The organism is Candidatus Leptovillus gracilis, assembly GCA_016716065.1.
Lineage (GTDB): Bacteria > Chloroflexota > Anaerolineae > Promineifilales > Promineifilaceae > Leptovillus > Leptovillus gracilis.
This window is the reverse complement of the sequence record JADJXA010000026.1, coordinates 115,344-166,906: the sequence shown is the minus strand read 5'-3', so window position 1 is coordinate 166,906 and position 51,563 is coordinate 115,344. Positions and strand designations below refer to the sequence as shown.

The 51,563-nt window shown below is 56.9% G+C and carries 56 protein-coding genes and 5 pseudogenes (1 of these 61 only partly in view); 21 read left to right on the top strand and 40 right to left on the bottom strand.

Annotated elements, in window-relative coordinates:
- Nucleotides 1-356: 356 nt before the first annotated feature.
- From IPM39_28525 to IPM39_28515, 3 genes are all read right to left on the bottom strand, one after another.
- Nucleotides 357-545: a hypothetical protein gene (locus tag IPM39_28525; GenBank protein ID MBK8989961.1), complete on the bottom strand. Its 189-nt coding sequence runs from the start codon at nucleotides 543-545 to the stop codon at nucleotides 357-359.
- A 266-nt stretch (nucleotides 546-811) separates the two neighbouring features.
- Nucleotides 812-1,183 (bottom strand): ATP-binding protein, encoded by a 372-nt coding sequence (locus tag IPM39_28520; GenBank protein ID MBK8989960.1) that lies wholly within the window; start codon nucleotides 1,181-1,183, stop codon nucleotides 812-814.
- A gap of 797 nt (nucleotides 1,184-1,980) precedes the next feature.
- A complete protein-coding gene (locus tag IPM39_28515; protein MBK8989959.1) occupies nucleotides 1,981-2,325 on the bottom strand; it encodes a hypothetical protein in 345 nt (114 codons plus the stop codon).
- Nucleotides 2,326-2,638: 313 nt separating this feature from the next.
- On the opposite strand from IPM39_28515, the gene IPM39_28510 reads away from it, so the two are divergent.
- Entirely contained in the window at nucleotides 2,639-2,899 is a 261-nt protein-coding gene (locus IPM39_28510) for a hypothetical protein (GenBank protein ID MBK8989958.1), read from the top strand.
- A gap of 780 nt (nucleotides 2,900-3,679) precedes the next feature.
- Here IPM39_28510 and IPM39_28505 read toward each other — a convergent pair.
- The 9 genes from IPM39_28505 to IPM39_28465 form a co-directional block, all read right to left on the bottom strand.
- Nucleotides 3,680-4,204, bottom strand: a complete 525-nt coding sequence (locus IPM39_28505) for a Fic family protein (GenBank protein ID MBK8989957.1) — start codon at nucleotides 4,202-4,204, stop codon at nucleotides 3,680-3,682.
- A 415-nt stretch (nucleotides 4,205-4,619) separates the two neighbouring features.
- Nucleotides 4,620-4,892, bottom strand: a complete 273-nt coding sequence (locus IPM39_28500; protein ID MBK8989956.1) for a hypothetical protein — start codon at nucleotides 4,890-4,892, stop codon at nucleotides 4,620-4,622.
- A gap of 308 nt (nucleotides 4,893-5,200) precedes the next feature.
- The gene (locus tag IPM39_28495; GenBank protein MBK8989955.1) at nucleotides 5,201-5,383 is read right to left on the bottom strand and encodes a hypothetical protein; all 183 of its coding nucleotides are present in this window, start codon (nucleotides 5,381-5,383) and stop codon (nucleotides 5,201-5,203) included.
- Between the two features lie 66 nt (nucleotides 5,384-5,449).
- Entirely contained in the window at nucleotides 5,450-5,662 is a 213-nt protein-coding gene (locus IPM39_28490; GenBank protein ID MBK8989954.1) for a hypothetical protein, read from the bottom strand.
- 493 nt (nucleotides 5,663-6,155) lie between these two features.
- A complete protein-coding gene (locus tag IPM39_28485) occupies nucleotides 6,156-6,296 on the bottom strand; it encodes a hypothetical protein (GenBank protein MBK8989953.1) in 141 nt (46 codons plus the stop codon).
- 178 nt (nucleotides 6,297-6,474) lie between these two features.
- Complete coding sequence (locus IPM39_28480) at nucleotides 6,475-6,585, bottom strand: single-stranded DNA-binding protein (GenBank protein ID MBK8989952.1); 111 nt, start codon at nucleotides 6,583-6,585, stop codon at nucleotides 6,475-6,477.
- A 379-nt stretch (nucleotides 6,586-6,964) separates the two neighbouring features.
- On the bottom strand, nucleotides 6,965-7,162 hold the full coding sequence (locus tag IPM39_28475; GenBank protein ID MBK8989951.1) for a hypothetical protein: 198 nt from the start codon (nucleotides 7,160-7,162) through the stop codon (nucleotides 6,965-6,967).
- Nucleotides 7,163-7,342: 180 nt separating this feature from the next.
- Nucleotides 7,343-7,486 carry a hypothetical protein gene (locus IPM39_28470; GenBank protein MBK8989950.1) on the bottom strand — a complete coding sequence of 48 codons (144 nt, stop codon included), beginning with the start codon at nucleotides 7,484-7,486 and terminating at the stop codon, nucleotides 7,343-7,345.
- A gap of 134 nt (nucleotides 7,487-7,620) precedes the next feature.
- Complete coding sequence (locus IPM39_28465) at nucleotides 7,621-8,040, bottom strand: hypothetical protein (GenBank protein MBK8989949.1); 420 nt, start codon at nucleotides 8,038-8,040, stop codon at nucleotides 7,621-7,623.
- Between the two features lie 12 nt (nucleotides 8,041-8,052).
- On the opposite strand from IPM39_28465, the gene IPM39_28460 reads away from it, so the two are divergent.
- Nucleotides 8,053-8,295, top strand: a complete 243-nt coding sequence (locus IPM39_28460; protein ID MBK8989948.1) for a hypothetical protein — start codon at nucleotides 8,053-8,055, stop codon at nucleotides 8,293-8,295.
- Nucleotides 8,296-8,556: 261 nt separating this feature from the next.
- Here IPM39_28460 and IPM39_28455 read toward each other — a convergent pair whose 3' ends face one another.
- The 4 genes from IPM39_28455 to IPM39_28440 all read right to left on the bottom strand — a co-directional run bounded on the left by IPM39_28455 (nucleotide 8,557) and on the right by IPM39_28440 (nucleotide 10,358).
- The gene (locus IPM39_28455) at nucleotides 8,557-8,841 is read right to left on the bottom strand and encodes a hypothetical protein (GenBank protein ID MBK8989947.1); all 285 of its coding nucleotides are present in this window, start codon (nucleotides 8,839-8,841) and stop codon (nucleotides 8,557-8,559) included.
- A 48-nt stretch (nucleotides 8,842-8,889) separates the two neighbouring features.
- On the bottom strand, nucleotides 8,890-9,534 hold the full coding sequence (locus IPM39_28450) for a hypothetical protein (protein MBK8989946.1): 645 nt from the start codon (nucleotides 9,532-9,534) through the stop codon (nucleotides 8,890-8,892).
- A gap of 195 nt (nucleotides 9,535-9,729) precedes the next feature.
- On the bottom strand, nucleotides 9,730-9,891 hold the full coding sequence (locus tag IPM39_28445) for a hypothetical protein (protein MBK8989945.1): 162 nt from the start codon (nucleotides 9,889-9,891) through the stop codon (nucleotides 9,730-9,732).
- A gap of 188 nt (nucleotides 9,892-10,079) precedes the next feature.
- A complete protein-coding gene (locus IPM39_28440; GenBank protein ID MBK8989944.1) occupies nucleotides 10,080-10,358 on the bottom strand; it encodes a hypothetical protein in 279 nt (92 codons plus the stop codon).
- A gap of 740 nt (nucleotides 10,359-11,098) precedes the next feature.
- Between IPM39_28440 and ltrA the strand changes: the two are divergent.
- The 4 genes and pseudogenes from ltrA (at nucleotide 11,099) to IPM39_28420 (ending at nucleotide 16,678) form a co-directional block, all read left to right on the top strand.
- Nucleotides 11,099-12,826, top strand: a pseudogene (gene ltrA, locus IPM39_28435) (group II intron reverse transcriptase/maturase).
- A 386-nt stretch (nucleotides 12,827-13,212) separates the two neighbouring features.
- Nucleotides 13,213-13,848, top strand: coding sequence for a hypothetical protein (locus IPM39_28430; protein ID MBK8989943.1), 636 nt, complete (start codon nucleotides 13,213-13,215; stop codon nucleotides 13,846-13,848).
- Nucleotides 13,849-14,351: 503 nt separating this feature from the next.
- Nucleotides 14,352-15,728: an Eco57I restriction-modification methylase domain-containing protein gene (locus IPM39_28425; protein MBK8989942.1), complete on the top strand. Its 1,377-nt coding sequence runs from the start codon at nucleotides 14,352-14,354 to the stop codon at nucleotides 15,726-15,728.
- Nucleotides 15,725-16,678 carry a restriction endonuclease gene (locus IPM39_28420; GenBank protein ID MBK8989941.1) on the top strand — a complete coding sequence of 318 codons (954 nt, stop codon included), beginning with the start codon at nucleotides 15,725-15,727 and terminating at the stop codon, nucleotides 16,676-16,678. The genes IPM39_28425 and IPM39_28420 overlap by 4 nt, the downstream gene beginning before the upstream one ends.
- A gap of 173 nt (nucleotides 16,679-16,851) precedes the next feature.
- Here IPM39_28420 and IPM39_28415 read toward each other — a convergent pair whose 3' ends face one another.
- Complete coding sequence (locus IPM39_28415) at nucleotides 16,852-17,934, bottom strand: hypothetical protein (GenBank protein ID MBK8989940.1); 1,083 nt, start codon at nucleotides 17,932-17,934, stop codon at nucleotides 16,852-16,854.
- A 259-nt stretch (nucleotides 17,935-18,193) separates the two neighbouring features.
- On the opposite strand from IPM39_28415, the pseudogene IPM39_28410 reads away from it, so the two are divergent.
- The 3 genes and pseudogenes from IPM39_28410 to IPM39_28400 all read left to right on the top strand — a co-directional run bounded on the left by IPM39_28410 (nucleotide 18,194) and on the right by IPM39_28400 (nucleotide 20,647).
- Nucleotides 18,194-19,009 (top strand): annotated as a pseudogene (locus tag IPM39_28410) (hypothetical protein).
- Nucleotides 19,010-19,142: 133 nt separating this feature from the next.
- Nucleotides 19,143-20,408 (top strand): hypothetical protein, encoded by a 1,266-nt coding sequence (locus IPM39_28405; protein ID MBK8989939.1) that lies wholly within the window; start codon nucleotides 19,143-19,145, stop codon nucleotides 20,406-20,408.
- 23 nt (nucleotides 20,409-20,431) lie between these two features.
- Nucleotides 20,432-20,647, top strand: a complete 216-nt coding sequence (locus tag IPM39_28400; protein ID MBK8989938.1) for a twin-arginine translocation signal domain-containing protein — start codon at nucleotides 20,432-20,434, stop codon at nucleotides 20,645-20,647.
- A 180-nt stretch (nucleotides 20,648-20,827) separates the two neighbouring features.
- On the opposite strand, the pseudogene IPM39_28395 reads toward IPM39_28400, so the two are convergent.
- The 8 genes and pseudogenes from IPM39_28395 to IPM39_28360 form a co-directional block, all read right to left on the bottom strand.
- Nucleotides 20,828-21,441 (bottom strand): annotated as a pseudogene (locus tag IPM39_28395) (type I restriction-modification system subunit M N-terminal domain-containing protein).
- 33 nt (nucleotides 21,442-21,474) lie between these two features.
- Complete coding sequence (locus IPM39_28390; GenBank protein ID MBK8989937.1) at nucleotides 21,475-21,855, bottom strand: PH domain-containing protein; 381 nt, start codon at nucleotides 21,853-21,855, stop codon at nucleotides 21,475-21,477.
- A 283-nt stretch (nucleotides 21,856-22,138) separates the two neighbouring features.
- Nucleotides 22,139-23,791: pseudogene (locus IPM39_28385) on the bottom strand (IS1182 family transposase).
- A gap of 233 nt (nucleotides 23,792-24,024) precedes the next feature.
- On the bottom strand, nucleotides 24,025-24,930 hold the full coding sequence (locus IPM39_28380) for a hypothetical protein (GenBank protein ID MBK8989936.1): 906 nt from the start codon (nucleotides 24,928-24,930) through the stop codon (nucleotides 24,025-24,027).
- Between the two features lie 27 nt (nucleotides 24,931-24,957).
- On the bottom strand, nucleotides 24,958-25,368 hold the full coding sequence (locus IPM39_28375) for a hypothetical protein (GenBank protein MBK8989935.1): 411 nt from the start codon (nucleotides 25,366-25,368) through the stop codon (nucleotides 24,958-24,960).
- Between the two features lies 1 nt (nucleotide 25,369).
- Complete coding sequence (locus IPM39_28370; GenBank protein ID MBK8989934.1) at nucleotides 25,370-25,801, bottom strand: hypothetical protein; 432 nt, start codon at nucleotides 25,799-25,801, stop codon at nucleotides 25,370-25,372.
- Nucleotides 25,802-25,812: 11 nt separating this feature from the next.
- Nucleotides 25,813-26,913: a hypothetical protein gene (locus tag IPM39_28365; protein MBK8989933.1), complete on the bottom strand. Its 1,101-nt coding sequence runs from the start codon at nucleotides 26,911-26,913 to the stop codon at nucleotides 25,813-25,815.
- 10 nt (nucleotides 26,914-26,923) lie between these two features.
- The gene (locus IPM39_28360; GenBank protein MBK8989932.1) at nucleotides 26,924-27,154 is read right to left on the bottom strand and encodes a DUF2249 domain-containing protein; all 231 of its coding nucleotides are present in this window, start codon (nucleotides 27,152-27,154) and stop codon (nucleotides 26,924-26,926) included.
- Nucleotides 27,155-27,279: 125 nt separating this feature from the next.
- Between IPM39_28360 and IPM39_28355 the strand changes: the two genes are divergently transcribed.
- The 8 genes from IPM39_28355 (at nucleotide 27,280) to IPM39_28320 (ending at nucleotide 35,597) form a co-directional block, all read left to right on the top strand.
- Entirely contained in the window at nucleotides 27,280-27,975 is a 696-nt protein-coding gene (locus tag IPM39_28355) for a Crp/Fnr family transcriptional regulator (GenBank protein ID MBK8989931.1), read from the top strand.
- A 243-nt stretch (nucleotides 27,976-28,218) separates the two neighbouring features.
- On the top strand, nucleotides 28,219-28,407 hold the full coding sequence (locus tag IPM39_28350; GenBank protein ID MBK8989930.1) for a DUF1858 domain-containing protein: 189 nt from the start codon (nucleotides 28,219-28,221) through the stop codon (nucleotides 28,405-28,407).
- A gap of 143 nt (nucleotides 28,408-28,550) precedes the next feature.
- Nucleotides 28,551-30,560, top strand: coding sequence for a Sec-dependent nitrous-oxide reductase (gene nosZ / locus IPM39_28345; GenBank protein MBK8989929.1), 2,010 nt, complete (start codon nucleotides 28,551-28,553; stop codon nucleotides 30,558-30,560).
- 139 nt (nucleotides 30,561-30,699) lie between these two features.
- Nucleotides 30,700-31,383: a cytochrome C gene (locus tag IPM39_28340; protein ID MBK8989928.1), complete on the top strand. Its 684-nt coding sequence runs from the start codon at nucleotides 30,700-30,702 to the stop codon at nucleotides 31,381-31,383.
- A complete protein-coding gene (gene nosD, locus IPM39_28335) occupies nucleotides 31,380-33,689 on the top strand; it encodes a nitrous oxide reductase family maturation protein NosD (protein ID MBK8989927.1) in 2,310 nt (769 codons plus the stop codon). The genes IPM39_28340 and nosD overlap by 4 nt, the downstream gene beginning before the upstream one ends.
- 112 nt (nucleotides 33,690-33,801) lie before the next feature.
- Entirely contained in the window at nucleotides 33,802-34,629 is an 828-nt protein-coding gene (locus tag IPM39_28330) for an ABC transporter permease subunit (protein MBK8989926.1), read from the top strand.
- 15 nt (nucleotides 34,630-34,644) lie between these two features.
- Nucleotides 34,645-35,163 carry a nitrous oxide reductase accessory protein NosL gene (locus tag IPM39_28325; protein MBK8989925.1) on the top strand — a complete coding sequence of 173 codons (519 nt, stop codon included), beginning with the start codon at nucleotides 34,645-34,647 and terminating at the stop codon, nucleotides 35,161-35,163.
- Between the two features lie 38 nt (nucleotides 35,164-35,201).
- Nucleotides 35,202-35,597: a cytochrome c gene (locus tag IPM39_28320; protein ID MBK8989924.1), complete on the top strand. Its 396-nt coding sequence runs from the start codon at nucleotides 35,202-35,204 to the stop codon at nucleotides 35,595-35,597.
- Between the two features lie 466 nt (nucleotides 35,598-36,063).
- On the opposite strand, the gene IPM39_28315 is transcribed toward IPM39_28320, so the two are convergent.
- Entirely contained in the window at nucleotides 36,064-37,431 is a 1,368-nt protein-coding gene (locus IPM39_28315) for an IS4 family transposase (protein ID MBK8989923.1), read from the bottom strand.
- A gap of 380 nt (nucleotides 37,432-37,811) precedes the next feature.
- Here IPM39_28315 and IPM39_28310 point away from each other — a divergent pair, with 380 nt between their 5' ends.
- Entirely contained in the window at nucleotides 37,812-38,651 is an 840-nt protein-coding gene (locus IPM39_28310) for a hypothetical protein (GenBank protein ID MBK8989922.1), read from the top strand.
- Nucleotides 38,652-38,695: 44 nt separating this feature from the next.
- On the opposite strand, the gene IPM39_28305 is transcribed toward IPM39_28310, so the two are convergent.
- From IPM39_28305 to IPM39_28245, 13 genes are all read right to left on the bottom strand, one after another.
- Nucleotides 38,696-39,061 (bottom strand): hypothetical protein, encoded by a 366-nt coding sequence (locus IPM39_28305; protein MBK8989921.1) that lies wholly within the window; start codon nucleotides 39,059-39,061, stop codon nucleotides 38,696-38,698.
- Nucleotides 39,062-39,064: 3 nt separating this feature from the next.
- Complete coding sequence (locus IPM39_28300) at nucleotides 39,065-40,309, bottom strand: hypothetical protein (protein ID MBK8989920.1); 1,245 nt, start codon at nucleotides 40,307-40,309, stop codon at nucleotides 39,065-39,067.
- A gap of 61 nt (nucleotides 40,310-40,370) precedes the next feature.
- A complete protein-coding gene (locus IPM39_28295) occupies nucleotides 40,371-40,796 on the bottom strand; it encodes a ferritin-like domain-containing protein (protein MBK8989919.1) in 426 nt (141 codons plus the stop codon).
- Nucleotides 40,797-40,885: 89 nt separating this feature from the next.
- Nucleotides 40,886-41,197 carry a cupin domain-containing protein gene (locus IPM39_28290; protein ID MBK8989918.1) on the bottom strand — a complete coding sequence of 104 codons (312 nt, stop codon included), beginning with the start codon at nucleotides 41,195-41,197 and terminating at the stop codon, nucleotides 40,886-40,888.
- A gap of 285 nt (nucleotides 41,198-41,482) precedes the next feature.
- On the bottom strand, nucleotides 41,483-41,689 hold the full coding sequence (locus tag IPM39_28285) for a DUF3565 domain-containing protein (protein ID MBK8989917.1): 207 nt from the start codon (nucleotides 41,687-41,689) through the stop codon (nucleotides 41,483-41,485).
- A gap of 13 nt (nucleotides 41,690-41,702) precedes the next feature.
- Nucleotides 41,703-42,503: a cytochrome c gene (locus IPM39_28280; GenBank protein ID MBK8989916.1), complete on the bottom strand. Its 801-nt coding sequence runs from the start codon at nucleotides 42,501-42,503 to the stop codon at nucleotides 41,703-41,705.
- A gap of 20 nt (nucleotides 42,504-42,523) precedes the next feature.
- A complete protein-coding gene (locus tag IPM39_28275) occupies nucleotides 42,524-42,841 on the bottom strand; it encodes a hypothetical protein (protein MBK8989915.1) in 318 nt (105 codons plus the stop codon).
- 37 nt (nucleotides 42,842-42,878) lie between these two features.
- Complete coding sequence (locus tag IPM39_28270) at nucleotides 42,879-43,265, bottom strand: hypothetical protein (GenBank protein MBK8989914.1); 387 nt, start codon at nucleotides 43,263-43,265, stop codon at nucleotides 42,879-42,881.
- A 158-nt stretch (nucleotides 43,266-43,423) separates the two neighbouring features.
- The gene (locus tag IPM39_28265) at nucleotides 43,424-44,215 is read right to left on the bottom strand and encodes a Crp/Fnr family transcriptional regulator (GenBank protein MBK8989913.1); all 792 of its coding nucleotides are present in this window, start codon (nucleotides 44,213-44,215) and stop codon (nucleotides 43,424-43,426) included.
- A 538-nt stretch (nucleotides 44,216-44,753) separates the two neighbouring features.
- The gene (locus tag IPM39_28260; protein ID MBK8989912.1) at nucleotides 44,754-45,005 is read right to left on the bottom strand and encodes a tyrosine-type recombinase/integrase; all 252 of its coding nucleotides are present in this window, start codon (nucleotides 45,003-45,005) and stop codon (nucleotides 44,754-44,756) included.
- Complete coding sequence (locus IPM39_28255; protein MBK8989911.1) at nucleotides 44,983-45,312, bottom strand: site-specific integrase; 330 nt, start codon at nucleotides 45,310-45,312, stop codon at nucleotides 44,983-44,985. Before IPM39_28255 ends, IPM39_28260 begins: the two co-directional genes overlap by 23 nt.
- Nucleotides 45,312-45,755, bottom strand: coding sequence for a site-specific integrase (locus IPM39_28250; GenBank protein MBK8989910.1), 444 nt, complete (start codon nucleotides 45,753-45,755; stop codon nucleotides 45,312-45,314). The genes IPM39_28255 and IPM39_28250 overlap by 1 nt, the downstream gene beginning before the upstream one ends.
- A 532-nt stretch (nucleotides 45,756-46,287) precedes the next feature.
- Nucleotides 46,288-46,845 carry a hypothetical protein gene (locus IPM39_28245; protein MBK8989909.1) on the bottom strand — a complete coding sequence of 186 codons (558 nt, stop codon included), beginning with the start codon at nucleotides 46,843-46,845 and terminating at the stop codon, nucleotides 46,288-46,290.
- Nucleotides 46,846-47,368: 523 nt separating this feature from the next.
- On the opposite strand from IPM39_28245, the gene IPM39_28240 reads away from it, so the two are divergent.
- The 3 genes and pseudogenes from IPM39_28240 to IPM39_28230 all read left to right on the top strand — a co-directional run bounded on the left by IPM39_28240 (nucleotide 47,369) and on the right by IPM39_28230 (nucleotide 50,102).
- Nucleotides 47,369-48,964, top strand: coding sequence for an IS21 family transposase (locus IPM39_28240; protein ID MBK8989908.1), 1,596 nt, complete (start codon nucleotides 47,369-47,371; stop codon nucleotides 48,962-48,964).
- A gap of 8 nt (nucleotides 48,965-48,972) precedes the next feature.
- A pseudogene (locus IPM39_28235) lies at nucleotides 48,973-49,746 on the top strand (ATP-binding protein).
- A 20-nt stretch (nucleotides 49,747-49,766) separates the two neighbouring features.
- Entirely contained in the window at nucleotides 49,767-50,102 is a 336-nt protein-coding gene (locus IPM39_28230) for a hypothetical protein (protein MBK8989907.1), read from the top strand.
- Nucleotides 50,103-51,345: 1,243 nt separating this feature from the next.
- Here the strand turns inward: IPM39_28230 and cas6 are convergent.
- Nucleotides 51,346-51,563, bottom strand: the final stretch of a protein-coding gene (cas6, locus tag IPM39_28225; protein MBK8989906.1) for a CRISPR system precrRNA processing endoribonuclease RAMP protein Cas6. Its footprint extends 535 nt past the window's final position; the window shows 218 of its 753 coding nt (coding positions 536-753); its start codon lies beyond the right edge, outside the window — the gene reads right to left on this strand; it ends in the stop codon at nucleotides 51,346-51,348.

The following is a 51,563-nucleotide window of genomic DNA, read 5'->3' as shown; positions in this document are numbered from 1 at the left end:
CTTGAATGGGTATCTCAGTCAAAGGAGCCTCCATTGTTTATGTGGGTTTAGGGGTAATAGGGAGGCGGCATGAGGGGCTCCAACCAGGCAGCCGAAACAACCGGGCGCGGCCCTGTTTCGGGAGTGCAGTTTCCACCAAAATGGGCGGCGGTCAGTGGCGCATTGCTCTCGATTGTATAAGTCGCCGCAGGGGAACTGGAAGGCAAAAAAACCAACGGCTGTCAACGACAATTAAGAAATGCCCATCAACGACAATTAGAAATGCCCATACCGTTCCCACTTAAAACACGCCCCGACAAGCGCGTCAGCCAGCCTGCCAACCACCACCATAGGCCACTCATAATGCTTCCCATCTGTCACCATATCTCATTGAGCCACACGGCCGTTTCCTCCAACCGCGCCAGCGCATCAGCGGCAACCGACTTACCAACATACCGCTTGTACAAAACGCCATGCACCCGGCGATAGGCATACCACAGTCCCATCTGCCGCCGCCGCTCCTTGCGGAAAGACACAGGTCCATACAACGGGCCATGCCTGAACACAGATGCGCCGCTATCCACTGCAATAGCGGAAGGCCGACGCCGTTTCCAACCAGGCAAACCAGGCGGGTGACTCCACCGAAGGGCACGGGCACGGGGTCGGGATAACAGAACAAGAGTTGGTCACGGATTTCTGGCGTCATTTTGCCACGATTTTCTCCCCATGAAAAGTTACCCTACGCCCACCTCTGGTCGCAGCGCCGCCTGACTCCGTTGCGCCTCTTCCATGCCGCGCATACTCTGGATGTCTCGCCCAAACTCAATGATGACTATGATGCACCACCCGGTCTATGGCGACCGCCGTCGTCAATGGGTCGCCCAGAATATCTTGTCCCTCCGAAAAAAGACCAGGTTGGAGGGTAATCCGCGAACTGTGCCCGCTCATACCGCTCGCTCAAAAGGTGAACAACACCTCCATCTCGCCCCCGACTCTGCTGCACATAGCCAATATCATCCAGAATGACCACCTCAAGCCGGTCTAAACATAGCAGTTCTCGTTCCAGTTCATATTCCTGCTTAGCCCGCAGCAGCCACGCCCGCCAGCTTGAAGGTCGGCGTAAACAGCACCGAACGGCCGTTTTCCACCAACAGATGCCCCACGGCCGCCGCCAGACACGTTTTGCCTGTGCCCGGTAAGCCAAAGCACCAACACATTCTGGGCCTGATTGACAAAGTCCCCGGCCTGCAAATAGGGTAACTGCCGCCGGATGCACCAGCGGCAAGCGGCCTTCGTCAAAAACGGCAAACGTTTTCCCCGGCGGCAACTTCGACTCCAGCCGCAGACGCTCAATGCGCCGCTGCTGCCCAGCGTCGCCCTCCTGTTCCAACAAGTGGGCTAAAAAGCATCCAGCGGCCAGTTATCCCGTTCCGCGCAGCGCATCCCTTCCTCAAGCGCTGCTGCCCATCGTCAGCCGCAGCGTCTTGCAATGCAGCCGCACCATCTCGCTCTGATTCATCACCCGTCGTCATGCGCCACCGCCTGGCGCGCGCTCAGCGCGCCACCGCTCAGCGCGCCGCCGCTCAACCCGCCACCGCTCAGCGCGCCACCGCTCGGCGCGCCACCGCCAACGCCCCACCGCCGACCAGCAACTGGTCGTACGGGCGCAATTCCACCACACCGGCTGCGTCCGCGCCGGCACGACCGCCGTTTCCACACGCAGGAGTTCGGCCACATCCACCTCGCTCCACGTCTGACTGGTGGTCAACCAGCAGTTCCAAAACCCGCCGCCACGTCACACTCTAGATGACGCGCCGCCAGATGCAGAATTCGCAAATAAGCTAAATCGGCCCGGCGTGGCGCTATACTGCCGGTCCAGCGCCTCCCACGCCTGCCGAAAGACGAGCGAGGGAACAAATCGTCCCGATACCGGTAGCGGCGAAAGCCCCCGGTTTGCGCAACAAGCTGTCAATGACATGGCGGTAATTCACCTGGTGGACCTCATTGCCAATGAGCCGGGCGAAGCGGTCTGCCAGTTGACCAAACATGTCGTCTCAACGACCACTCATGGATAACCACCGTCCTGCCATTTTGCCGATGAGCGACGTGGGCACAGAATAAGAATCTTCTCAGCACTCGAATGGGGGCTGCCCTGACTGACGCGCAGCCGCAGTTTGCTGTAGTTGGTAGCGGCGTGGCCGACAACAGCCGCATCACCGCCAATTCTTCGCGCAATCGCATCTCGCGCCGTTTGTTGCGCTTGTCCATGATGTCAAACAAAAAGGTCTCATACACCGCCAGGCTGGCGAAATCGCGGCTGCCACGCAGCAACAACTGCTGCGCCACCGGCTGTTTAGCTTGCCGTTGCTCGATTCCACATCCCCATTCTCGTCAGACGCACCCAGATGAATCGTCTGCGGCGTCAGGTATAATGGAGCCAGCAGCGCCAGATACTCATCGGTGTACGAAAGCGGGTATCGCGTCCCTCTTCATCACTGCGCAAGCGGCTGAGTTGCCGCCAAGACGCTGTTGTCTGTCTGGACAATTTGCGGCACATGGCCAATTTCAGCAATGCGCTTTGCAGCAAGCCAGGCACCGCGCTCAACGATTCCGACTGCGCCACACTTGTTCCCAGTTGGAATAAGGCGGGACGCTGTGGATGAGCATGTTTGAACGGTTGTCCCTCAGCGTCACCTCTAGTTCCGGTCATCCAGGTGCCGTCCAACTGCATCATCTCGCCTGGCTCCGTATCTGGTCCAGACTGGCCGTTTTGCTCTTGGTTCAGCGCCCGCCAGGTCGTGACACGTCGTTGCAGGGTACGCAGTTGACCCTCCTGGTATTTGCCCGGCTGCTGTTCTCACAGCCAGTCGAACAATATCGTAGCTTCCAACTCCAGGGCCACGACACAACATTTCTCTAACATCGGCCACTCAGCAGCAAAAGCATCCGGTCGGGTCTTGTACGTCCGCGCCTTCTCTAGTTGACGGGGCCTCGACCCGACTACTCGTTTTTGCTGACTGTTTTGCGGCTGCGCAGATTGGCTTTGGCCGCCGCCTGTTCCTGATTCTTACCCTTTTTCGTTCACGCATAGCAATCCTCACTTGTGCGTCGGTGGCTGTCATTGCTTTACTCCTTACATAAATGTCAGGAGTTTAGCCGCAGTCACGTTGACGCCTAAATGGGCATTTCTAATTGTCGTCAGTGGGTAATTCTAATTGTCGTTGGCCGCAACGGCAGGAACCGCAGCAGAACCCTTTGGGGCAAGACCAAACGCGCCTGTTTGTGGATGTGCCGTCGCCGTCGGCCTGGTGTTTCAGTTGTGGGGAGATGGATCATGCAGCCTCATGGGTGCATCATCCGTGCGATGCAAATCTAAAGCTTGGATTATATGGATGGTGGGGCGTCTGTCAAACCAAAGTTCATGCGCACCATCCCCGGAAAGATTATGCGCCTATCGTGACGTGTTAAAGTAACGGCCGGTTTCGCCCTGTCCATCATCCCTGCCTGTGCGTGATCTTCGCGCCGCAGACAAGCTTGCGCTAAGCTAGATATCAGGGTGGGGGGTGGCCTGGCTACCTGAAGGTGCAGCACCTTCGGGTTGAACGCCCTGGCGTTCAATCCGGGTGGGCAGGTGGGTAATCACTGCGCCAACCAGGATGCGGCTTCACCAAAACCTTCGCCTTCATGCCGGCGTCACCCATCACCGGTCTCGCGTCTTGCCCACAGAATGCAGATACGCTTCCAGCGCCTGTCGCGTTGTCAGCCAGTTACTGCCGTGTTTGATTGCCTCCAGCTTGCCCGTGCGCGCAGAAAACTCAGGTACTCCTGGCTGTAAGGCGTCAGATTTGCCGCCTCCCGCGGCGGCAACCGCTCCTCGTCTACCGACGGCAAGTGTTATCTGCGGCGTGCAGGCTTCCAGATAGAGCGTCAGGCTGCGCTCCACTGCCCGGCCAACAAAGTTCACCAGCGGCGTCGCGTTCCCCCTATCGGCCTGGGCCAGCACCCGGTAGTATTGTCGCCGGTTAACGCGGGCAATGATGGCGGGCGGATACCCGGCCCGCAGCAATGTCAGATTCGTGAGCAGGCGGGCGGTACGGCCGTTGCCATCAATAAACGGATGAATAGCCACCAGTTGATGGTGGGCCAACGCCGCCAAAGCTACCGGTTCCATCATTCCCTCTTGCACTTGCAGCCAGCTTGCCCAATCATCCATTTGCGCCGGGATGTCCCATTGCCGCCAATGGTAATGCCCTGTTCCAGAATCAACTGGGTTTCGCGCAAGCTCAGGGTGCTGCCCTCAATGGCGTTGGGTTGTAAATCCACTCGATGGTCAGTTGTTCGTTGAGACGGCGCACGGCGACCGTTAGCGGCAGCCGTAATGCATCCAACTGCGCTTTTTAGCTTGAATTCGCTCTTTTAGACGGGTCTCTAGCATCGCAAGCTCCATATATCGGTATCGGATAACAAATATTATAGCATATCGATACGAAATAAATGCACCTTTTCAGGTGGATGTTAAACGAAAGAGCGGCGGACGGCGCTGGTGGACCCTGGTGGTTCTTCAGCAGGCCAGTCCTGCTGCACGGCGAACTTGCTCGCCAATGGGCAGGTGGGTGGGTATTCGCGCACCAGCCAACGCCTCACCCGATGCCCCACACGCAGACCATCGTTTCCGGTTTTGGACAACCAGAGCGCAGGCATGAGCGCGCCACGTTTCTTGCGCCCACCCTGCTCCGCTCGATCACGCCAAACATCACCTGGCGCGACTGGTTGATGCGCCCCAGGTTGCCGTAGCCTCTTCTGAAGACGGTCAACCGCCGCTCCAGTTCAAGGGATTTGGCCCACAGCGGCTCTTTGGTCACCGACCCGGCCGGTCCCAAAAACACCTGTCTGGTGCGGATGCGACCGTTCACCCGCCGTCCCTTCTGCAAACTGGCCAGTATCTCATCAGAGCGACGCTTGTCTTGTTTGTAAGTCAGGGTATGTAAATGCCGTGGGGCAGGACCACGATTTTACGCTCCGGCCGCTGCAACCACCTTCACGCAGCGTTTCAAACCACTGCGCGCATCTCACCGCGCAGCCTGACCATCTCCTGGCCTAACGGCGCTAGTTCGGCGTAAGGCAATAGATATTTCTGCCGGTATTCCTGGTAGATGTTCACCAGCGATTCCCTTTTCCAGATCACCGACGACCGCCGATATATCAGCCCAGGTATGGCCCGTCAGGCGCATCGCCACGATAGGCGCGCCGCGGCGCATCTGTTCGGATACCAGCGTTCGCTGCTGACGCCTACCAGAATCGTGAGCGGGTCACGGAACAAATCGGCTGTGTCCGGCGGTGGTCCGGCTTCATGCCACAGCACCGTCCATTCCACCGGCCGCGGCACCAGGTCACGCTGTCGCACTTCCGGCACCCGCCAGACAGGCTGTCAGCGCCGTTTTCGTCATCGGCGTCAATGCTTTCGGCTGTGTCAATCAGCGTATATTCGCGCGCCACAAGGTTTCCAGCCACCGTTCAGGCCGCGCAGGACCCAGGCATAGTTCTTCAAGGCCGTGCGGGCGCAGGTATAAGCATAGGCCAGCGGTTGGTGTTGGTTTTCCGGGAACGCCAGCAGGGCGGTTTGTTTCATATCGGCCCAATGGACCTGCCATTCACGGCCGTTAAAGTGGTATTGCTGCCCCAATTCACGCGCCAGTGCCCCGGCGCGCCCTGTAACTCCTCAGCGATACGTCGCCGGTGAGCGGCGCAAGTGGCATCCCTCCACCAGCGGGTGAATCTTGATAACTGTCCATGGCTGTCCTCCAGGTAAGTAGCACAGCGCCCGGTCTGGAAACGCCAATGGCCTCCAGAACCGGGCGAAGAAAAAACGCCGGGCTGCTGGCCCGGCGGCGTCGGTTAACAACAGTGCGAATCACGGCCCGACCCCATAAGTGACCAAGGCGGGCAGCTATCAGGATTACTCCCGGTCAACGCCATGCCGCCGTCCGTTGTAGGATTTGGTCACATTCCGCACATACGGGCTGCGCCACGTTAAAACAGGATGACCAGAATGGTGACGAGAGGAATGAGGATTAGGGCTTCAAGCATGAGACCTCGGGTTAGCAGGTGCAGGTAAACAAAAAGAGCAGCCACCCGGTTGGGTGACTGCTCTCTCTCGCATGGAAACAACGCCTATTTCAGAACGGCACGTCGTCCTCGGCATAGGCCGGTTCGGCCGCGCCGTTGGCGTGACCGTTAGCGCCGTTGGCGGTGGCGCCGTTGCCATTGCTGCCCAGGAACTGCACCCGGTCGGCCACCATCTCAAACGATGCGCCCACCGAGCCGTCCTGCCGTGTTCACGGGCGCGGGCCGCCCGTGTTCGGGTCAGGACGCAGCCGCCCTTCGACCAGCACCTGGCGACCTTGGTCAGGTATTGGTTGGCCGCTTCGGCCTGACGCCTCACGGAAACGCGGTACCGGGTGACTTCTTCCTGCGGCTGGCCGCTGGCGCGATCCGTCAACGCCGGTTACAAGCCACGGAAAGGTTGGTCACAGCCTGCCCGTCAGGCATGTACTTCATTTCTGGCGCGCTGCCCAAATTGCCAACGATGATGAGTTTTTGATACATGTGTCACTCTCCTTATAACGTGAAATTGGGTTGATAAAAAACTCATCTTATCTGGCGCGATAGCGCCTCGGGCAACCCTGCCCGGCCCCTTGTCTTCCCCCAACCAGGCGCAAGCAAAAAAACGGCTACCTACTCCGAAGAGCAGATAGCCGTCCTGGCAAAACTAAAAGAAATTGTGATTACCGATCGTATGGTTGTTCTGTTTTCAATTCTGGCACAGGAAGGTATCGATTCAAGTTCAGCAAACCATGCCACTGCCGGTTTATGCCACGCTGCACATCAATGGGAATATCTGTGTCTAATAGATACATAGAGGGCTACTCCGCACTCGTGTCTCTGCCTGAGCACGAATTTGCCGCTTGCATATAGTTGGCTATCATCAATCTCCTTGCGGGCCTATAAGCCCAGCTTCTTGCCAATATGCTACCAATTCGTCACCTGTTTCAGGTTTTTTCTCAGTTAATTCTCGGGAATAGAGCAATCGTAAGGCATAATCGGATAAGGGTATGCCCAGCTTACCGGCTTCAGTTGCCAGTTCACGCGCTAAATCTTGCGGTAGGTCAATTGTCAATGTCATCTTTGTCCTCCAACTTTGCAAAACAAGACGAACAAACTCTCGCTTTGTCCAACATTATAATGGATACCGTCAATGGATCATAAAACAGACGATAACTAACCCCGAAAGGCCAGTTACCGTCTTGATGAATAGGAAAAGAAACGTCAGATTGCCAGTTCCAGCACCGCCAACACGTTGCCGTCAATGGCATGCGCCCAGAGCAATGCGCCACTGGTCATAGCGGATGGCTGCCAGTTCGTGGTCTTTTGCGTAACCGAACAGGTTGCCATGCGGCGTGCGCGTCACCACCCGGTTGCTATCGGTCACCTCGGTGGTAAGTATCATGCCACGAAACTGCGCTCTGCACAAAGTCGGCAATGCGGGCTTTGGCCTGGTCCCGTTCGGCCGGCGGCACGTCGCTCATGCGGCTGTAGGCACGGCAAGATTTCGTGAATTGAGCCAGTTGAGCCAGACCCCATTCAGCCTGACCGGTACGCCGGAACGCCGCGCTTGCGGCTTCTCGTTGTAGAAAGAACCGCGCCGGATGTCGTCCATATCGGGTCACCGGAGCGGTCAATCTGACGCAGGGCATCGAGCATGGCCCGGGCAATGCCTGACTCCCGACCACTGCCATCCCGTTTGGCGCCCAACTGCCAGATGAGCGCATCCCGCACCGGCTCGCCATTTTGTGGCCCGTGTACATACAAGTACGCCGCTGTGCCTAACAGGACAAACGGCCGTTTCTCCACCGGCCACTGCGCCAGGAAGGATTCACTGGCTTCACGGGCGGCGTCAGGTTTGCGTTGAGCGCAATCGGAAACATCATCGGAGGCGACTTCAGTGCCAGCGCAAACAGCGCCGATTGCCTGCCGGATGACGCGACTATACGCCTGACGCAAATCCTTGCCGACGTGCAGCCAGTCACGGCCGTGGTCAAAGAGTTCCAGCGGCGGGCACGCTTCCGTAGCCAGCGCTTCCGCGTCGGCCCAATGCTGCGCCTTGGCAGTTCAGGGCGATTGGCCGGTGTCCAGCCAATGGGCGGTTTGGCAACCGCTGGTTTGACAACCGCTCGCAGCCGCCTCCGCCTGCGGCCGCAGCCATTCCGGCAGCCGGTCCCGCACACAGCCGGCATGGCGCGGTTGGCGTTAGCCTGACCATGTTTAACCATGCGAGTGATGGCGGCATCTGATTCCACTGCTTGACGGGTGCCAGGTTTAGCCCGGTCTTCACCGAGCCGTCAATGGCCTCCAACGTGGCCGGGAGATGGTCTGGTAAGCGGCCGTAAATCGCTTTGCACGACATGAGCGCGTTGCAATGCGCACCCAAAACCCCTGATTGGCGGCAGCAGATGGATGGTTGACGCCATGGCCTCGATTGTGTATGATACATTTGTTCTGTAGGGTCGCTTGCTTCCGTTAATTCGCCGTACTGATAGTTCGTGCTATCAATACGGTTCGGGAGCAGGCGTCTTTTTCATTGGGGGCTGCCAGAGAGCCGTTGGCCGTGTCCCAGGCGATGACATGGCTGTTGGCGGTCGGCTGCAACACCACATACTCGCCCAGCTGATTGGGACTGCGCCAGATAAGCATCTTCTGTAACGGTTGGTTTCCATCCGCGCTGTCACTGACGTCGGCAAACGGGAAGACCCAGACGGCGTCATCGCCATCACAACCACCCAAAACATCCACAATTGTCGTCAACCAATCGCTGTCCATTGGCCCAGGCCGTAGCGCAAGCCGGGTCGGAGTTCAGCGTAACCTTCTGGCGTCCCGGTTGCCCGCAACCGCCGGGAACAAATAATATCTACCCCCAGGCGCCGGACAGCGCAGCTTGCTGGCGCGGCTGCTAATCGCTTGAGATGCTGCCGCGCCCGCACTGCTTTGACCATCAGCAAACCACATCAGGCTGCCGCCGCTGGCGATATACTCGCCCACGTGCCAGTCGGCCAGGCTGTCTAAATCGGAGACGGATTCGGCATCGTACAAGCGGTTGAGAATGCTGGCTAAACGGCCGTCCCGAATCCCCCTCAGGAACAACTCGCTCTCCATGCCGGCCCAGGCCAGCAAATGCTCTGGTTGGAAGAAGGGATGCAGGTTGATGAGGCTCTGGATGTCAGGCATCTGGTCTTCGCTGTGGATGGGATTGAGGCCGATGAAGACACTGCCGTCTACCAGCGCCAACTCCTGTTTGGCGCTGCCGGCCGGGAACATGAAATCGACGGCGAGATCATCCACCACCAACACGTGTCCCTTGTCCTGCCCGCCGGCGTGCAGCGTCGTCACCTCGAACCGGTTCGTGTGCAGCAGTTCGCGGCGATGGCGTTCATCGAGATCCAGGCTGTCGGCCAGCCGCTGGATGAAACTGCGGCTGGCCAACTGGCCGCTGCCATCCACAGACAACCGTCGAGGTGCGGGTTGTAATCTATCCTGATGTCGGTATCGCGGAAGAAGCCCCGGTAACAGAACGACCGCATGACGCGAGAGGCCGTTTGCTCAAAACGTAACCACCTTTATGCATGGACGGTTGCAAGCCGAAGCGGAGCCAGGAAAGTCTGGGTATCCATGCCAGGAATGGTTAAATCCAGCACTTTATCGTCCTTCGCAGCGGAGGGTAGGGGGAGCGACCTGGAAAATCTTGGTCAGCGATTCTTCGTCACCGAACGTATGAGAGACAATCTGCCACTGTAGTTCATTGGGCAGAAACGGATAGGCTAAACCACCACGATTATCATCGTAACGTAAAACGGTCATCTTTTTTCTCCTATTGAATTGGGGTGAAATGGGTTATTAAGCGGGGAGGGCGCGATTGCGCCGCTCCCCCGATAAGACATTAGAAGGGGAAATCTTCGTCGTCAGCAGGCGGGCTTGACTTGCCGTAGACCACTTTGGGCAATGGCCGAAACCAGTAGACCTCCACACCGGTTTGCCGTACCTGCTCGTCACCTGAGAGAACCGATACCCCAGGTGCAGCCGACCCCACTGCCAACGGCCGTTACTGTGGTGCAGCGTGGGAATCGAACACCAACGTGAGCATCATGGTGATCCAGAACAAAACACTGGTTGACCTCCAGGTACAGCGGTCCGATATGAGCGGCGTAAGCATCCTCGCAGGCGCCATAATGTTCTTCATAACCACGCGCCCAGCAGCTGAAGATGAGACGGGAAACCAGGCCGGCCATGAGCGCAGCCGAATGGTTGAATACACGTTGAATAAACATGGAAAACGCTCCTTTGATCGCATATGGGTAAACAAAAAGGCCGGTTGCAGACGCAAGGTCTACAACCGGCCTCATCACCAGAGCCTTATTAAAACTTCACAAAGCCCAGGCCGCAGGCCATCCATGGGTGACAAAAGAGGATGCTGCTCTATTTCCTGCCGTTTGATTCGTTCTCTCGAAACCGGTTCATGACCGGGGGATGAGAGGCAAGGAGGTAGTATGGCTAACTAAATCCTTGATAACTTGTGGTTCGATGTTGGGTGCAATCCCCAACCTCTAGTGAACGGAGAATGCTACATCCCCATGGTAGCGACTGGACATCAATCCGTGAAGCGGGATGAAAAAGCGGGTCGCCTGGAGTTCGACCAGGTCATCCCCGCAAGCGGGTATCTATGGGTAGGAATACGAACGGACGTCTGAAGCATCGTGAATAGGAAACAAGCCTACGCGGACTATTGGCTTGCCCAAAATGGGAAAGGATAAGGGCCTGGCGCATGGCAAGCACGACCAGGGTTCACCCCGACAAACCCGGTGTATAGTCTGACCCTAAGGATACGCAAAACGAACCACAGGAACGAAGTAACCCCGCCCGTGCTCTCAGCCGGACTGAGCGAGGCGCCAACCGGATGCCGGTCGGGGAAGGGATTCCCCAAGAAGCAAAAGCCGGGGTAATGCCCCGGATAGGCAGACGTGGGGACGCATGATTGGAAGGTAAGGACACAAGTAGGAGTAAACAGGTTATGAACACGGTACAACAACCGATGTATGAATGGAAAGACCTGCCCTGGAAGAAATTCGAGCGGTCGGTTTCAAGCTCCAAAAGCGTATTTACCAAGCCTCAATTGAGGATGACAGAAAAACAATCCACAAGCTCAAAGGCTCTTAATTAACTCTTGGCACGCTCGGTGTCTCGCTGTCAGACAGGTTACGCAAGACAATCGCGGCAAGAATACTGCCGGCATTGATGGCGTCAAACGCCTTTCACCCAAACAACGATTGTATCTGGCGCAAACGCTGGAAACTTCGACAGAAAGCCCGCCCCGTGCGGCGCGTATGGATTCCTAAACCAGGTAAAACGGAGATGCGCCCTTGGGTATCCCCACCATACGCGACCGAGCTGAGCAAGCCTTAGCCAAGCTTGCCCTGGAACCCGAATGGGAAGCTCGCTTTGAACCAAACAGTTACGGATTCCGGCCAGGACGCTCCGCCCATGATGCTATTGAAGCCATCTTTCAATCTATCTGCCTCAAAGCAAAATATGTCCTCGATGCAGACATCGCCCAATGCTTCGACCGCATTAGCCATACCGCACTGTTGGCAAAACTGGAAACTTTTCCTGCCCTCCGCCGTTCCATCGAGCCTGGCTCAAAGCTGGGGTCATGGAAGAAGACCAGCTTTTCCCCACACCCGCCGGTTCGCCTCAGGGTGGGGTCATTTCGCCACTGTTAGCCAACATCGCTTTACACGGTCTGGAAACGGCCGTCTCAAAGCACACCCACAGGCGCGATTAATTCGTTATGCCGATGATTTGGTGGTATTGCACAAAGACCTACCCGTCATTGAGCAAGCAAAGGAAACAGTGTCAGCATGGTTAGCTGGGATGGGGCTGGAATTGAAACCAAGCAAAACATGCATCACCCATACATTTCACCAGCATGAAGGCAAGGTTGGGTTCGATTTCCTCGGATTTCATGTGCGTCAATACCCGGCGGGTAAGAATCGCTCCGGGAAAACGGGGTATCCGCCCAACTTGCCACTTGGCTTCAAGACCATTATTAAACCCAATAAGAACGCGATGCAACGGCACTACCAGGAGGTTAAGCGCATTATCGAGGCGCACCCATTCACACCACAGGCACAGCTCATCAGCCAACTCAACAAAACTACACGCGGCTGGACTGCCTACTTTGCCACGGTTGCTTCAAAAGATGCCTTTTCCAAACTGGCACATCTCACCTTTGTCAAGCTTCGCCGCTGGGCAAAGGGTCGCCACCATCTAAATCCTGGAAATGGATTGCCCGTAAATATTGGCATCCTGAACGGGGAACTTGGCTCTTTGCCGCGCCTGTTGGTCTGCCGCTTTACCGGCATTTCGAAACACCCATCAAGCGACATGTCAAGGTGAAAGGCGGCAAGAGTCCATATGATGGAGATTGGGTTTATTGGGCCAAAGAAGAGCGGCTTATACTGGAACCCCAACACGAGTAGCGAAGCTACTGAAGCAACAATCTGGTATATGCGCTCATTGTGGATTGTATTTTACGTCAGGTGATCTTCTGGAAGTTGACCACATTGTTCCCAAAGCCAGCGGAGGTAAAGATAGCTATACCAACTGGCAGCTTCTTCACCAACACTGTCATCACCAGAGGACTGCTAAGGACAAACGTCTAAGGCGGTTGGAGGCGCTCATGAAAAGTGCCAGTCATGCGAGGAGCCGGATGAGCGGAAACGCTCACGTCCGGTTTTGAAGCCGGGGGGCGGGGGCGACCCCGTCCCCTAGGTTAACAGTTTGCCATCAAACATCAAGACACTTTACGTGATCGGTTGTAGGAATCCTGTAGGATCCCAGTAGGAATCCGCAAAGATTGAGACCATTCCGTAAAGATTGAGACCGGTTCCGTAAAGATTGAGACTGGACAGTTAAGTTCCAGCGACGAAATGGGTAGTTTTCCAGAGGTAGCCCGAAAATTTCACGTGTAGGATTGATGTAGGGCACGAACAGCCCCCTTGTAGGCCATTATCAATCTTTGCGGAATCCAAATAGGCCATTATCAATCTTTACGGAAACTCCACGCCCTATCAAAGCCCTTCCAGAGTATTCAGTCTCAATCTTTACGGAACAGTCTCAATCTTTATGGAATCCTACAACAAACCCCACCCTTGCGATAAAATTCGTTCCATCACGTACCAACCCACCAGTCCAGCCGATGACCAACCACAGCCCCTACATCCCCGGCGTCCTCGCCACGCCCTCCCTTTGCCAGTTTCCAGCCCTGGTTCATGCCCGTATGCCAGAGTGGGGTGGAGTGTGGGTGACGGCCGTACCTCGTTGACTGTCGGGGAAACGGTAGACCTGCACGTGCTGGAAGCAGGCGGGCAGGTAGTCGGTCAGTTTGCGGCGGCGCAGGATGTGGCGCGGCACCACCTCGATACCCACCAGCCCATCACGGCCGTCGCCGACGCCCTGCCTCAGGCCATCTGCCCCCACTGCGGCGGCGCGGTAACCTTACGCTCTCGCCAGCGCATGAACGGCACGGCCGTCTACTTCTGGCGCACCTCGACAACCAGAGCCAGACATGCAGCAGCCACACCCACGTCGCCCAACTCAAATCCGGCCCTTCAACCACGCTCCCCAAAGCCCGCCGCAGGCGGTAGGCCCCGACCAGCCCACTCCCCACTCCGCCCTCATAGCCCCTCCGGCGAGGAGGTTGCCTACCAGCCCACGGCCGCAAAAAAAGAAAAAAAGAAGGCCAGGCGGTTACCCGCCTGACCCTCTTCTGCTTCATAAGCTTACATCACCTGCCGCAGTCCCTCCCCGCCGCAGCAAAAGACCTTCTGGAAGACAGGCTATCTCAGGATAGAGAACAGAATCCGCAAACACAGCTCAGAGCGAGGCAAACACACCACTATGACTTGATGCACTCTCCTCTCTCGTGCTATAGTAAGTTGGCATGATGGCGTTATTCACCACCTATGTCATGCCCGGGTTCCATTGTCCCGTAAAGCCAATCTGACAGTGGACAAGCAGACCAGGTGACCGGTCTGAGCCCAATGTGCGGAGGAGCCTACCTCTTAGCAAGACCGTAAGGTCATATAGCGAGTTCTGATGGGCATATAGGGCAGACAAGGCTTCTCCCCTAACCCACCGTAACCGGAGGTTTTTCATTGTTATCAGCAGTTGAACGAACGAGGCTGCAACTCTCAAAAAGTACCGGGCCAACCCAAAAGTCCCAATTTGGACAGTTTTTGACCCCGGAGAGAACGGCCGTGTTCATGGCTGGCCTTTTTTCAGATGGAACTGGCGCGTGTCGCCTGTTGGATGCCGGAGCCGGAATCGGCTCCTTGTCTGTAGCCTTTCTGGAAAGATGGCGGTCGGGTGGGTTTCATTTTCCACATGTGCACGTGGATGCGTTTGAACTGGACCACTCTTTGATTCAGCACTTATCACATACCCTGGACAAATACGATCATAGAGGCGATTTTATCGCCAACATCTACGCCGAAGATTTCATCCATACGGCCACCGATTCACTCTCAGGTTCTCTGTTTTCAAAAAGACTCGAGGGATACACCCACGCTATACTGAATCCGCCTTACAAAAAAATCAACAGTGATTCAGCCCACCGACTTGCTTTACGCCGTGCCGGGATTGAGACAGTTAACCTATACTCAGCTTTTGTGGCGCTAGCGCTGGCTCTCACCCTGCCGGGTGGACAACTGGTGACAATTATCCCCCGTAGCTTCTGCAATGGGCCGTATTACCGGCCCTTTCGCGAGTTTATCCTCCAACGGGCAGCCATCCGCCATATCCACCTGTTTGACTCGCGCAGCAAAGCGTTTAAGGATGACCAGGTCCTACAAGAGAACATTATCATCAGGCTCGACCGCTGTGACCAACGAGGACCGGTGACTATCTCTACGTCAACCGACGACACCTTTACAGACCTTACCACCCACGAGTATCCCTTCGAGCAGATTGTTTTTCCCGACGATCTAGAAAGCTTCATACATGTGCCGATGTCGCCTGAAATAAGCGCCTTTGCGCATTCCCTTGCTTTTCCCTACACTTTGGCCGATCTTGGTATCAGCGTATCAACCGGACCAGTGGTAGACTTTCGATTGAAAGCGCACTTACGCGAGATGCCCGAACCGGGCACTGTCCCCCTGCTCTATCCCGGCCATTTCAATAAGAGTGGCGCCAACTGGCCCATTAAAGGCATGAAAAAGCCCAACGCCATTCTGCGCAATCCGGAAACCGAAAAGTGGCTTTATCCCGTGGGCTTCTATTGTGTGATCCGGCGTTTTTCGTCGAAGGAAGAAAAACGCCGGGTAGTCGCCAGTGTTGTTGAGCCGGGGATATTTGGTGACGCGCCAATGCTTGGCTTTGAGAATCACCTGAACCTGCTTCATGCGGACAAACATGGCTTGCCTGAAGCATTGGCCAGGGGGTTGGCTGTCTACCTGAACTCTACGGCCGTTGACGCGAACTTCCGACGCTTTAGCGGCCATACGCAGGTAAATGCCACCGACCTCAAACTCATCAAATTCCCCAGCCGTGAAACCCTCATTAAACTTGGCGAGTGGGCCGCCAGGCAAAAAGTACTTACACAGTCCATGATTGACGCCAGGTTAGAAACCGTGACTGCATGAACACCCATAACGACTACATTGAGGCTGCACAACAAATCATAATTTCCTTGGGCTTACCACGTACACAGCAAAACGAGCGGTCCGCCCTCTGTCTGTTGGCTTTGTTAGACCTGACGCCGGGCAAGTCGTGGGCTGATGCGACGAACCCACTGATGGGCATAACGCCCATCATGGATTGGGTACGGCGGCATTATGATAAGAATTATGCGCCGAATACCCGCGAAACAATACGCCGACAGACCATGCACCAGTTCTGTGATGCAGGCATCGCGTTTTACAACCCGGATAAACCGGAGCGTCCGGTAAACAGCCCCAGGACCGTCTATCAAATCGAACCGGCAACACTCGCTCTATTGCGCACTTTCGGCACACCACAATGGCACGGGAATCTCACTGTTTACCTGGAAGCACGCGAAACATTAGTTTCCCGCTATGCAAAAGAACGCCAGCAAAACCGTATCCCCGTCGTGATAGCGCCTGACAAGACAATCACCCTCAGCCCTGGTGAGCATAGTGAACTAATCCGGTCGATTATTGAGGAGTTCGCTCCGCGATTTGCGCCAGGCAGCATACTGGCCTATGCCGGAGATACTGGTAACAAGTGGGGCTATTTCGACTCCACTTTGCTGAGCAGTCTGGGGGTGGACATCGATGCGCACGGCAAGATGCCCGATGTGATATTGTACTATACCGCGAAAAACTGGTTGCTAATTGTCGAATCCGTTACCAGCCATGGACCAGTCGATGGCAAACGTCACGACGAACTGGCAACTTTATTTGCTGGTTCCACTGCCGGGCTGGTTTATGTAACGGCTTTCCCGAATCGGGCAGTCATGGCCCGTTATCTATCTGAAATCGCGTGGGAAACTGAAGTATGGGTGGCCGATGCGCCATCACATTTGATTCATTTCGACGGTAAGCGCTTTCTTGGACCGTACCATGCGGCTTGATAGAGATATTCAGTAGCGGGCCAGGCAATGGTTGACACCTTCAACACCAACGGAGAGCAGCACCGCTCTTCACACTCCCACTTTCAGCCCCTCCGGCGAGGAGGCAGGGAGCCGGTCCCACAAAAAGAAAAAAAGAGGGCCAGGCGATTACCCGCCTGACCCTCCCTCTGCGCCTAAATCACGCCAAACATCACCTGCCGCGATTCATTGATACGCCCCAGGTTGCCCGTCGCCTCGGCCAGAAAGCCGGTCAGCTTGCGCTCCAACTCCAGCGACCGCTCCCACAGCTTCTCCTTCGTCAACTGCCCCGCCGGGCCGAGATGGACCTGCCGGGAGCAGATACAGCTTGCACTGAGCTTGTCGAAGTGGCCGTTCACCCGCCGCCCTTTCTGCAACGCCGCCACCATCTTGCCCGGCCGCCGCCGGTCTTGCCGGTAGGTGATGGTGTAAATCCCGTGCGGGAAGACGACAATCTTGCGCTGCGCCAGCTTCAACCAGCCCTCGCTCAGCGTCTCAAACCACTGCACCCGCATCTCGCCCCGCAGCCGGATGACCTCCCGCCCCATCAGGGACATCTCCCCGAAAGGCAGCAGGAAATCGTGGCGATACTCCTGGTAAATCTTGACCAGGGAATCCCACTCCAGGTCGCCAACGGCCGCCGACACCTCCTCCCAGAGATGACCGGTCAGCCGCAGGGCCAAGATGAGCGCGCCACGGTACATCTGCTCCGGATACCAGCGTTCGCTGCTCATGCCCACCAGGGTGATGAGCAGGTCGCGGAAGAGGTCGGCCACCTCCGGCGGCGGTCCCTCTTCCCGGCTCAGCACTGCCCACTCCACAGGGCGGGGAACCATGTCCCAGTCGTGCGCCTGCCGCAGCCGCCAGGCCAGGTTGTCCTCGCCGGTCTCGTCGTCGTCTATGCTGGTGGCGGTGTCCACCAGGGTGTAGTCGCGGGCAACCAACGATTTCCAGCCGCCGTTCAGCCCGCGCACATGGACCCAGCCGTAGTTCTTCAAGGCGGTACGGGCGCAGACGTAGGCATAAGATAACGGCTGGTCGCTGTTTTCCAGGAAGGCCAGCAGCGCCGTCTGGGTCATGTCCGACCAGTGGGTGCGCCACTCCGGGCCGTCGAAGCCATACTGCTGCCCTAACTCCCGCGCCAGCGCCATCGCCCGCCGCTGCAACTCGGTCAGCTCCACATCCAGCACGCGCCGCGCGTCGTCGCCAACGGCCGTTCCCCCATACGGTTTAGTCACCCTCGCCACACCTCCTCTAACAACAAAAAAGGCGAGGACACAGCCAGCACCGGCTGTGTCCTCGCCTGACGAAATAAGGCTTTCGCCCCATCCGGCGCGTTTAGCGCCTACCGTCTGGAGGGTGGAAGAAAGGATGCTGGTCCGGTGGCCGGTCACGGCCAATGTCAGCCGTATGGTGGGGGGGCGGGCAAGTCGTTGGCAGATGACAAGACGGCCGTTCCTGGGGTAAGATACGGCTTAACCAAGGAGACTCCCTGCCATGAAACTCATCCTCAGTCGCAAAGGCTTCGATTCCGCCACCGGCCGCTTCCCCAGCCCTATCCTGCCGTCGGGGCAGCTTTGCTCCCTGCCCATACCCGACAGGCGCCCCGAACAACAAAAAGCTCTTCGCTTCTACAAAGATATTCAGACTGGCGGCGTAGCCCTGGGGCAACTGGTGGCCGACCTCAGCCGGGAACGCATCCTCCCCACGACACCCACACACCTGGACCCGGACCTCAACGCCGCCAGTGTGTCGCGGCCACCGGGCTGGCGGCCGGCCTTCGGTCAGTCGGGCGCGGCGGAGACGCATTTACAGCGTCAGGGCGTCGGCCCTGGCGACATCTTCCTGTTTTACGGCTGGTTCCGTCAGGCAGAGGTGGTGGACGGCCGTTTCCGCTACATCCCCAATGCCCCCGACTGGCACGTCCTGTTTGGCTGGCTGCAAGTTGAACGGCGCATCCCCCTGACGGCCGCCGCCGACATTCCGCCCTGGGCCGCCGACCATCCCCACTGCCAGCGCCGTCAGCCGCGCAACCCAGACAGCCTCTACATCGCCCGCGAGAAGTTGGACTTATCGGGCATCGATTTGCCCGGCGGCGGCGTGTTTCCGCGCTTCCATGAGGGCTTGCGCCTGACCGACCCGGACAGCCGGCGCCACAGCCGTTAGCGACTGCCCGCGTGGTTCCACCCGGCGAATCGGCCATCGGCGCTCAGTTATCACGGCCGTTCTGGTTCCTGGGAGAGCGTGGACGACTTCGTACAACTGAAGACAGTGGGGCGCGGCCAGGAATTTGTGCTGGACACTGACCATTAACCCGGAAGCATCGGCCTGGCTGCACACCTTGTTTACCAACAGATGAGCATTTCTTATGCCTTGTGGCGAGGCGAGCAGGCAGTGGAACGGCCGTTAACCACCACTTAGTCTATTCCCATCAGGAGGCAAACCAATGCCCAGATTACCCATCCCCGGCGCCGACGACGACGCCTGGGGCGACCTGCTAAATGAGTTTCTGCTTGTCGAACATCACGCCGATGGCACCCATCGCGCCGGCGTCTTCAACGTGCTGGCCTTTGGCGCGCGCGGCGACGGCGTCCACGACGACACGCCGGCCATCCAGGCCGCGCTGGACGCCGCGGCCGACAGCGGTGGCGTGGTCTGGCTCGCGCCGACCAACGCCTGTTACCGCTGCGAAGGGCCGTTGGTCATCCCCGGCCATGTCGCCCTGAAAGGGGGTTACGGTGGGATGCGGCGCGGTCACAAGCTGTGGGACGAAGCGCCGCGTGGCTCCATCCTCTACGCCACCGGCGACGGCGACTTCATCACCATGAGCCACAACAGCCTGCTCGATGGCGTGGAAATCTTCTATCCCAACCAGGTGACGGCCGGCGAACCTGTGCCCTACGGCTGGACCATCGCTATTCCACCCCATCAGCACGGCGTCACCATCCGCAACGTGGCCTGCGCCAATCCCTATCAGTTCATCTACGCCCACGCCGATGGCTTCCTGATTGACGGCGTGCAGGGCTACCCGTTGTTCAAGGGCATCAAATTGGGGCGCGTCGCCGATGTGCCGCGCATCAACAACGTGCAGTTTAATCCCAACGTCTTCCCGTCACTGGCCGCCTCGCTGCGGGACTGGGTGCAGACTCACGCCAGTTGCCTGGACATGGACATGGTCGAAGAGTTCATGGTCCACAACTTCTTCGGCTATGGCTACCTGCGCGGCGTCTGGTTTACCGGCGACGTGGGCGACCCGGCGCTGCCGGGCAGCTACGGCAGCATCAATAACTTTGGCTTCGACGCGGTGATGGAAGGCATTCTCATTGCGAGCCAGGGCATTTCGGGGCGGCAGGGATTGTCGTTGAGCAACGGCCGTATCATCCCCTTTGCCGGTCCGGTCGGAGCGCGAGCGGGCATCAAGTTCATGGATGCGCTGCCCATCAGCGACCCCAATCTCAGCCCGGCGGTCAGTCTGAGCAACGTCAACTTCTTCAGCCCGCACGAACGCTCCATCTGGATTGGCCCCCAATCGCGGGCACGGGTGGCGATGCTCGGCGGCCAATGCAATGAATATACCCACGAGGCTGTCCTGGTGGAAAGCCAGTCGGCGGTGGTGCGATTGGTTGGCGTGCGCACATTCAACGGCAGTGGGCCGCGCATCAACAACCCCAATGGCGCCGACGTGGCCGACCTGGGCGCGTTGACAGTCTGACCGGGCGCAGAACGGAGATTGCCATGATGTCGGTTCACAAGAAGATAAGCCGCCGCCGGTTCATTCAGTTGGCGCTGGGCGCGGCTGTGTGCCTGGCCGTGCCCGGCACACGGCGCGCGTCGCTGGCCGGTCTGTCGCCGCCGGCGGCCACATCAACGGTTCGCAGCTATGGCAGCGGCCGTTACGGGCGGGGCGTTTATGGTGCGACGGCCGTTTACCTGCCGGTTGTGGGGAAGTGAAGTGGGGCACGGCCGTCATGATTGACCGCCCTGTATGACGTGACCCGCTTCGCCTTACCGTGTCGCCAGGGCAGTTAGACCCACTACGATGGCATAAAGACCACCGCCACGGCTTCAAATCAACCCCGTCCACAGCGTCATCCGTTTGCTGGTCATCATCATTGACCGCTTGCCTTTTGTTTAGTGAACGGCCGTTTCAAGCAAACGGCCGTTTTGCCCATTATATAGGGAAGTGTTGCCCATTGGCTGGCGGCCCCATAACTTGCTCCCGACGCCCGGTTGCGTCAGGCATCGGACAGGAAGAAACCATGTGCCGTTCTGGTTGCGCCAGTTGTGGTAGGTGTTGGCAATCCGGGCAATGTCCGCATCGTCAAATTCCAGCGTGCGCCGGTTGATCAGGTGGACCAGGTTGGTCGGGTCGAGGTTGCCACGGGCGTACACTTTGGGCAGCACGTCGCGCAGGCTGGGGTTGTCGCGCTCAATAGCGTCCATCGCGGCGTCTACGTCTTTGCCGATTTCGGGGTTTTGGCGCGAGTTTGCAGGTAGCTCCAACGGGCGGAGGGAGGTACGAAGAAGATGTTTTCGGCGCGGTATTCGTCGCGGTCTTCGGGGTCGGCCCACTGGTTGGTGGCGAGTTTGGCATACAGCGACTCGAAGGCACTGGAGATGTAGCGCAGGAAGATGAGGCCGAGGACGACGTGTTTATATTCGGCGGCGTCTATGTTTTTGCGCAATTTGTCGGCCGCTTTCCAGAGTTGCTTTTCGATGGGTTCCTGAGTGTTGGTGTTTGCCATTGGGGTTCCCGTGCAGGCGACGCGGCCAATCGCCTAATTCATTACAAAGTATGCCAGGGTGCGCTGCAAGCCGACGACATCAATTCCCTTCTTGATCTCTTTGCTGATAGTTGGTTCATGGCTGTTAGAAACCCAAATTTTCAATTCAGCGTCTCGATCAAAAGTCCCGGCCGTCTCAACAGAAAAGTATTTGATGGATTTGTAAGGCACACTTAAATACTCAACTTTCTTGCCGGAGGTTCCCTGGACATCCACCAAAATGAGGCGTTTGTTGGTGAAGATGAAGGTATCCCGAATGAGTATAAAGGCAGCTTGCACTTGTTCTTCGGGTATCAAAACATCTTTGTATTTCGCCTGAATCTGCTGGGCGTTTGCTTCAGATGCATTGCCCAAAAGTCCGCTTAATAAGTTCATGATTGCTCCTCCTTAACAATACTGGTCTACTGGTCAATAAAAAAAGCCACCCGAAAGGTTACCTGAAGTGTGTGGGTTCGGTAACGGCCGTTCGGGTGGCTTAATAACGATTCAATTGTACAAATAAATAAGTGCTTAGGCGACTAACCCGGCAACCTGGCCGCATCCCTCTCGGTCAAACCCACACGCCAATAAAGATAACATAAAAAATAACGGCTGGCTATCATGCCAGGATACCCGGCCAGATGAAAGGATACTGCTGGCGAAATGCCTTTTCTTGAACTCAAGCAGCCGCCAGTGATGGTTTGAGCCTGGCAAAAGGGGAAATGCGTGTTTGCGCCTGGGGCGTGCCAGACCACCAGTCACCCAGACGTAAAATGTTCATACCCAAGGCCGTCAAGATATGCTGTAGGTGCGTTTTAGCCAGCCCGATATAGCGAGCATGGCGCAAATCAGCAATGGCAATGCCCTGGGAGATTGTGCCTTCGACACCGGATCGTTTGGCATACTGCTGCCAAAAAGCCTCCTTTTTTTGGCGTTGGCGCGCCGCCCGGAGCGCTTCATATCCGGCTTGCGGTTGGATGGTCAGACTGCGTGTGGAGGTGGCTGATTTTGTACACTTGCCGCGCACCAGACAATTGTCGCAATGTTTCTTATGGAACCGAAAGTTATAAACGGTCGTGTTTTTCTGCTTCAGTAAAAGACCATTGATGGCTGGGATGACCTTGAGGACAGGTAGCCTGTTTCTTCTCCCAGTCAATGACAAATGCGGCGCTCGCGAAACCTTCACCCGCCTGGGCTTGCCAACTGGGGTCCTCCGCGACGGGACCGATTAAATCAATCCGTTGTTCCTGACTATCGACCAGATTATCAGCACTCATATACCCCTTGTCGAGTAGATGCTCACCGGGTAACAGGTCCCGTTCGGCCAGATAGTATGAATTTCTGGCGTCATCTCATAATCAGTGGTGGTCGCTGCTGTCGTTTCAACGTTGACAATGAGATGAGGAGTTCTTCATCACAACTTTTACTCAGGTGAACTTTATAGCCTGTCCACTCCGTCTTCCGTTTCTTGCTGAAACGAGCTTCGACATCATACGGGGAGTTGATCAACAAACTGGCTGGAGGAAGGTCGCTAGCCGGTCGCCACTTCAATTGCTCATCCTGAATCATAAATTGCTGAAGCCATACTTGCCGTAATGTCTCCATGGCCGGTAAATTACGTAATTGAGCTAATTCAGGATGGTTCCCCAGTCGTTGCCATAGCTGCATCCCATCTCGGCCAATCTGTTCGCCCAACGTATAGCGGTCTTCCTTGCTTTTAGGCAATCGATAATCTTCAAAACGACGATTGTAACGATCGTACCAATCAGCGGGGGACCCACTCGCTTAACCAATCGGGGACGACAGTGGCCAGCACGTTCAGCGCCTGTCTGATTGTCTCCCCGATACATTCCAGTCGGCTCAGGCTGCGGATAGCGGCTAGAATGTGGGTGGAGTCTGTCCGCATACGTCCCCGCACTTTGAGCAGGCCTTTGTCACGCAAACAGGCCAACATTGTTTCAAATAACAACAATTCAGCGCTGCCCTCAATGAGGCGTGTCCGAAATTCGCTCAGAACAGAAGCATCGAATCCAGGGTCGGTGATCTCTAGACCAAGCGCGTACTTCCAATCGATTCGTGCGCGGACAGCGTCTGCTGCCTGGCGATCAGATAGTCCTTCCGCAAACTGCATGACCGTTACCAATGCTAAACGGGCCGGGGATTCGGCCGGTTGCCCCCGGTCAGGAAATAACTTAACGAATTGTTCATCAGCAAAAACTGGACCCAGCTCATCCCGCATCCGCATATAAGTATTCCCTTTGGGGAACGCAGCACGGGCAACCATCGCCGTTTCTTCAGGAACTACAGGAGTTTGCTGAGGATTTAAGGACATGAAACTCTCTCCGATTTTTGACCGCTATTATATGCTTTTGGCCTCGCAACGGCTCTCAAACAATTCGCCAGCAGTATCCTTTCATCTGGCCGGGTGTCGTGCCAGCCACGCTTCCTTTTATACAGTGTCACGTCTGAGTCAGCGCCTGCGCGGCCGGGGTAAATCTATTTGCTCGCCGGACACACAGCACCAGGCGCAGCTGGGCAGCCGAAAAGCGGTCCTAAAACAGTCCCTTAACGGCCGGGTGGGAATAGGCTGATGGTATCCCCATCAGCCACAGGGGTTGCAAGGCCGTCCAGATAAGCGATGTCCCGGCCGTTGCGTAAAATTCGCCAGCCATGCTTCACCCGATACAGGGGGGCGACCGTCATCCAGGGCTTGCCCTTTTCATCTACTCGTTCCCCTTGCTGCCATTCCATCTGGAACACCTCGACGCGAATCTGCGGGTAATAATCGAAGAACTTGCCCATGATCTGTTCCACGTCGCCGTGACCGCCAATCTGCATCAGGCGCGTTTTCCAACCGGCCAGCGGGCGCAGCTTGCCGAACAAGGCGATGGTTACGGTTTGGTCGCCGTCGTCCCACTGCCGGGCAGCCTGGTAGCCTTGCAGCATCATATGCAGGTGCAGCGTCAGCGCCTTGTTCCAGCCAGCCAACGCCGCTGGAACCTGCGGGTGGGCGGGCATCTCCTCCATTAAAAAGTGGGCGAAGGTCGCCTGCACCAGGCTGATCGCTCCGGTGACGTAGCGTTCCGGCACATGAACCTGGCGCGGTCCATGCGCCGCGTGAATTTGCCCGGCGCGGAAGAGGTAGCGGGCCAAATCGTGGCTGAAATCGAGGCCGAGGGTACGGGCCAACCAGACGGTAAAGAAGCGACGGCGTTCGGCCAGGTGTTCCTGATCTGCGCCACTCTCCCAACCGAGGATAACGGCCGTTTCATGATGCGCCAGCAAATAATTATAGTTGCCCACGACCAACTCGTGGCCCCGGCGGAACAGAGGCTCCACCGTCGCCAGCATCGCTTCTTTGTCTGCCTGGCCCAAGCCTAAAAAGTCGCGCAGCCGGTCCCACTCCTCTTCTGGCGTGGGGTGTAAATTAGCAAGTGTCCAGGAACGGCCGTTCCCTGTTGCTTCCATCATCAAACCTCCATTTAAAAACATGCTCCATTATGCTCCCTCTCTGGAAACAACCCGCTGCCAGGCATGCCGGGCGAAACAAAGCGCCGCGCCCACTTCCACGATTCGGCCGGTCAGCAGTGTCCCATTCCCGGCGCGGAAGGTCGTTCCGGCGACCACCAGCCAGATGCCCACATTCAGCAAAACAAAAGCCGCTGCTGCATACCCTTCATTGGGGCGGCGTGGCCTCTGCCAGAAGCGCGGCAAAATCCAGAACGCCATCCCCATCGTCAACTGCAAAATCCAGCCCATGAGCAAAAACTCGATGTGGGCCGGCCGCCAGGCCCACAACCAGGGGGCGTAAGGAATGCCCTTATGGGCTAACAACAATGCGCCAAAGCTGAAGCCCAGCAACAGATAGAGAAAGGCGGCGCGGATCATCCAACGGCTCAGGCGCGGCATCTCAGCCTCCCCGGTACTTTTCTTTGATGCGCGGCCAGGTCAGTAAAACGAAGAGCAGCCCGGCCAGCCATTGCAGCAGGGCGGAGAGCGCCAGCAGCCAGCCAAACCACCCTTCCGGGTGCAGGCTGACCAACGGTTCGCCCATCACGCGCAGCAATAAGCCCGCGTTCAACAAGAGGAAGCTGGCCCAGCCGACCGCCGCGTTGCCGCGCGGTCCGGCGCGGCTAACAATCGGGAACATCCAGTAGATGACGCCGAAGATCATCTGCGTCACCCAGCCGATGAGGAAGAGGTGGAAGTAGGCGGGGGTCATGATACGGACGTAGGTCGGCAGGGAGACGCTGTAGGGCAAGGCGAGCAGCGCGGCCAACAGCAGGGCAAGCGCCAGGTAGACGAGGGCGGTTTTGATGTACCAGCGGGTGAGGGTGGGCATGGCTATCCTCTTTAGGTGCGTTTTCGTTGGCCGCGTATGGCGGCAACGGCCGTTACCCCCATAAACAGCAGCACCACCACCATATTCAGCAAGCCGCCCCAGCGCCGCCCCGGCAGCCAGAGCAGCAAATCGCTCGCCACCCGCAGCGCCAGGGAAAGATGGAGCAGCGCGAGATGCAGGTAGAAAATGGGTGAATAGGGGATCTGCACGCCCAACAGCGCCGGGACGATAATCGGCGCGTGGCCGAAAATCATGGAAAAGACGAAGCCGAGGAAGATAGTGTGCAGCATGATACTGTAATATGGTCCGGCCATATATTGCCCACCATACCACAGCCAGAACAATCCACCCACCATCAGCCAGACATAGCCGGGCAGCAGACAGGCGGCGATAAAGCGCGTCAGCCCCTTCTGGCGGATGGTGCGCCGGGCAATGTCGTAGCGCAGCAGCCAGGCGCCCAGGGCGATCAGCGCCAGCCCAGCCAGGCGCAGCCCGGCGTCGAAGTCAACCAGGGAGAGCAGCAGCCCGACCAGAAAGAGGGCGACAATGCCTACGAAAAGCTGACGCACATACCGCCGGTGCAGCAGCACGCGCCCCAATTCCAGCCGCTCCCCGGCGATGGTGAGGATGAGGAAGCCTGCCCACCAGGGAACCAGTCGGAAGATCGGCGTTCCCGCCAGCCAGAGGCCATTGCCCACCAGCCAGAGCAACGCGCCCAGGCCCATCACCAGATGATCGGTCGTTGGCTGGCGGCGGTTGATAATCATAAATAGCCAGACCAGCCCGGCCGCGCCCAGGGTGGCAAACAGGCGAGGAGCCGTTGCCGGGATGTTGAGGAAGAGCAGCAGCGCCCCTATGCCCGACAGCAGCGGGCCGAGATAGTAAAGCGAACGACGGCCGTTTTCATACTGATTCAGCGCCACCGCCCGCTCCAGGCTGATCAGCGTGCCCAGGAAGCCGGAAATCATCAGCGGGCCATGCTGCGCTGGCAGGCGGATAATGATCGGTGGGAACTGCCAACCAAGCCGCAACACGCCGCCCCACATCCCCGCCAGCAAAGCCAGCGCCGCCAGCGCCATCAGCGGAATTTGCCAGCGGTATCGTTGCTTCATCGGCACAGCCTCAACTCCGGCCAATGCGCACGCGCCAGGCGTCCGGCCCCTCTTCCAGGTACTCCCAGGTAAACTGCCCGGTCAATTCCGCCTGAAACTGGTAATAGAGCGGTTTCGGGTTATGGTCATTTACCAGGACAAACCCCTGCCTTGGTTCTAATTTCTCGAACAGATCGAAAATAAGCGGATGGCGCTGCGCCGGGGGAATGGGGCGAATATCCAATACAGTCTCGTCGTTCATAAAACCTCCGTAGTCGTTGTTCTATCGCCTTTGGGCGATGACAGTTCCCGCTACTATAAGCCAGTGCGCCGGGCCTGTCGTTGCACTATTGCAAAGAAAAGCGGCGGATATGGTAACATAAGCCTATGCGTATCGCGGTTGATGAAGAGAGTCTGGCACATTGCGCCCTGCTCCAAGAGATTACCCCGGCCGAGCGGCAAATCATCCTGGCGACCGGCCATGAGCGGCGCGTCGCGCCGGGCGAATACTTTTTCCACCAGGGCGAAGCGTCTGACTGGCTCTACATTTTGCTGGCCGGGCAGGTAAAGCTGGCCCAGGTGACGGAAGCGGGCAACCAGGTAGTGATTGGCTACCTGGGGCCGGGCGGCGGACTGGGTATTGTGGTCGCCCTAAGCCACATGCCCTACCCCCTGTCGGCCGAGGCGATGGAGCCTTGTCTGTCCGTCGGTTGGGAACGCGAAGAGATGCAAGGGCTGATGCGTCGCTATCCGCAGTTAGCGCTCAACAGCCTGGGGATGGTCGGGGCGCGTTTCGCCGAGTTGCAAGAGCGTTTCCGCGATCTGGCGACGCGGCGGGTGGAACAGCGGGTGGCGCGGGCTTTGCTGCGGCTGGTGCGGCAGTTTGGCAAGCGCGTGCCGCAGGGCGTCCTCATTGACATCCCGCTCTCCCGTCAAAGTCTGGCGGAGATGACTGGCACGAACATTTACCAGGTGAGCCGCATGGTCAGCCGTTGGGAAAAAGAGGGTGTTGTTCAGAGCGACCAGCAAAAAATCACCATCCTCAAGGCGCATGAGTTGGTCATCTTGGGGGAAGATTTGTAGTTTTTTAGTCGAGTAGTCGGGTAGTCAGGTAGTCTTGTAGTCGGATGGTCTTGCGGCGCGTTGCATTTTTGCAAGGAGAGCGAATCGCTTTCGGATTATAAAGTGGGGGTTGGTTTGTTGGTTTGTGAGTCTGTTAGTTGGTTTGTTGGCTGGAACCATTCAACCAACCTAACCAACCAGCCTGACCAACCAACCTCAAAAGGCATCAACATGACAGATACAGAAAGAAACAATCTGGCGGAAATGACGATTGAGGAGTTGCTGCGGCGGTGGCCGGCAACGGCCGTTATCTTCCACAACCACCACATGGCCTGCCCCGGCTGCGCCGTCGCCCCCTTCTACACCATCGTGGACGCTGCCCAGGTCTACGGCCTCCCCCCAGAGCAATTCCTGGCCGAAATCCAAGATGCTATCGCCACAATTGACGATTGACGATTTCTCTCCTCATTTGCATTATTGCAAAGACACCCCTCCCCCTTTCCTTTAACCTTTAACCAAACCGATTCATCCTGGCAAAACGGCCGTTTCCCCATAACGGCCGTTTCCCACCACCGGCAAGGTAAAAGGAGAGGAAAATGGCCCGACATAAAGCGCAAAAAGTGATTCCCCTGTTTCTGATCGCCATCCTGCTCAGCCTGTTTGTTGGCTGCGGCAACAACAACCAGCCGGCCGCCAGCAACGGCAGCAGCGGCCTGCCGGCCGACGCCGCCGCCCTGGCCGCCGAACGCGGCCTGACCCCCGACGACATCTATGGCGCGCTGAAAACCTACATGCCCACCGGCCAGCATGACCCATACATCATGATCGCCTCCGGCGGCCAGTCCGGGCAGGTCTACGTCATCGGCGTGCCCTCCATGCGCCTGCTCAAGGCCATCGGCGTCTTCACCCCGGAACCGTGGCAGGGCTACGGCTACGGCGGGCACGGTGACGAGGTATTGGACAGCGGCTTTGTAGACGGCAAGCCCATCCTCTGGGGCGACACCCATCACCCCAGCATCTCCGAGACCAACGGTGAATATGACGGCCAGTTCGCCTTCATCAACGACAAGGCCAACGCCCGCGTCGCCGTCATAGACCTGCGCGACTTCGAGACGAAGCAAATCATCAAAACGCCCAACGCCATCAACGATCATGGGGGCGCCTTCGTCACCCCCAACACGGACTACGTCATCGAGGGGCCGCAGTACGCCGCCCCCATTGGCTTTGAGTACGCCCCGTTGGAAGAGTACGCCGAAAAATACCGCGCCCTGATCACCTTCTGGAAATTCGACCGGGTGGCCGGTCGCCTGGACCAGAGCCGCTCCTTCCAGATCGAGCTGCCCCCCTACTGGCAAGACCTTTGCGACGCGGGCAAAAAGGTGAGCGATGGCTGGGTCTTCTGCAACTCCTTCAACACCGAACTGGCCACCGGCGGCATCGAAAGGGGCGAACCCCCGTTTGAAGCCGGTACGGCCCGCAACGACACCGACTACCTCCACATCATCAACTGGAAAAAAGCGGAAGAAGTCTTCCAGGCAGGCAACTATGAGATGATCGGCGGCATCGCCGTCATCAGCCTGCAAACGGCGATTGATGAAGGGCTGCTCTACTTCACCCCGGAGCCGAAAAGCCCGCACGGCTCCGACGTCACCCCCGGCGGCGAATACATTGTCGTCGGCGGCAAACTGGACCCGCACGTCACCATCTACTCCTTCGAGAAGATCATGGCGGCCATCGCCCAGGGCGGCCACGAGACGGACCACTATGGCGTGCCGGTGCTGCCGCTGGATGCCACGATGGAAGTGCAGGTGGAATTGGGGCTTGGCCCGCTGCACACTGTCTTTGACAACAAGGGGTACGCCTATACCTCGCTCTTCCTCGATTCGGCCGTGGCCCGCTGGACGTTGGGCGGCCCCTACGCCGACCTGAACCCGGACGAACCGTGGACGTTGGTGCAGAAGCTGCCGGTGCATTACAACATTGGGCATATAACGGCCGTTGAAGGCGATACCACTTCCCCCGGCGGCGAATTCGTCGTAGCCCTCAGCAAATGGAGCATTGACCGCTTCGCCAACATCGGCCCGCTGATGCCGCAGAACTTCCAACTGGTGGACATCACCGGAACCGGCGAGCAAATGCGCCTGCTCTACGACATGCCCATCGGCGTTGGCGAACCCCACTACGCCCAAATCATTCGCGCCGACCGGCTGGACCCCTGGCAGGTCTACCCCGAAGTGGGCTGGGACCCCGGCACGATGGCCCCCCACCCCAACGCCATCACCAGCTCTGACGAGGCGCGGGTGGAGCGGAACGGCAATAACGTGGAAATCTGGATGACGGTGGTGCGCTCCCACTTCTACCCGGAACGGGTAGAAATCAAACAAGGCGACCACGTCACCTGGCATCTCACCAGCCTGGAACGCACGCCGGACGCCACCCACGGCTTCGCCATCTCCGGCTACAACATCAACCTCAGCCTGGAGCCAGGCGAGACGCAGACCATCGAGTTTGTCGCCGACCGCTCCGGCACATTCACCTACTACTGCACCGAGTTCTGCTCCGCCCTCCACCTGGAGATGCTCGGCTACATGCTCGTCGAACCGTAGTCTTATTTGGAACACGGAGGCACACGGAGGAGTCACGGAGTTTCACAGAGAAAAGCAGGGAGGTGGTTTTCTTGCTCCTTCTCTCTCCCTCTGTGAAACTCCGTGTAACAAGGCTGCTTCACGCTTCAAGGTGCTAACCATGCCACGCTTTTCTTTGGATTCCGATGTGAAAGTACTGCTGCCAGACGGCCGTACTCGCCCCCTCACCGCCTACCTCATCCCCAGCTTCCTGCTGATGCTGGGCGGGCTGCTGCTGATCATCTCCATCTTCCTGCCCTACTGGAGCATGACGATGTACGCCCCACAATACCCCAAAGGGCTAAAAGTGGATGTCTACGTCAACCAGCTAGAGGGGGACGTGCGCGAGATTGATTCGCTGAACCATTACCTGGGGATGCCCCCACTGGACGAAGGTGGTCAGTTGGAACGCGCCATTTCCGTCTGGGCGATCACGGCGTTGGGGCTGCTGCTGTTGGCCGGGGTCTTTGTCCATAACAAATGGGCGGCGGTGTTGGCCTTGCCCGCCCTGCTCTTCCCGTTTGTCTTCCTGGCCGACCTGGCCTTCATTCTCTACCAATACGGCCACAGCATAGACCCGCAATCCCCATTGGGCGGGGCGATTGATCCGTTTATGCCGCCGCTCTTTGGCGAAGGGCTGATTGGGCAGTTCCGCACCGTCGCCAGCGCGGAGATTGGGCTGTATCTGGCCTTCGCCGCCGTTTTCGTCATCCTCCTTGGTCTCTGGTTCCATCGCGCCGCGTATAAGCCGGTGTTGGACGCTAAAGCGGACGCTAAAACGGCCGTTTCCCGGAGCGAATCATGAGCCGCCTGAAGAAGCAGGGGAGATGGGGGGCAGGGGAGCAGGGGAGCGGGCATCATCTCCCCCACCCCCCTGCCCCCCTGCTCCTCATCCTCCTTCTCCTGTTGCTCGTCCCAACGGCCCGCGCCCAAAGCGAGCTGGTCGTCGCGCCCGACGGCCCTTACGCCACCATCCCGGAAGCGCTGGCCGCCGCCCAGGACGGCGACACCATCCTCGTCCGGGGCGGCCAGCATGAAGGCAACCTGACGGTGGACAAAAGCATCCGCCTCATCGGGCAAGATTGGCCGGTGATAGATGGCGGCGGCAAAGGCATGGTCGTCACCCTGGCCGCGCCCAGTACGCAGTTCAGCGGCTTCGTCGTGCGCGGTAGCGGCAACGAACCGGACCGCAATCACGCCGGGATCAACGTCGCCGCCGAAAACGTGCTGGTGGAGAACAACCGCCTGGAAGAGGTGCTGTTCGGCATCTCCTTCGCCAACGCCGATGGTGGCATCGCCCGCGGCAACGAAGTGACCGGCAAGGCAGAATATGACAGCGGCCGCAAAGGGGACGCCATCCGCGTCTGGTACAGCCGCGACGTGCTGATCGAAGGCAACCTCGTCCACGATACCCGCGACATGGTGGCCTGGTATTCCGAGGGGGTGATCATCCGTGGCAACACCCTGCGCGACAACCGCTATGGCGTCCATCTCATGTACTGCGACGGCGCAATCATTGAAGACAACACGCTGCTCGACAATTCAGTGGGCATCTACACCATGTACACCAACAACGTCACCCTGGCCAACAACCTGATTCGCGGGCAGCGCGGCCCCAGCGGCTACGCCCTCGGCTTCAAAGATGCCGACAATGTGACAGTGACGGGCAACGTGCTGGTGGATAATCGGGTCGGCATCTTTCTCGATGGCGCACCGTTCAGCCCGCAAGGCACCGCTGAATTCCACGACAATATCCTGGTTTTCAACGACATCGGCCTGGTGCTACAGCCGGCCGTGCGCGGCGCGGTTTTTAGCGACAACACCTTCTGGGAAAACAGCATCCAGATGACCCTGGCGGGCGGCGGCCGGCCGGGCAGCAACGAATGGGCGGGCAACTTCTGGAGTGATTACGCCGGATTCGACGCCGACGGCGATGGCCGGGGCGACCTGCCTTACCAATCGGATCGCTTCTTCGAGGGGCTGACCGACCGGGAACCGCGCCTGCAAATGCTGGCCTACAGCCCGGCGATTGAGACGATTGAGTTCGCCGCCCGCTCCTTCCCGATCATCAAGCCACAGCCGAAATTGACCGACCCGGCCCCCTTGATGGCCCCGGCCCCCCTGCCTGCCTTTGCCCAGACACCAATGGGCAACTCCTGGCCGATTTTGGGAACGGCCGTTGCCCTCCTCGCCCTGGCCGGAACAATCTACCTGACCGCCGGAAAGAAGGAACACATAACAGTGAACAGTGAACAGTTAACAGTGAACGGTGGCTCCCCCGCTCCCCTGCTCCCCCGCTCCCCTGCTCCCCATCTTCCCGGTTCCCCCGCCCCCATTGCCGTCAGCGATCTGAGCAAGCGGTATGGCAAAACCGAAGCCCTACACGAAGTCTCCTTCACGGCCGTTCCCGGCGAAATCCTGGCCTTGTGGGGGGCGAACGGGGCGGGCAAGACGACCCTGCTCAAAGCGATCCTCGGCCTGATCCGGTTTGAGGGAGAGATCGCCGTCGGCGGGCACGATGTGGCGCGGGCAGGCAAAGCGGCGCGGCGCAGCATCGGCTATGTGCCCCAGGAGGCGGTCTTTTACGATTGGGGCGTGCTGGCGACGATGCGCTTTTACGCTCGCCTCAAAAAAGCGTCGCCAGAGCGCATCCCCTTCTTGCTGCGCCGTCTGGGGCTGGAACCCCACGCCCACAAGGCGGTGGCCGCCCTCTCCGGCGGCCTGAAGCAGCGGCTGGCCCTGGCCATCGCCCTGCTCTCCGACCCGCCGCTGCTGCTGCTGGACGAACCAACGGCCAGCCTGGACACGGCGACGCAGCAGGATTACCTGACGCTGCTCTCTGACCTGCGCGCCGAGGGCAAGACGATCCTCTTCGCCAGCCACCGGCTGGAAGAGGTGGAGGCGTTGGCGGACCGGGCGTTGTTGTTGGAAAACGGCCGTCTTGTAGACATCTTCCCCGCCGACCAACTCCGCGCCCGCATCGCCCCGACGCGGCACGGGGACGGTGTGGGAGAGGATTCACCACAGAGGCGCGGAGAACACGGAGTTCTATTGGGCTTGACTACCGCGCCTCTCGTTCGGAGCGCCGACTTCCAGTCGGCCGCCCCTTAGAGGGCAAGACGGCGCCAGGGTAAGACGGCGCGGAGAAGAGGCCGTTTGCCCTGGCAAATAGGAACCCGCGCCGTCCTGCCCCTACTAGACTAATGACTACAGGACCAACTTCATGGAACTATCACTCATCTGGACCATCGCTCAAGCAGAACTGCGCGAGGCGCTGCGCAATAAGTGGCTCTGGCTGTTCGCTGTCGGTTTTGCCGGGCTGGCTCTGGCGCTCTCGCGGGCCGGTCTGAGTGCCGCCGGGTACGCCGGATTGGGCGGCTTTGGCCGCACGGCCGCCAGCCTGATCAATGCCTTGTTGCTCTTTGTGCCGTTGATTGGCCTAAGCGTCGGGGCGAGCAGTCTGGCCGCCGACCGGGAGCGGGGGACGCTGCTCTTTTTGCTGGCCCAGCCAGTGAGCCGGGGGGAGATTTTTGTGGGCAAGGCGTTGGGCGCGGCGTTGGCCGTGCTGACGGCGCTGGCGTTGGGGTTCGGCCTGGCCGGGTTGGGTTTGGGGATGAGCGGCGGGGGGGAAACGGCCGTTTACCTCTCCCTCGTCGGCTACACCCTGCTGCTGGCTTTGGCGGCGTTGGGGTTGGGCTTCATCATCAGCAGCCTGACGCGCAAGGCGGCGGCCGCTTCCGGCGCGGCCCTCATCTTCTGGCTGGCGCTGGTCTTTCTGGCCGATTTGGCCGTCTTGGGCGCGGCGCTCACCTGGCGGCCCAATCCGGCCGGGCTGGTGGGCATGTTGCTGATCAATCCGCTGCAAATCTTCAAAGTCGGGGCGATTTTCAGCCTGCGCGCCAGTCTAGACAGTCTGGGACCGGTGGGGCAGTATGCCCTGTTTCGTTTTGGCGAGCAGTTGCCGCTGCTCTTAATCGGGCTGCTGGCGCTCTGGGCGCTGACGGCGTTCACCATCGCCTTCGCCATTTTCAACCGGCGGGGAGAGGGGTAAAAGGGAGAGAAGAGCGTGAACGGTAAACAGTTTTCAGTGGGTAGTAGCTGGTGGCCGGTGGCTAGTGGCCGGTGGATTGTTGTTTGGCTGTTGGCGTTGGTGATGTTGGGCGGCTGCGCGAAGGTGGATATGGACGCGCCGCCGGAGATTGTCTATGGGCGGGATATTTGCACGCGCTGCGGCATGATCATCGAAGATGCCCGCTTCGCCGCCGGTTATTTGACGGAGGAAGGGGAGCCGCGCATCTTCGACGACATCGGTGGGATGCTGCGCTATGAGGCGGAACAGCCGGAAGCCATCCATGCGCGCTGGGTCCACGATTATGAGACGGAGGCGTGGCTGCGGGCGGAGGAGGCGTTTTTTGTGCTGGCCCCGGACATCCACACGCCGATGGGTTTTGGCGTGGTGGCGTTGGCGGATGAGGGGCGGGCAACGGCCGTTGCCCTGCGGCATAACGGTCGTGTCCTCACCTTCAACGAACTGCACGAACAATCTGCCATGCTCAAGGCTGACCACAGCGGTCATAGCCATTGACGATTGACTTCACAATTCACAATTCCACAGGAGACACCATGCGTATTACCAAATTACTTTCCCTATTCATTTTCGCTTCTTTGTTGCTGTTGGCCGCCTGCGGCGGAGGTGACAACACCGTCTCTGCTCCAGCGGCCCCTTCCGCGCCCTCTGGTAACGTGGCGGCTGGGGAGGTTTTGTTCCAGCAAAGCTGCGCGTCCTGTCATGGACCGGACGCGAAAGGGGTGGCTGGACTGGGCAAGGACATGACCACCAGCACCTTTATCCAGGGATTGAATGATGAGGAGTTATTGGCCTTTGTAAAGACCGGCCGGCCCACGAGCGATTCTCTGAACACTACCGGCGTGGACATGCCCCCGAAGGGCGGCAACCCGGCATTGACAGACGCCCAACTGCTAGACATCATCGCCTTTATTCATTCTGTGCAGGAGTAGGGAGTCCAGATAGATAGACGGTTTATTCGCGCTCGTTTGTTATCGTTGTTTCTCTGCTTTGTGGTCGGCTAAACGGCCGTTCTCTTCCCCACCCCCATCCCATTCGGTGGAAAACGGCCGTTTGTGACTGGCGGGTCAGGCGACGGACGGTGGGCAGCCCTACATCGCTAGAACAATATAGCCTGGTTCGACAATGGCTTGCTTCCCATGACAGAGGCGGCAGCGTTCAGCCGTGACGGGGCTGTCTATTATGCCTACACTGAGTAGATACGCTTAGTCAAGCACCAGCGCCGCAGCCTGCTCTGTGCCAATGGCGCAGCCACATCGAAGCGCACCAATTGCCTGTCAGGCGGGTCACATAGGTATCAAACACATCACAATTCATATCGGACTCTGGCGTTTTTTAATTCGCCTCTGGTAGGGGGCAGGTTTAAAACCATCCGTTCCAACAAATGTAATTCTTATATTACGGCAACGTTATTGGAAGGTGAAAAAAGTGCCAACACCTCAGGGGTATGGGCTTGGGCAAAGATTTGCGTTGTGCATAACGTGGCTTGCGAATCAAAACGACCCCCTCTGGTAACGGTGTTATCATGGCCGGGTCAATCTCCGGCGTTTGGATGCGAATACGCCGCGAAGGACGAATGATACCCACACGTCGGCCATCGTTGACAATCATTTGGATTGGATTTTTGCCTTCTAAAGCGAGTTTAGGGACGTACTCCGTCAAGAGGGGCATCGAGATATCAAACGGGTCCACTTCCGCCAGCCCCGCGATTTCCAACCGAATGGCTTGCAACATCTGAGAAATGATAAGAACCGCCCACAGTTGCAAAAGAACCACTTCCGTTTTGGCTGACCAGAGGATGTGTAATTTGAGATATTGTTTGACCATCTTAAAAGCCAACTCAATATCCCAACGGCGCGCATAGAGCAGCGCAATTTCCCGCAACGGCAACGTCTGTGGGTCGAGGACATTGGTGATGTATTGATATTGCACAGACCCCACGGTGAACTGGACGAGACGAACAGCATAAGCGGCCTGATCAGCACGATATTTGCCCAACCAAATGAGGCCATCGAAGTAGGTCGGGCTTTTGTAGTAGGTGTGTATGACTTCGTAGCTGGTCTTCTCGCGCAAGCGCGAAATCCACCAGAAGCCCTTGGCGGTTAAGTAGTCGAACCAGGCAAAACCAAAAAAGCCCAGGTCGGCTAAGATGAGGCTCTGTTTGGGTAAATTATCCACCAGGTCTTGCGCAACTGTTTTGTCGTTCTGATTGGGGTTTTCCAGGTGAATCATTTCTGCCCATTGCTGGCGGCGCAGGTCAAATAGCGCCACCATCTTTCCTGGTAACAAACGACTATCGCCATTGGCTATCGCACGTAGTTGGGGTAAATATCGCCCCATTTTGTCCAGGGTACTTCCATCAATGGCATACACGCCGCTGGCGAACGGGGCTAACGAAGTCTGGGTATATGGCTCAAGTCTTGCTTTCAACCCATCGCGCACCTGGTAAAACAGATGGCGCATCGCCTGACTCCCCCCATCGGACAGACGGTTGTAAATGGTTTGATCGGAAACTTCATACGGAGTATGTCCCCAGAATCCATCCCAAGTGATGATACGCCATATGGCCAGTTGACTCGTAAAACCACGCAGAACTGAAACTAACACACTACTCCAGAGGACAAGAGCTGGTAAGGTTATGGGGCGTCCGGCGTAATAGGAATTGGTGTTTGGCAATGATTCTGATGCTTCCACTATTTCTTGTAGAAAGCCCTCGATGTTTTGGGCCAAAGTCTGTTCGGGTTTTAGGTTTTCTGTGTCGTTCATAAGGGACACTATCTACCATACTTGTATTAGAATTACATTTGTTGGAGCAAATGGGTTTAAAACCTGCTCCTACACTCGACTGAAATATAATTTTCGCCAGAGTCCAGTTCATAGGCACTGGGTCAGTTGAATGGGATTTGAACAAAATCAAGAAATGAGCCATAAATCCACGCTCAAAGACCAATTCGATTGTGGAGAAAATGCTCAGAAATCTCGATTTGTTCAAATCCCTTTGTCCGCAATGTTACGCGGATAATTCGACAGTGCATACAACTTATACTGTCCAAGGCCACCAAATACGCCAAATACTGCGTTGCTATACTTGTGGCAACCACTTCTCAGAAACTAGTGGAACGCCCCTGGCCGGTTTGCGAACGCCGTTGAGCCGCATTCAACAGATTTTGACCGCCATTCATGAAGGATTGGGTATCAACGCGGCTTGCCGTACCTTCAACGTCTCCAAGAACAGCATCAAAGAGTGGGAACGTCGCTTATCAGGTGTCAAACAGGTGCTGCTTCTATACAGCTTGTGTCATCAGTTTCTCCAACAAATCCTGGAAGGCGATGAACTCTATACCAAAGTGCAGCGCAACCGACCCCCCGCTGACTCCGAAGGGTGGACGGTAGTTATCATGGAACGAGCCTGTCGTTTTCTCTGGACGCTCCAGTGTGGGCAACGAGACCAGGAATTGTTCACCCAGGCTATTCGAGACATCTGTCAAGTCATGGCCCAAACAGAAGACCTCGCCTTACTCACCGACGGGGAGCGCCGCTATGGCAATTTTCTATTTGCTGCCTGTTGCCGGGCACTGTATACCCAGAAACCAGGTCAACCGGTCAAAACGCTCCCTAAAGGCGTGAAAGTGCGCGTGAAGAACAAAGGGTTATCCCCTGAGTCCTCTCGCCCTAAATATGAAACGCCCCAACGAGAACATCCCCAAACCGTGCAAAATCTAGAAGAAGCGGCGATTCACGCCAATCATGTGGAGGCGTTCAACAGCGCGCTTCGCCGGCAGCTGGCTTGCTTCCGCCGCAAGGCCAATACCTATGCTAAATTGAAAAGTGCTTTACAGCGGCGCCTGAACGTTCACTGGCTGCTGCATAATTTTATCCGTCCCCATTTTACAACGAAGGTGGTCCCGGCCGTTGCCTTGGGCATCTTCACCATGGGGTTATCCTGGGTGCAGTTGTTTGCGATTCAGACGTTCCCATTCAACTGACCCAGTGCCAGTTCATATTTACACTCTTTTACTCAGGGTTCCTATTATTTTTTGGCAGCGAAGAAAAGCAGAGTCAGAATAACGATCCAGACGACGATTCGCACTATCATAGCTACCAGGCTGTCTGGGGCGACGACGTCTCGATAAGCAGCCAGCAAAATAAGCATAACCAGCGTGTGGGCAGCAAAGGTGGCAATGGCCGCCGGTCGCGCATAGCGGCTGTTTTTCCAGATGAGCATAGCCGTTATCCCCACTGTCACCACGCCCAACGTAAAATTATAGACCGGCAGCCAATCAATCACGTAATAGCCGGGGTCTGTGCCTGACAATACCCGTCCCCCGGCAAAGACAGCCATCGCTCCGATAATCAAAGCGAGAACGGCCGCGATTTTAGAAAGTTTTGCGTTCATGTTTTAATCTCCAGCGGCCGCGCCTTCCAACGAAGCCATGCCGTCATCCAGGCCGGCCAACCCTTTGCGCACGATGCGCCATAACGTCAGGACAATGGGAATCAGCGATAGCGTCCAGAAAAGGTAGGCCGCGCCATGCAGCACTGCCGTGTAACCAGCCAGAAAGATGCTGGCCCACAGGAAGAAGCCGCCCAGGTTGACCGTGACCAGGCTAAACCAACTGCCGCCCAACCGGGCCGGTTCATGGGGCAGGAACAAACGGTAGAAAAAGAAGGGGATGAAGGCGTAACCAAATTGCAGCGCCCAACCATAGATCAAAGCTTGCGGGGCATTTTGCTCAATGCCCGCGCCGGGAAAACCGGGCACGCCCAAAATGATCAATGGGGCTACCAACACCGGGGCCAAAATCCAGAAGTAGGCCGTTACTAGATGCCAGAGACCGGGCTGCGACCAGGCTTCCCTGTCGCCCCACAGCGGTTTAATGACGTTTAGCAGCAGCCAGAAGGTAGCTGTCAAAAAGAGGATGATGCCGGGCACGGAAAAATAGTTGGATTTAATCCAAGGGCCGATCACCAATCCTAATGCGCCGATGGTTAGCATCCAGAAGATAGGGGTAATGCTGCGCGGCCAGGCCAACGGCCGTTTGGCCCACGTCGGGTACATGTCCACCAGCAGTCCGGCAAAAACCAGCGTCAGGAAGCCCCAGTTGTTGGCGTGAATATGCACTTCCACCGGTGTTTGGATCCTTAACCAGTCGCTCCAACCCAGCCACAGGCCGGTACCCACGAGAATGCCCAGCAATAAGTAACTCAGGCCGGCGATGTAGAATTTACGGCCGTTACGGATATGGCCGTTCTCATAAGCCATGCCTGTCTGTTTTAGCGTATACAACCCGCGCAACTGGGCAATTAACAGCGTTGTCGCTACAAAAACCAGCGTACCGCCCACGAAGATAAGCACCTGATTAATGATGGGAATGCCGATGAGCAGCGTCAGCAAGCCGATATTCAATGTCAGCCAGATGTCCCAGCGGAATTTCGGCCTGGGTCGTCCGGCGCGAATGGCCGCAATGGCCGGCAGCAGCCCGAAGAGCATTTCTGTCATCACCCCCAACGTAATCAAATGCACGCGCAGCCAACGCAGCCCATTAAACCAGGGCACAAGCGTAAAGCTGGCCAACGCCGCATCGGCAGCCAGCAAAGTCGCCATCAGGACAAAAAGCGCCGTCATCAATAAATAAAGACTCATCAGTTATAAACTTCCTGTAGAGTGGTTCAATCTCCCAGATTGAACCACTCTAGACAAATACCTACAGCGGCCAATCGCGCAGCATACGTTCTGTTTCTTCGGAATGGCCGCTTTCGTCGCGCACCATGTCTTCCAACTGCACCATCAGCCCTTTATCGCCGAATTCTTCAGCTTGGCGGGCGCGTTGGGTATAATCGGCCACGGCTTTGCGCTCGGCTGTCAGAATGGCTTCTAGCATTTCCCGATTGTTGCTGGCGGCAGGCACAGGGCGGGGCGTGGTGACCGGTTCGCCGCCCAGGGCCACGATTTTATTGGCCAGAAATTGGGCGTGAAGCTGCTCGTCGGCCACTTCCGTCAGAAAGAATTGGGCCAACTGTGGCCGGTAAGGGCCGGTGGCTTTGGCGGCATAAGTCAGGTATTGAATAATGGCGCTGAATTCACCGGCGAGGTCTTGGTTCAAGTTGTTGATTAATGTTTGTTTGTTCATGTCTATTTCTCCGTAAGTTTGAAGCGTCGGGCGCAGAGTGTCAGGTATTTGTATGACTAAGGCCATCTGCCCCGTGCCTGGCGCTTGCTTTAAGCAATGCGCGTGGCCAGAAAAGCCAGGCGCGTTTCGGCTTCTATGCCGCGTACCGTCCCCGCGGGCATCACCACGGTGGCGCCTTGAGTAAGCGGCAGTCGTTCCCCATCCACCAGCATCCAGCCGCTGCCTTCCAGGATGTGGTACATGGCGGCCGATTCGGCGTGCGGAGGTATATTTTGGCCCGGCTCCAAACCGGCGACAATAATTTTGACCTTTTCATCAGCCATCAGCGGCTGCGGTTGGGGTCCCTCGGCTGCGTAGATCACTTTTTCCCGCCAATCGGCGTAAAGAGTTGCTTGAGTCATTTTGTTGCTCCTTTTGGTTGTATCTGGCTGTAGTATAGGGGGAAAGGCAACGGCCGTCGCCGACTTTTGTCGGGTTTGGAGCATGGTTCATTTCTGGCAGACTGTCCTTTACAAATTCTTACACGGAGGAACACGGAGAATTCACGGAGAAAGAAGCTCGGTTCTCCTCTCAAATCTCCGTGACTCCTCCGTGCCCTCCGTGTTCATTCCGGAAATTTGTAAAGGAGCGTTCAGCCTGATTGGACCATGCCGGTTTGGGAGATTGGGTGACGGCCGTTATTCAGATTACGCTTGCTGGCGCTGGTTTTCTTCGTCGCACAGCTTGCAGTCCAAGAGGTGTCCCAGAAAACGGTCGCGCCCGGCGGCCGTTTGCGCCCACGGCCGGTTGGACAGCGGCGGATTGTGGCGGACGTGCTGCCTGTGCGTGCAGGCCAGGATCGCCCGCCAATCCCCTACGTCATCCAGTTCAAAACCCACAATGGCCTGTTTCATTATCTAAAACTGGCTACTCCATCAATCCGGAATCCAGCAACCGGTTGTGGATGTCGTTAAAGGCAGCCGCCTGCTCCTGGGTAATCATTCCTGATTGGACAAGCTCTGCCAGCATTGACTCTTGCATATCGGCCATGTTACCCTGCATACTGGCTGTGTTTTGTGCGCGTGCCGTTTCGACAGCCGCGTGAACTTCTGCGAAAGTGTCTGCCTCAGCCTGAGTCAAAACGCCCTGATTAACGGCCGTAGCCAACATGGCCGCCTGTTGGGCTGCCTGCGCGGCGGGGTCAAAGGCCGCGCCGCCCAACGCCTGGCGTGGCGTTATTGCGCCGCTACCCAGCGCCTGAACATAATTGATCACGTCCCAGCGTGCCTCCTCAGCCAACGATCCTTTCCAGGCGGGCATCGTTGAATTGAAGGGGGCCATCGCTCCGCCTTCGCTGATGCGCCAGAAAAGATAGTCGTCACCCATCATCTGGCTGGTATGAGCGATAGGCGCTGGCGACGGGTTCAGGCCGGCGCTGGCTGGGCCATCGCCCATGCCGCCGTCCCCATGGCAGGAGGCGCACTGCGCGGCAAACAGTTCCGCACCCCGCTCCAAAGAGGTCTCGTCGGCCGCTACTGGATTAGACAGGCCGACATACGCTTCAGGAATAGGTGCATGGTGAAGCGCCATCATGCCGCTTTGCCGCCCCATGCCCATGCCCATGCCCATGCCGGGCGAGGCGGCCGATTCGTCTGGCTTGGGCATGGTTTGGTCACAGGCGATCAGCAGTAAAATAAGGGCCAGGGCCAAAAAAGTTGTTTGTTTCATACGGTCGTTCCGATAGTTTTTCACTCTTCCGGCTGATAGGGGGGCAGGGTCGCAATCTGTTGCCAGGATGCCCGCAGCCAGATGCGATCCTCATCCAGCCGGTCTAATAAATCAAGAGGAATGAGGCGATAAACGGCCGTTGGCGGAATCTGTCCTAGCAAAATGTGGCTAACATTCTGGGTTGGGCCACTTTGCACTACGGCGGCTACCGCGCCGGCCATACGGCCATTCTGGGCCAGAACCAGCATTCCGCGAGCGACCTCGCCACCCAAGTCGTCAATCCAGCCGCACACTAACAGCCGCTGCTGGGATACTGTTCCTTGTGTTGATTGGGTCATGACGCGCTCATGTACTCCCGATCCCTTAAGCGCTGGTCTACCGCCGATAGCCGATAATTAGAACGGATACGGTGACAGCCGCGGCCACCACATGCAAAAAGGCGGTGACGCTGCTAGCCAGGAAGGTTTTATATTCTACCGGCAGCAGATAGTCGGGGATAACGCTGAGAATTAGGACAACTGCGGCTATTTTGATGAAAGTCTGTTCTGGATGCTGTTTTCGGCTGGTGAGCCAGGCATACAGAGCCGTGGCCCCCGCCGCCGGGATTAGCGTAAAGAGCGCTGTGCGGGCGTAGCTATCCAGCGGTTTAAAGAGGGCAATATCGGGCCAAATGGCAATGGCCAATGCCTGTACCATAAGAACTGCTATGATGCTGGCAACGGCCGTTGCCAACCCGATTAGCGCCCATTGTCTCCGGTCCAACTATGCGTTCGTTTGCGCTTGTATCGTTGTCATCTCATTCTGCTCCATTGTAGGGATTTTCACCCCATATAATAAATCGTTCACCTGATAACCCCAGTGTATCCGGTGAACGATTGGGAGTCGCCGACTTTTGTCGGGTTTGGCGAGATGGAATCAGGTTACAAGGCGATTTTTGTCAGGGCTGGGCGATTCAAAATATGAATCTGGTGACGATCCATGGTAATCAGACCATCATTTTCCAGGGACCGCAGGGCGCGTTGTATCACATCGGGCACTGTGCCCAGGCGAGCAGCCAGTTCAGATTGGGTGTACCAGCGCGGCCGCTCCAGCACATCCTCAACAGCATCCTCAAGCAATAGTCGGGCGAGGCGACCGGTTACCGGGCGTAACGAAAGGTCGGTTACTAAGGAGACCAGATACAACATGCGCTCAGCCATTTTCGTGATGATCTGTTGGGTAAAATGGGGGTGTTCTTGCAGTAAACGCAGCAGCGCCCCGCGAGGTATCAACCAGACGCCAGCCGGTTCTAGGGCAACGGCCGTTGCCGGGTTGGGGTGGTTGGTAAAGACGCCAATCTCATTGAAGGTGTCGCCTGGCTCTAAAAAGCGCAAAATTTGTTCCCGGCCGGTGGGCGATGTTTTGATGACTTTGAGCCAACCATGTTGCAAATAATAGAGACCACGCTGCGCTTCGCCCTCCAAGACGACGATCTCCCCCGTTTCATATTCATGCCAGCGGGATGCCTGCGCCAATTCTCGCAAATAAATCTCCTCCAGCCCGGCAAAGAGCGGGGTGTTGTTGATTTGTTGAATAATCTGCGCCAGGGTGGTGTCAGAGATCATCGTGGGCGTGATTATAACGGCCGTCGCCCAGCGTAACAAAAGCAAAGCCAAGAGACTGTCTTCCCAGCTAACCCGAAGCAGGCGCATCCCATTTGGAATGACGATCATCACCGATCGTTCGTTGATGAACATGCGCCAGGAGGAGGGAGACTATGACCAGGGCGACGACGTTATAGGCCCAAAACGAGCGAAGCTGTCAAGAAGTGCCACTTGCTGGCCGTAAACTGGGCTGAAACGAAACAGAATTCATCTTCTATCTCGTTGATTGCCCAAAAGCGGCTAATTTTGCACCAGATGACGCGATTAAGGCCGTAAAAACGAAATAGAACGTCTTGAGGCTTCATGCCTGGTCAAAAACAGGCTTTTTATCCTGCAAAACACCAATTTCTAGCCTCTATGTGGCACTTGGTGACAGCTTCGCTAGTCCACAGTATGGACAAAAAGTTGGGTCGGCAAGAGGCGGGAAGGTCAGGGGCTTTTTGCGTTTGTGTGTGGGTAATTCTAATTGTCGTTGACAGTCTGAGAGCCGTTCTAAGAAATTTCAGGATTTTTTTGTCGGGAATTCTACGGTATTGGGGGCCTGCTTATCAGGTATAGGCAAAGCAACACAGGTATTGGGAGAACCTGTCCAAAACGGAAGTGCCACCTAAACTGGAGGGATTGGCGTATTGGCCGCCAGCGCCAGCTCAATCTGGATGAAGTCACCGGCCGTCACCTGCAAACTGCGCATCGGTTCCAGATACCGTTCGGTGGTCGTGATGCTGGCATGGCCCAACATCTGCTGGATTTGCCGCAGGTCGGCGCCGCCTTTGAGGGCCAGCGCCGCCGCCGTCCGCCGCAAGTCATGGGCGGCTAAAGCCGCTTCTCCCTTCCTATTATAATACCCCACCGCCAGCATGTCGCCTTGACCACATTGTAATCGCCTGCGGCGTCAAATGACCATCGGTCAGGCCGCCCCCTTTGGTGCGCACCGACCCGGCCAGGCTGCCGTCTTTGTTCAACGCCAGAAAGATACGGCCGTGCTGTCGCCGCGCTGCCTGCCCCCAACTGTCCAGCGCCACCTTCACCCAGGGCGGAATGCCCACCGAACGTACCCGGCCCCGTTTGCCCACCAAGTCGATAATCGCCCAACGGCCGTCGCGCTGCTGAATCATCTCCCAGGTCAAACCAGCCACTTCTGCCCGTCGTAAACCGGTACCAATCATCACCGCCAGAATGGTCGGGGAATCTCTTCCTGCCGCCAGCGGGTGACTGGTGTGTTGACCAGCTTCTCCGCTTCCTCTTTGGTCAGCCAGTTGCCGGCGCGCACCCCTTCCTGCTTGACCCCTTTGACTCGTTCCACGCCATAGGCCAGGGTGGGGGGGACTAAACCGTTGTCGGCGGCCTCGGCCGCCAGCTTACGGATGGCCGACAGCGCCTGGTTGATGCTGCTGCGACTTTTGCCGGATTGCACCAATTCTTCACGGTAGGCGTTAATCGTGGCTTTGCTGAAACCGGGACGGCCGTTTTGCTCATACCAATCCAGGAAATCAATGAGGGCGCGGCTGTAGGCCCGCTTGCTGTGCGGGCTGTCCACACTCTGCGTCACCAAATCAATGATGGCATACCAGTCATCTTGGGGGATGAGGGCTGTATTTTGTCTGTCCATGTGGTTATGTTATGTCAAATTCTGCAATCTGTCAATAGCTTTTGTTAACGGTGATTATCATAAGGTATTGTGTTGACATAAAGTTGAGTTTTGTAACAATTAGGGACCTTTCTTGATGTAGGATCCCACAATTTTTGAGAACTGTTCCATATATTTTGAGAATCTGTTCCACAATTTTTGAGAATTCCGTTTCACAGTTTTTGAGAATGGCCTATTTTGGAAACCGGCTACTCTGGAAGCCGGTAGAAGATTTGTAGGCTTTCTCAATAATTGTGGGATAGGGCGAACAAGTCATGTAGGTTATTCTCAAAAATTAAGGCATAACTGTAGGAAATTCTCAAAAACTGCGGAATAGTTGTCTCAAAAACTGTGGAATAGCCAGCTAATTGGACGAGAGGCTATCCTCAAAAATTACGAAATCCTACACTTGAACAAAGTATGCACGTGAAAATGCCTGGCGTTGAAATGGCAAAGCAAGGTTCTTTTTGAGTCAATGCAGGGCATTTCTAATTGCCGTTGACAGCTCTGGCCTTTACGACACGTCATCACCTATCCAACTGTCGTAACCATCTTCAAGCATATGGTAACGGCCGTGCGCCCACTCGTAGAAGCTCTGCCACGTGGTCAGAACCGTCTGGGTTCCTTCAACGTTCACCTTAACGCCCGCTTCGACAAGGTGACGTATCTCCCGCAGCTTATTGACCAGGGTTCCCCAGCCAGTAGGACGTCCTCCAAGGGGGCCACTGTCGTCCCTTTCCTCATACAACGCATCCAATTTCTTGAGCGTTTCAATTGTAAGGATGTGTTCTTTGATGGGAATATGAATGTTGATGCCGCTTTCCTTGAGCGCTAGTGAAAATGTCTCATTACTTTCGAACAGCTTGGTGATAAATAATTCCTTAAAACCAAACATGGGTGTCGGCCAGCCATGAGACTTAGACCAGCCTTTTAGCTCTTTAAGGTTGGGTAACTGGATTTGCGTTCTACCTTGACGATGCAACTGGCGTACTTCTAAAAAACCGGGATCATCTGGGAGAACACGTTGCTTTGCCCAAGTGGGGATATCCTGGCTCATTTCAATTGTTTCCATCTCTTCCAACCTTCTACCATAACCTTGGTCAGCCTGAAAAACAGAAAAGGACGAAGCCAAATTCTTGGACGGTTTGGTTCAAAATCAGAATGTGGCAGAAAATGTGCCACAATTAGATACCTGTTCACATGACACGATACTGCTGGCGAATTCAAACAGGTCAAAAATCGGTGATGAAACGAACAAATTCCGATCATTTTGGACCTCGAAATGGCTGTTTTTGTCATTTTAGGAGCGATAAAACAATTCGCCAGCAGTATCATGACACTTTACACATATGGCACACTCTATTTCGCCAACAAAATACGGAGTGTTCTCGAGTTCAGCATAAAAATTTTCACCCTGTAGGCATCTTGTCTTTGTGGCCCGAAACCCGGCCAGATGAAAGGTTACACATTTGGGACACTCTACTTCGCCCGGCCAACGACAATTAGAATTACCCACTGACGACAATTAGAAATGCCCATTTAGGCGTCAACGTGACTGCGGCTAAACTCCTGACATTTATGTAAGGAGTAAAGCAATGACAGCCACCGACGCACAAGTGAGGATTGCTATGCGTGAACGAAAGAAGGGTAAGAATCAGGAACAGGCGGCGGCCAAAGCCAATCTGCGCAGCCGCAAAACAGTCAGCAAATACGAGCAGTCGGGTTTGCTGCCCCGTCAACTAGAGAAGGCGCGGACGTACAAGACCCGACCGGATGCTTTTGCTGCTGAGTGGCCGATGTTAGAGAAAATGCTGGCCGCGGCCCCGGAGTTGGAAGCTAAGACATTGTTCGACTGGCTGTGCGAACAGCAGCCGGGCAAATACCAGGAGGGTCAACTGCGTACCCTGCAACGACGTGTCACGACCTGGCGGGCGCTGAACCAAGAGCAAACGGCCAGTCTGGACCAGATACGGGAGCCAGGCGAGATGATGCAGTTGGACGGCACCTGGATGACCGAACTAGAGGTGACGCTGGAGGGACAACCGTTCAAACACATGCTCATCCACAGCGTCCTGCCTTATTCCAACTGGGAATGGGGGCGTGTGGCGCAGTCGGAATCGTTGAGCGCGGTGCGCCTGGGCTTACAAAGCGCATTGCTGAAATTGGGCTATGTGCCGCAAATTGTCCAGACAGACAACAGTTCGGCGGCAACCCGCCGCTTGCGCAGTGATGAAGAGGGACGCGAACGGCCGTACACCGATGAGTATCTGGCGCTGCTGGCCCACTATGGCCTGACGCCGCAGACGATTCATCTGGGTGCGTCTGACGAGAATGGGGATGTGGAATCGAGCAACGGCAAGCTAAAACAGTCGGTGGCGCAGCAGTTGTTGCTGCGTGGCAGCCGCGATTTCGCCAGCCTGGCGGTGTATGAGACCTTTTTGTTTGACATCATGGACAAGCGCAACAAACGGCGCGAGATGCGATTGCGCGAAGAATTGGCGGTGATGCGGCCGTTGTCGGCCACGCCGCTGGCCAACCACAGCAAACTGCGGCTGCGCGTCAGTCAGGGCAGCCTCATTCGAGTGCTGGAGAAGACTTATTCTGTGCCCACGTCGCTCATCGGCAAAATGGTGACGGTGGTTATCCATGAGTGGTCGTTGGAGATTTATTACGCCGGTCAACTGGTAGACCGCTTCGCCCGGCTCATTGGCAATGAGGTCCACCAGGTGAATTACCGCCATGTCATTGACAGCTTGCTGCGCAAACCGGGGGGCTTTCGCCGCTACCGGTATCGGGACGATTTGTTCCCCTCGCTCGTCTTTCGGCAGGCGTGGGAGGCGCTGGACCGGCAGTATGCGCCACGCCGGGCCGATTTAGCTTATTTGCGAATTCTGCATCTGGCGGCGCGTCATCTAGAGTGTGACGTGGCGGCGGCTTTGGAACTGCTGCTGACCACCGGTCAGACGTGGAGCGAGGTGGATGTGGCCGAACTCCTGCGTGTGGAAACGGCGGTCGTGCCGGCGCTGACGCAGCCGGTGGTGGAATTGCGCCTGTACGACCAGTTGTTGGTCGGCGGTGGCGCGCTGAGCGGTGGCGCGCTGAGCGGTGGCGCGCTGAGCGGTGGCGCGCTGAGCGGTGGCGCGCTGAGCGGTGGCGCGCTGAGCGGTGGCGCGCTAGGCGGTGGCGCATGACGACGGGCATGAATCAGAGCGAGATGGTGCGGCTGCATTGCAAGACGCTGCGGCTGCCGACGATGGCAGCAGCGCTTGAGGAAGGGATGCGCTGCGCGGAACGGGATAACTGGCCGCTGGATGCTTTTTTAGCCCACTTGTTGGAACAGGAGGTGGCGACGCGGCAGCAGCGGCGCATTGAGCGTCTGCGGCTGGAGTCGAAGCTGCCGCCGGGGAAAACGTTTGCCGTTTTTGACGAAGGCCGCTTGCCGCTGCGCATCCGGCGGCAGTTACCCTATTTGCAGGCCGGGACTTTGTCAATCAGGCCCAGAATGTGTTGTGCTTTGGTTTACCGGGCACAGGCAAAACGCATCTGGCGGCGGCCGTGGGCATCTGTTGGTGGAAAACGGCCGTTCGGTGCTGTTTACGCCGACCTTCGCTGGTGGGGCGGCTGCTGCGGGCTAAGCAGGAATATGAACTGGAACGAGAACTGCGGCGTTTAGACCGGTTTGAGGTGGTCATTCTGGATGATATTGGCTATGTGCAGCAGAGTCGGGAAGAGATGGAGGTGTTGTTCACCTTTTGAGCGAGCGGTATGAGCGGCACAGTCTGGTGATTACCTCAACCTGGTCTTTTCGGAGTGGGACAAGATATTCAAGGACCCATTGACGACGGCGGCCGCCATAGACCGGGTGGTGCATCATAGCATCATCATTGAGTTTGGGCGAGACATCCAGAGTATGCGCATGGAAGAGGCGCAACGGAGTCAGGCGGCGCTGCGACCAGAGGTGGGCGTAGGGTAACTTTTCATGGGGAGAAAATCGTGGCAAAAATGACGCCAGAAATCCGTGACCAACTCTTGTTCTGTTATCCCGACCCCGTGCCTGTGTGCTCGGTGGAGTCACCCGCCTGGTTTGCCTGGTTGGAAACGGCGTCGGCCTTCCGCTATTGCAGTGGACAGCGGCGCAATCTGTGTCGCGGGCATGGCCCGTTGTATGGACCTGTGTCTTTCCGCAAGGAGCGGCGGCGGCAGATGGGACTGTGGTATGCCTATCGCCGGGTGCATGGCGTTTTGTACAAGCGGTATGTTGGTAAGTCGGCCGGGTTGACGCTGGCGCGGTTGGAGGAAACGGCCGTGTGGCTCAATGAGATATGGTGACAGATGGGAAGCATTAAGGAGGGCCTATGGTGGTGGTTGGCAGGCTGGCTGACGGCTTGTCGGGGCGTGTTTTTATGGGAACGGTATGGGCATTTCTAATTGTCGTTGATGGGCATTTCTAATTGTCGTTGACAGTTCCAGAGAAACGCTGGAAAACACCCGAAGCGCCAGCCTCGTCAGGAGAAGCGACCGGCCGAAATAGATTTTCTGCGCTGCAGAAGTCAATTATGTGCATTTGGGAAAATGGTTCCTCGAACCCCATTAGCTTCGCCTCAGCCCTTTTCTGTTGCGTTTTTTGAGAAAATTGCGCCTAGATTTCGCCTATTCTATTCTCCCAGCCGATTTCAGTGGCTAAATCGCCCTTTTTGAACAATCAAGCTCATTCTAGTAGCGTCTTGGCGAAGTTTGATGTCCCAAATGTGTTACCTTTCATCTGGCCGGGTATCGTGGCCCAGCCAATTACGCAGAAGCCTTTCTGAGCCTTTTTCTTGCATTTTTGGCGGAAATCGCGCCCAAAATGCGGCATTTCTCTACTCTTGCGGTTTTTTAAGCGATTAATCTCATTTCTGAACCACACTGGCAGAGTCTAATATGCCAAATGTGTCAACTTTCATCTGACCATGTGTCCACATTAAGCACTTTTCTCAGGCCCACCGGTAACAAATTAACCATATGGGGCAACCTCTCGAGTATGAAAAGCGTCAATATGTGAAAAAGTCCCGATAATTTCTCATATGCACTCGATAGCCTGCCTCATATGGCGGGTGTGTTACCCACAGGCCATTACGAATTTACCCCTACTCCCTCTCTCACCTGCTTTGCCTTTCCACCGAAGAGATACCCTCTTTTTCCAAGATAGGGTCCCGCTTTCACACCACTCAGCGCCCCAGACACTAACCCCCATATATGCCATTTTCAGCCCACTTTCGCACCGTCAGACCGCTCGATATAGCGGTCTATCTCGCCCACAACTTAACAATGGCCGCCCTATGCGCTTCTCATACCCGTTGTCCACGTACGTTGTCCATAGCCGTTGTCCATGACCTTGCCTGGCTTGTCCGCGCAACGCCGTTCCGCGACCCAACTACCCACGTCCACCAAGACCACCAGGTCTTACTATTTTTCAAGCAAACAATTCAGCCATCATTTTTTCATTGAAACAATCCTGCAAAATGACTCTAATCAAAAACTCTGGTTAACCGAACTCCTTTCCTTCGGGTTATATCGGACTCGCACGGCCGTTTCAGAGCCGGGCGACTGCTCCCATCCCCATCGTCGTTTTGTGGCCGACGCCGCAGAAGGTAGCCAGGTCGGTCAGCGCCTGCCAGGCGCATAGGTCAATCTCTTGCCCCTGATGGGCCAGGAACCAGACTTCGCCGACAAAGCCAGTGAATTGTTCGCGTTGGTCTATGGCCACCGTCACCGTCTCGATGCTGTGCCGGGTGATGAATACATCGCGGG

Bases quoted from the DNA above. Each gene is read 5' to 3' on its own strand.
- IPM39_28470 (MBK8989950.1), bottom strand. From the start codon at position 7,486: ATGATACTTACCACCGAGGTGACCGATAGCAACCGGGTGGTGACGCGC.
- IPM39_28285 (MBK8989917.1), bottom strand. From the start codon at position 41,689: ATGAAACAGGCCATTGTGGGTTTTGAACTGGATGACGTAGGGGATTGG.
- IPM39_28330 (MBK8989926.1), top strand. From the start codon at position 33,802: ATGGAACTATCACTCATCTGGACCATCGCTCAAGCAGAACTGCGCGAG.
- IPM39_28355 (MBK8989931.1), top strand. From the start codon at position 27,280: ATGCGTATCGCGGTTGATGAAGAGAGTCTGGCACATTGCGCCCTGCTC.
- IPM39_28360 (MBK8989932.1), bottom strand. From the start codon at position 27,154: ATGAACGACGAGACTGTATTGGATATTCGCCCCATTCCCCCGGCGCAG.
- IPM39_28365 (MBK8989933.1), bottom strand. From the start codon at position 26,913: ATGAAGCAACGATACCGCTGGCAAATTCCGCTGATGGCGCTGGCGGCG.
- IPM39_28280 (MBK8989916.1), bottom strand. From the start codon at position 42,503: ATGAAACAAACAACTTTTTTGGCCCTGGCCCTTATTTTACTGCTGATC.
- IPM39_28480 (MBK8989952.1), bottom strand. From the start codon at position 6,585: ATGTATCAAAAACTCATCATCGTTGGCAATTTGGGCAGCGCGCCAGAA.
- IPM39_28265 (MBK8989913.1), bottom strand. From the start codon at position 44,215: ATGATCGTCATTCCAAATGGGATGCGCCTGCTTCGGGTTAGCTGGGAA.
- IPM39_28315 (MBK8989923.1), bottom strand. From the start codon at position 37,431: ATGAACGACACAGAAAACCTAAAACCCGAACAGACTTTGGCCCAAAAC.
- IPM39_28290 (MBK8989918.1), bottom strand. From the start codon at position 41,197: ATGACTCAAGCAACTCTTTACGCCGATTGGCGGGAAAAAGTGATCTAC.
- IPM39_28380 (MBK8989936.1), bottom strand. From the start codon at position 24,930: ATGATGGAAGCAACAGGGAACGGCCGTTCCTGGACACTTGCTAATTTA.
- IPM39_28275 (MBK8989915.1), bottom strand. From the start codon at position 42,841: ATGACCCAATCAACACAAGGAACAGTATCCCAGCAGCGGCTGTTAGTG.
- IPM39_28255 (MBK8989911.1), bottom strand. From the start codon at position 45,312: ATGATTGGTACCGGTTTACGACGGGCAGAAGTGGCTGGTTTGACCTGG.
- IPM39_28340 (MBK8989928.1), top strand. From the start codon at position 30,700: ATGCCACGCTTTTCTTTGGATTCCGATGTGAAAGTACTGCTGCCAGAC.
- IPM39_28475 (MBK8989951.1), bottom strand. From the start codon at position 7,162: ATGACATTGACAATTGACCTACCGCAAGATTTAGCGCGTGAACTGGCA.
- IPM39_28305 (MBK8989921.1), bottom strand. From the start codon at position 39,061: ATGAACGCAAAACTTTCTAAAATCGCGGCCGTTCTCGCTTTGATTATC.
- IPM39_28300 (MBK8989920.1), bottom strand. From the start codon at position 40,309: ATGAGTCTTTATTTATTGATGACGGCGCTTTTTGTCCTGATGGCGACT.
- IPM39_28425 (MBK8989942.1), top strand. From the start codon at position 14,352: ATGGCTGGCCTTTTTTCAGATGGAACTGGCGCGTGTCGCCTGTTGGAT.
- IPM39_28370 (MBK8989934.1), bottom strand. From the start codon at position 25,801: ATGCCCACCCTCACCCGCTGGTACATCAAAACCGCCCTCGTCTACCTG.
- IPM39_28240 (MBK8989908.1), top strand. From the start codon at position 47,369: ATGACAGCCACCGACGCACAAGTGAGGATTGCTATGCGTGAACGAAAG.
- IPM39_28420 (MBK8989941.1), top strand. From the start codon at position 15,725: ATGAACACCCATAACGACTACATTGAGGCTGCACAACAAATCATAATT.
- IPM39_28375 (MBK8989935.1), bottom strand. From the start codon at position 25,368: ATGCCGCGCCTGAGCCGTTGGATGATCCGCGCCGCCTTTCTCTATCTG.
- IPM39_28430 (MBK8989943.1), top strand. From the start codon at position 13,213: ATGGAATCCTACAACAAACCCCACCCTTGCGATAAAATTCGTTCCATC.
- IPM39_28510 (MBK8989958.1), top strand. From the start codon at position 2,639: ATGAGCATGTTTGAACGGTTGTCCCTCAGCGTCACCTCTAGTTCCGGT.
- IPM39_28245 (MBK8989909.1), bottom strand. From the start codon at position 46,845: ATGGAAACAATTGAAATGAGCCAGGATATCCCCACTTGGGCAAAGCAA.
- IPM39_28295 (MBK8989919.1), bottom strand. From the start codon at position 40,796: ATGAACAAACAAACATTAATCAACAACTTGAACCAAGACCTCGCCGGT.
- IPM39_28440 (MBK8989944.1), bottom strand. From the start codon at position 10,358: ATGTTTATTCAACGTGTATTCAACCATTCGGCTGCGCTCATGGCCGGC.
- nosD (MBK8989927.1), top strand. From the start codon at position 31,380: ATGAGCCGCCTGAAGAAGCAGGGGAGATGGGGGGCAGGGGAGCAGGGG.
- IPM39_28260 (MBK8989912.1), bottom strand. From the start codon at position 45,005: ATGCTGGCGGTGGGGTATTATAATAGGAAGGGAGAAGCGGCTTTAGCC.
- IPM39_28405 (MBK8989939.1), top strand. From the start codon at position 19,143: ATGCCCAGATTACCCATCCCCGGCGCCGACGACGACGCCTGGGGCGAC.
- IPM39_28390 (MBK8989937.1), bottom strand. From the start codon at position 21,855: ATGAACTTATTAAGCGGACTTTTGGGCAATGCATCTGAAGCAAACGCC.
- nosZ (MBK8989929.1), top strand. From the start codon at position 28,551: ATGGCCCGACATAAAGCGCAAAAAGTGATTCCCCTGTTTCTGATCGCC.
- IPM39_28250 (MBK8989910.1), bottom strand. From the start codon at position 45,755: ATGGACAGACAAAATACAGCCCTCATCCCCCAAGATGACTGGTATGCC.
- IPM39_28445 (MBK8989945.1), bottom strand. From the start codon at position 9,891: ATGACCGTTTTACGTTACGATGATAATCGTGGTGGTTTAGCCTATCCG.
- IPM39_28320 (MBK8989924.1), top strand. From the start codon at position 35,202: ATGCGTATTACCAAATTACTTTCCCTATTCATTTTCGCTTCTTTGTTG.
- IPM39_28400 (MBK8989938.1), top strand. From the start codon at position 20,432: ATGATGTCGGTTCACAAGAAGATAAGCCGCCGCCGGTTCATTCAGTTG.
- IPM39_28350 (MBK8989930.1), top strand. From the start codon at position 28,219: ATGACGATTGAGGAGTTGCTGCGGCGGTGGCCGGCAACGGCCGTTATC.